The organism is Sedimenticola hydrogenitrophicus, from assembly GCF_025175675.1.
Taxonomy (GTDB): Bacteria; Pseudomonadota; Gammaproteobacteria; order Chromatiales; family Chromatiaceae; genus Sedimenticola; species Sedimenticola hydrogenitrophicus.
On sequence record NZ_JANIOA010000001.1, the window covers coordinates 57,672 to 115,069 of the forward strand.

Here is a 57,398-nt window from a genome sequence, read left to right on the forward strand (position 1 = left end):
CTGGGTCTCGATCATGTTGACCATCTCCTCCACCACGTTCACGTTGGAACTCTCCAGGGAGCCCTGCACCACGGTGCCGACCCCGTCAACCCCCGGAGACGCGGTGGTGGGGGAACCGCTGGCCGCGGTCTCCCGGAACAGGTTCTGTCCCGCCGCCGCCAGACCGGTGGGATTGACAAAATCCGCCAGCTCGATGGTGCCGATCTGGGTCGGCGTGCTGCTGCCGGAGACCAGGGCCGAAACCACACCGTCCGAGCCCACCGTGATACTCAGGGTGTTGGCGGGTACGGTGATGGCCGGCTCCATGGCATACCCATTGTTGTCCACGATCTGGCCATCCGCGCTCATGCCGAACGAACCGTCGCGGGTGTAGGCGATGGAGCCATCGGGATGCAGTATCTGGAAGAAGCCGCGGCCCTGGATGGCCACGTCCAGCGAGTTGCCGGTCTGCATGATATTGCCCTGGGTATGCAGCTTCTGCGTGGCCACGGTGGTGACACCGGTGCCGATAGCCAGGCCCGACGGCAGCTGGGTATCCTGCGAGGACTGGGCACCGACCTGGCGCACGTTCTGGTAGATCAGGTCCTCGAACGAGGCGCGGTCTCGCTTGAAGCCGGTGGTACTGACGTTGGACAGGTTATTGGAAATAACCGACATGCGGGTCTGCTGCGCATCCAATCCTGTTTTTGCAATCCAGAGTGCGGGATACATAAGCTGTCATCCTCTATAATGTTGCTGTTAGTTTGCCTGCTAAACGTGAACGCAATCTGCGTGCCAATCACATCAGCCCATGCGCATGATGCTGGCGGATGACTCATCGGTCTGTTCCGCGGTCTTCATCATCTTCACCTGCATCTCGAAGCGGCGCGAAAAATCGATCATGTCCACCATGGAGTCGACGATGTTGACGTTACTGCTCTCCAGTGCGCCGGTCGCCAGCTGCACCTCGGCATCGGGCTCCAACGGCTGGCCATCCTGCTGGCGCAGCAGACCATCCTGTCCCTTGCGCATGCCTTCCAGTGACGGCGCCACCATCTTGATCCGATCGATCTCCGCCAGCTCACCGGCCCCCTGGCCCAGCGGGCGGATGGAGATGGTGCCGTCCGCGGCGATCTCGATCTTCTCCGCCGGCGGTATGGCAATCGGCCCGCCATTGCCGATCACCGGCAAACCGTTGCCGGTGCTCAACAGGCCGTTGGCATCCACCTTCAGATCGCCGCGTCTCGTATACGCCTCGCTGCCGTCGCGCGACTGCACCGCGAACCAGCCGTCGCCTTTGATGGCCACATCGAGATCCCGGCCGGTATGCACGATGGCGCCATGCTTGAAATCCACGCCGGGGTTCTCGCTCATGCCATAGACCCGGGTGGGATAGCCGTCGCCGAACACCGGCATGCTGCGAAACTGTTGCAGATCGGCCAGAAAACCCGGTGTGCTGGCATTCGCCAGGTTGTTGCTGTTACTGGCCTGGGCCAGCAGGGTCTCCTTGGCGCCACTCATCGCAACAAATACCATGCGATCCATTGTCTTCTCCTGTGTCTCTGCTCGTGCATTAAGGGTCACTAAGGGGTCAGAGCCGTTAATGCCCGGCACGCCCCCGCCCTCTGCCTTAACGGATATTGATAATCGTCTGGGTCACTGTGTCGGCGGTGGTGATCACCTGGGCGTTGGCCTGAAAATTACGCTGTGCCGTGATCAGGTTGACCAGCTGCTCGGCGATGTCCACATTGGAGTTCTCCAACCCGCCCGACTGGATCAGGCCGAAGCTGGAGGTTCCCGCCTCACCCATCTGCACATTGCCCGAGGAAAATGTCTCCGCCCAGCTGGTGTCGCCCAGCTGACGCAGACCCTGCGGATTGTTGAACTTGGCCAGGGCCACCTTACCCAGACCGGTTGACTGTCCATTGGTGAAGCGGGCAAACACCACACCCGAGTTATCGATATCGACACCGCTCAGGCGACCCGTCGCATAGCCGTCCTGGGTCAGGTTATTGACCGCGAAGGCCGAGCCGAACTGGGTGGTGTTGTTGTAATCGAAAGTCAGATTCAGCGCCGCCGCACCCGTAACCGGGAAGGCGTTATAGGCCACGGTGCCGGTAGCGGAGACGCTGCCGGATCCGGTGGTCAAGGAACCCCCGGTGCTGAAATTCAGGGTGGCGCTGGGATAGGTCGCCGAGGAAGGTGCGGCGGTACTGTTGGTGGTCGGGGTCACGATACTGCCATCGACCGTGGTATAGACATGCCACTGATTGGCCACCGTATCGGACTCCCGATAGAACATGGTCATGGTGTGGGGCGATCCCAGCGAATCGTATACCGTGGTGGAGGTGGAGCTGTCGTAGGAGGTGGCTATCGTGGGATCAAACAGCGTCGCGGCCGCGGTCGCCGTACCGCTCACATCCAGATTCACCGCCACATTGGCCGACGTGGTGGCGGAAGGCGCGCCTGAGAGGGTGGGCAACTGCAGATCCGTGGTGGAGCCGGTGTTGAAATTGGTGGTGCTGCTACCGATCGGGGAGAACACCTGCAGTCGGTCATTGGCGTGATTGACCACGTAACCATCCCGGTCCACGGTATAGGCGCCGGCCCGGCTGTAAGAGACGTTGCCTGCCGCATCCTCAAGGGTAAAGAAACCCTCACCATTCAGCGCCAGGTCCAGATTGCTGGAGGTGAAGTTAATGTTGCCCTGGCTGAACTGCTGTGCCACCCGGCTGACCCGCACACCGCGGCCCGCCGCGGTAGCGCTGACGTCCTGGATGGATGTCGCATAGATGTCGGCAAACTCGGCGCGCGACTGCTTGAAGCCGTTGGTGGCGGCGTTGGCGATGTTATGACCGGTGACCTGCAGGTCGGTGGAAGCGGCATCAAGTCCGCTCAATGCAATGCGAAAAGGCATACTCTATCTCCTCGAAAAATAATCAGCGGATTTCTGCAACGGAATCGAATGATACGGGACCCAAACCGGCCAGGTTGACCGTCAGCCCCTGGCCGACGCCACCGATGCTGACACTGTTCACCCTGGCTTCCAGCAAGGTGTAGGGTGTGACCGTCTCGCCATCCACCTTGGCCGACGCTTCTACCTTGTACTGCCCGGGCGCAACGGCTTCGCCGCTCTCATCCAGGCCGTCCCAGGAGAAGTTAACCTCGCCCTTGGATTGGGTTCCCAGTTGAATCTCCCTGATCAGGGCACCGGAGGCATCGGAGATCCGCACCGTGACATCGCTGGCCGGTTCGCTGATCCCCACCACGCCGTTGATCGAACCACCCGCCTCCAGGTTGCCGGTGTTGACCGGCACCAGCACATTGCGCCCCACGATATTGGTCGCCTTCAGCGCCTGGTCGGAGATCATGCTATCGGCAAATCCCGAGAAAGAGCTGTTCAGTTCATCGATGCCGGAGACCGTGGCAAACTGGGAGATCTGGCTGGCCAGCTCGCTGTTTTCCATCGGCTTGAACGGATCCTGGTGGGTCAGCTCGGTCACCATCAGTTCGAGAAAATCCTCCAGCTGAAGGGAGTTATCCTTTTTTGTCTCAAGCTCCCGCGAGAGGCCCAGCGCCTGGTATAGCTGCTCGGTGCCGGCGGCATTGACTGTACTCATTTGCTTGCTCCTTTATTGTTCGACGCGTCCCTGCGCCTTACCCCTTCGGGGCTGCGCAAAAATCGCTCCTGGCGATTTATTCACCTAAACGCAATGTGGCAACCATCAACTGCTTGGCGGTATTGACCACTTCCACATTGCTTTGATACGAGCGGGAGGCGGAGATCATATTGGCCATCTCCTCCATGACGTTGACATTGGGGCGGAAGATAAAGCCCTCTTCATTGGCCTTGGGATGGTTTGGGGCATACTCCCTATTGAGGGGTGCCTGACTCTCCACGACCCCCTTGACCTGCACGCCCACGGCCGGCTCGTCCGGATTCAACTGGTTCAGCAGCGCGCTGAATACCGGCTGACGGGCCCGGTAGGTCTCCTCGATACTACTGCTGACGCTGTCCACATTGGCCATGTTGCTGGCCACGGTATTCAAGCGCAGGGATTGGGCACTCATGCCGGAGGCGGCGGTGTCGAATATCTTGAACATTGACATGATTATTGTCCCGTAATTGCTTTCTTAAGGGTTTGGATAGTGCCGCTGAGGAAGCGCAGACTGGTCTGATACTGGATGGCGTTTTCCGCGTAGGCGGTATGCTCGAGCTGACTGTCCACGGTGTTGCCGTCCAGACTCGCCTGACTGGGTATGCGATAGGCCATCTCACTGGGGGAGATGACGCCGTTGTCCGGGGCTATGTGGTTCGTTTGGGTGGTCCGCAGGGTTACCGCCTGCGGCATCTCCTGGCGCAACATCTCGCGGAAATCAAAATCCCGGGCCTTGTATCCCGGGGTATCCGCATTGGCGATATTACCGGCCAGCACCTCGGCACGCCGCGCATGCAGCTGCAGGGATTGGGCATGGATTCCAAGTATCTTGTCGAAACTCATCGGTCTGCTTCCTGGTTTTACCTGTAAGGCCAGTAGCAGACAATGTGCCAAAATTATATCTATTTGTTTTTAATGGATTTACAGCATGCCCGGCAGCAAAACCACACGGAAGCGGCAAGGTGAGGCCGCCACAGCGGCAAGCCTTGACCGGAAATGGATAGATTAAGAGATTAGTGCGGTAGGATGCGGTGAGTAACACGAACCGCATCAAGCCTTTCCGCGAGGAGTGGTGCAGGAGGAGTGGTACAGGGATGTACCGATAACGGAGCCGAGGATGGAATGATGCGGTTCGCAAGCTCACCAGCATCCTACATTCGAACCAATAGACGGCGCCCACGGGGCGCCCTGTGACAGTGATAAACCCGTCGCGCCAGTTATTTCAACCGGTAGGCAATGCCACCCAGCTTGCTGACCATCTCGAAACGGTCGGTGTGGGCTGAGAGCGACTCGGTGGAACCCAGGAACAGGTAGCCGCCCGGGTTGAGTGACCGGGCCATGCGATTGATAATGTCGCGTTTCTGTTCACTGGAGAAGTAGATCAGGACATTGCGGCAGAAGATGACGTCGAATCGCCCCAGAATCTCGTAACCCTTGGTCAGGTTGAGTTCGCGGAAACTGACCCGCTGACGGATCTCCGGCCTGACTTCCAGACAGTCGCCATTGACTTTGAAATAGCGGTTCTGCTGATCCAGACTCAGGCCACGGGAAGAGGACATGCCGCAATAGATCCCCTTCTTGGCCTCGGTCAGGACAGTTGCAGAGATATCGGTGGCGACCACCTCGGCCCCGCCCGGCAGCGCACCGGGATTGGCCCGCTGATAGTCCTGCACCACCATGCTCAGGTTGTAGGGCTCCTGACCATAGGAACAGGCGGCGGACCAGAGCCGGATAGAGCGACTCGAGCGGGCCTTTATCTCCGGACAGATCATCTCCTGGAGCAGGCGAAAGTGGGACATATCGCGAAACCAGAAGGTCTCGTTGGTGGTCATCGCATCTATGATACTGGTCCTGAGCCGTGGATTTCGGCCGCTGCCGAGCTGGTTCAGCAGCTCGCCCACCGTGGCGATCCCGTACTCGCGCATCAAGCCGCCGAGGCGACTTGAGACCAGGTACTCCTTTCCCGCACCCAACACTACCCCGCAGGCGTCCTCGAGAAACCTCTGAAACGCCTCGTAATCACCGTGTGACAGCATATTCCGGCTCGCTGGGCTCTATTATATTGTCTTCCATTCTTTTCGGTTTGCCGATCTGTCCGTATCAGGAGGCCAGCGCCTTGACTTCCAGTTTGTGCTGCTTGAGCCGGGTCTGCACCACTCGGGCCAGCTCGTCCGGCGCAAATTTGGCCAGGAAGGCGTTAGCCCCGACCTTTTCGATCATGTTCTGGTTGAACACGCCGCTCAGGGAAGTATGGAGGATTACATGCAGATTGGCGAGCGCCGGATCCTTGCGTATTTCGGTCGTCAGAGTGTAGCCGTCCATCACCGGCATCTCCACATCCGAGATCACCAGCGAGAGGAATTTCGAGACGTTTCTCCCCTCATTGGTCCACGCCTTCAGCTGATCAAGTGCCTGTTTGCCGTCATTGCAGACCGTGGTCATCACCCCGAGCCTGTCCAGTACGCGCTTGACCTGATTACGCGCCACCGAGGAGTCGTCGGCGACCAGTACATGCTGCGTCTCGTCGATCTCTTCCTCTTCGATAATCCCCTCGGAGACATCCTCCGCTACCCTGACAATCTCGCTAAGCACCTTCTCCACATCGATAATTTCCACCAATTCATCATCGACACGGGTGACCGCCGTCATGTAGCTGCCCTTGGCCGCACCCTTGGGCGGCGGCAGGATATCGCCCCAGTTCATGTTGACAATCCGGTCAACCGAACCGACCAGAAAGCCCTGCACGCGGCGGTTATACTCGGTAATGATGACGAAACGCCCTTCGATATTGGCCAGCGGCGGCCCGCCGATAGCCTGGGAGAGATCCATGACCGTGATGGTTTTTCCGCGCATATTGGCAATGCCCCGCACCACCGGATGGGAACCGGGCAGCTGGGTCAGTGGCGGACATTGAATCACCTCCTGCACCTTGAATACATTGATGCCGAAGCGCTGCCTGCCGGCCAGCCGAAATAGCAACAGTTCGAGTCGATTTCTACCCGCTAGTTTGGTCCGCTGATCAACACCGTCCAGGATACCGGCCATGTCCACCTCTCAAGTTCTAAGCACTCTGTCAGATGTTAGCGACCCATGGCCCTATTGCTTTAATCCTCCGCAGGAGGCTCGCAGGAAGCCGGTGAGCTTGCGAACCGCATCGATCCGGCGGCCAGCGAATGATGCGGTGGACGCCATCGGCGGGCACGGCCCTCCTATAAGTATGGTGCCGAGATAATGCGACCGCCCATATCCGAACCACAGATTCACACGGATGAACACAGATGGGGTTCACCCGCCAACCGGGCACATGCATGCCCCCCCTCGCACGACCAATCGCCTGTTGGGCAGCTTCCCTATCCAAAAATCCGTGTATATCCGTGTCCATCCGTGGTACTTCCTCAGCCATAGGGCGCCCCATGGGCGCCGTCGGTGGGCACGGCCAGCCTTATCGCCGACGTAGGGGGGGTAAATCTTGCCGGCTTCAGGCATGGGTCTTGCATATTTCTCAGGCGGCAACCAATGGAACCAGATGACTCAACAGGTGAAGTGATGAGCAGATCGATAACCACCCCCGGGAGACGGCCTATCTGGCCGCTCCTGCTTCTCCTCTGGCCGCTCGCGACGCTGGCGGCCGGCGGCGAGCGGAGCCAATCCCACGAGAGTATTCGAACGGCGGCGGAACAGCATGTCCTGAACGATCTGGACGAAGAGAATCAAGAGGTCAGCGCCTCGGCGGGACGCATCGACAACAGGCTACGGCTGTCGGCATGCGCTCAGGAGCTGGACACCTTCGCACCCTATGGCCGTAAAAACTCATCCCGGATCACCATCGGCGTGCGCTGTAACGATAGCGATGGCTGGACACTCTATGTCCCGGTGACCCTCTCGATCATGAAAGAGATCGTGGTCGCCGGTCGCGAGCTGCCCAGAGGCACCATCCTCACATCGGCGGACATCAAAACGGAACAACGGGACGTCGCCAGACTGCATCGGGGTTATCTTGAAAATCCCCGGCAGGCGGTTGGCAAAAAACTGAAACGCCGGCTCCATGCCGATGCCATCCTGACCCCGGGCCAGATGGTGATCCAGCACGCGGTAAAAAAAGGCAATCAGGTGGTGATCTTGGCCCAGATAGGCACCTTGCAGGTCCGGATGAATGGCAAGGCGCTATCGGATGGCGCCGTCGGAGAACGGATCAAAGTGGAGAACAACAGCTCTAACAGACGCATCGAGGCGACCGTCATCGCCTCAGGGGTGGTAAAGGCGACCACCTGAGTGCCTGTCGGGCTCGACTCGCCAGGGTTGATGAGCTTCCGGTAATGTGAACTGACCCGGGTATTTATCGTCAAACAGACTGGATCCGACTAAAGCCTGTAACCGCTTGGCCGATATCCTGATAGGAATTTTATACACGGTGGTCAACATCATGAAAATCAAAGGTCTGTCCGGGCAACCCATCAATACCGGCGAGAGCAATCAGGGCAAGAGGACTGAACAAACGCAGACAGCAGGCGGTGCTGCAGCGGGTAAATCGGCGGGTGCCGGCGGTGATACCGTCAGTCTGACGGTATCAGCCACCCGTCTGCGGGAACTGGAGGCACAGATTGCCAGTCTGCCGATTGCCGACGCACAACGCGTCTCGGATGTACAACGATCCCTGGCAACCGGCACCTTTGCATTCGAACCGGAGGATGCCGCGGAGAATCTGCTGGCGCAGGAGCGCCAGTTTTCGCAACTGGAACAAAAGGAGTAAGTAATGAACCTCTCTGCCGAACAGCAGAACCGACTCAGCCGGATCCTCTCAGTCGAGCTGGAGTGCGCCCGCTCGCTTGCGGATATTCTGCAGCGCGAGAACAGCGCGCTCAAATCCCGCGACCCCGACCGGGTTCTGGCGATCAGCAGGGAGAAACAGCAGGCGGTAGAACAGATGCAGCTCAGCGGCAGGCAGCGGGAACAGCTGCTCGCATCGCTCATCCCTGCCCCAGGCACCGAGGGAACCGAGGCGCTGTTTCAGGCCAACCCCGATGCCGCCTGCACCGGTCTATGGCGTCAACTGGGAGAGATCGCCGGCCAGCTGCGCGAACAGAATGAGATCAACGGCGGCATACTGGCCCTCAGCCAGCGTCACAACAAGCAGGCGCTGGACATACTCTGCGGACGAACCGAAAGCAGAAACACCTATGGCGCCAAAGGGCAGCACCACCCGGACCCATCCGGCCATCCACTGGCCAAGGCCTGACGGCACCCGTCAACCGCGCTCGATGCGGTTCGTTTCACTCACCGCATTCTACCTTGCTGATTTTTAAACAAAAAAACAGTACTTGTAGGGTGGATAAGCTTGCGCATCCACCGCCATCCGATTCATGGTGAGGAGTGGTACATGGATGTACCGTTTACGGACCTGAGGATGGCATGTGTTGATGCTTATCCACCCGAAATCAGGGCCGTTAGGGCGAGGAACGAATTCCAACATCCTCGCATGAAACCCCGTTGGGGTTCGCAGGCTCATCCCAACGAACTCGATTCAACCGCGAAGAACGCCAAGTACGCAAAGAGATAGAATGGCTTGCCTGCATTTCCGATCCAACCCGGCAGGTGACGGATCGGGAGAATACCCGTCGGTGTTTTCCTTCGTGGTCTTTGCGTCCTTAGCGGTTGAATTGAGGTGTTTAGCAATGGTGGATGCGCCTACCGGCTTATCCACCCTACGAAACTATCCGAACCACGGATGCACACGGATGGACACAGATGAATCCACCCTCCAGCCGGACACATGCATGCCCCCCTGGCGCGGCCAACCGTCCGCTGGACAGCTCCCTATCCCGAATCCGTGTGTATCCGTGTCCATCCGTGGTACTTCCTCCACCATAGGACGCCCCGTGGGCGCCATCGGCGGGCACGGCCCGCCCTATGGAGGGCAAATCAAACAGCAGAGACGGAGATAGGCGCCGGTGCGTCCATCGATTTGAGTTCGACACCCGCCTTGGAGATTATTGGGAACCCCCGTTCAAGCGCAGATATCTGTCAAGATCGGCTTCCCGGTCCAGATCCCAAAGCGGCTCAAGCTCGCGCCAGGACCAATTCAATTCGCCAAGACGGCGGCGCGTGACGTCCAACACCGCCGGGGTGCTCCAGGGGATCCCGGCAAACAGCTCCCGCGCCACCCGCCTCAGGCCCAGGAGCACATAGCCGCCATCCTCGGCCGGCCCGAGCACCGCATCAGCGCCGGCGTAGAGCCAAGCGAACGCCTGTTCCAGATGCGCCCCATTCAGCACCGGACAATCACCACCGATCAGCAATACCGCCTCTGACCGGGTCAGCGCCTGCCGGGTTGCGAAGGCCATCCGTTCACCCAGGTCGCCCCCTGGCTGGGTATGGAGGCTGATCGAGGGATTGCTCGCGGCTTCCCGAAAAACGCTATGTCGTGTGTCCGGCGCGCACCAGATCTCAACCGGCGCTATGCCCGCGGCTGCCTCCCCTATCATCCGCTCCAGGAGTTCCCGATAGAGCTGCGCGGCACGCTGCTCACCCACCGCGGGAATCAGGCGTGTCTTTACCCGCCCAGGCAGCGGCGCCTTGGCGAAGAGCAGGATACGGCCGCCAGGAAATAGCATCAGCGGTAGCGTTGCGCCAGCCGGGCCGGATCTGCGCCGAAATAGTAGGCCCAGCGCAGACGCCACATCAACAGCACGGTGGGGATGATCCCGGCCTGCTCCCAGCGCCGACTGGAGGTCTGCAGACGCTGCGCCACCACCACCGGACGGGTATGCGCCTTCAACCGCCGGCTGAGCGCGATATCCTCCATCAGCGGGATATCCGGAAATCCCCCCAACCGTTCGAACAGTGCCCGACGCATGAAGATACCCTGGTCACCGGTGACGATGCCGGTCAGCCGGGAACGCCAGTTCATCAGAAACTCAATGATTCGAAGTGCCGGGCCCCGTCCTGAAAGGACGACATCGAATCGCCCCCAGGGTCGGCCCGATGCGGCGAGTGCGGCCTGGATCAAGTCGGGAAAATCGGCACGGATGACGCTGTCGGCATGGAGAAACCAGAGGATCTCACCGCTGGCGGCCCGGGCACCCGCATTCATCTGTTTGGCACGTCCCGCAGCCGAGCCAATCAGTTTATCTACCAGCGGGGCCGATAACGCCGCGCTGTCATCAATGCTGCCCCCGTCCACCAGCACCAGTTCGACACCGTCGGCCCGGGCAGCCTGCAACGTCTCCAGCAGCTGAACAATGGACTCCGCCTCGTTCAGGCAGGGAATGACCACGGAAAGCTTCCCAAAGGCACTCATTCAACGTCACTCATTCAGCGTCATTGGCTCAGCGCCCCACCGCAGCTGCTCCCCCGTCCGGCGGTACAGCCGTAGCAGTGTTCGGCAATACGGATCGCCCAGCCCTCCAGCTGTTGCTCGGTCACCTCACGGAGATGGATCTTGTCCCTCCCCTCGCGGGATATGGGCATCCGCAGCATCTGATTGAAATCGCAATCATAGAGATAGCCCTGCCAATCGACGCTCAGCAGATTACGGCACATCACCGTATCCAGGTTATCACTGCTGTAGGCGCTCTTCAGCAGGGCCAGATAGTCGTGAAACTCCCCCTTCGACAGCAGCATGCTGCCAAAGCGACTGATCGGCATATTGGTAATGGTGAAGAGCCGATTGAACCGGATGCCGTGATCCCCCAGGAGGCGCTGCTTGTAATCCGCTTCGAGTCCGTCCTGCGAGGGCGGAAGAGCGGGACCCAGGGGATTGTAGACGAGATTGAGCACCAGCCCGCTCCCCGCCTGGGCGTATCCCAGGGCGTTCAGCTGTTTGAGTCCACGGATACTGGCATCATAGGTGCCGGCGCCGCGCTGCTGGTCCACGTTCTTCTGCAGATAACAGGGTAGCGAGGCCACTACCTCAACCCGCTGCTCAGCCAGGAACCGGCCCAGGTCTGTCTGCCCCGGCTCCTGCAGAATGGAGAGATTGCAGCGATCGATGACTTTGACACCCCGTTCTCTCGCCGCTGCCACCAGATAGCGGAAATGCCGGTTCAGTTCCGGGGCACCGCCGGTCAAGTCGATACTGCGTATCCGCTGCCGGTCGATAAACCGCAACACCTCGTCGATAGTCTCCCTCTCCATCATCTCCGTTCGGCTCGGTCCCGCATTGACATGACAGTGCTTGCAGGTCTGATTGCACTGATAACCCAGATTGATCTGAAGGGTCTCCAGACGCCCCCGGTTGATGGCCGGAAAGGTGGTGGGTGTCAGCAGATGTGCGGTATCCAACATAGAAAGCGTGCCTCGGCCAGCAATAGTTAATATTCGTAGTTTACGATAATCGGCACTTCAACAAATACCGTTTCGGCAGCGGGAACCCGCCAAAGTTGCCAAGCAACCCGTGGACAATGCTAAAATGCGTTTCGCTCGTCGTCCACCGCATTCACGGCAGGAGGACTTCCGCACCGCCCCCGTAGCTCAGCTGGATAGAGCGCACCCCTCCTAAGGGTGAGGCCACACGTTCGAATCGTGTCGGGGGCGCCATTTTCGTTCCACGCTCCGGAATAAGGACCCGAACAGGGGTCAATCTATTTCATCATTGAGTAAACAGGGGATTGTGTTGTCCACCAACACGCCATTCAGGGGGAGTGAATCCGCTTCCATACTCACTTCGATGGCGGACGCCGGCACGCTGGCGGGGGATGGTTTTGGCCGCGCCCGCAGGCGTGCCAGAACCTCCGACAGGACACGCTCAAGTTCGGTATAGGCCCTAAGCTGGGCCAACTGGTAGTAACTGGTCTTTTTCTCGTTCAACAGTGCCAACCGGGCATCAAAATAGGCCACATCCGCTTCCAGCGAACTGACGGTGAGCCGCACCCACTTTTTCTTCTGTTTTTTTTCCGATTCCTGCATAAAAAGGCCTGATTAGCAATGAACGTCAGCTACGCGTACCGGACCGGAGCATCAGCACTCGTCATTCCCGCGAAGGCGGGAATCCAGGGTTTGCTGGTACCTCGAGTTGCGGCTGGATTCCGGCCTGCGCCGGAATGACGAAACTTGGCTGACCTTTCTTTCTAATCAGGTAAAAAGGTGCCGCTTCCGGGGAAGATTCAAGGATTTTCGCCACACACTCCGAGAGTATAGCGCCCCGCCCGAATAAAACCCTAACTCCATGAATAAGTGTGATTTAGTTCAATGCGGGCAGTTTTACCACAATGTGCAGACGCACAAACTTCCAGGTTTTTTTGGACGATTATACTAATTATATAAAAACACTTTAAAAAAGTGCCTCTTATGCTACTATCCACCTACTCGCTCTCCCAACCACAAATAATAGGCCGATCATCCAAATGAGCGCACTTTTGGAGTTGTTACGCACCACATCTGCCCTCTCCGGCGGTAATGCCGCCTTTATAGAGGATCTCTACGAACGCTATCTGCAGGACCCGAACAGTGTCGACCCTGCCTGGAGAGTGCGTTTCGACAGCATTATCAAGGACTCGGCGAACGAAGCACCGGATATTGCACACGGCCCGGTGCGATCGAATTTTGCCCGTCTGGCACGGGAGAAGCGCCCGGCCTCACGACAGGCCGCCGAGCGCATGTCGCCGGGGGCCGCTGAAAAACAGGCGGCCGCACTGCGTCTGGTCAACGCCTGGCGTGTCCGTGGACATCAATATGCGACGCTGGACCCGCTGCGCCTGCGTGACGCCGAAGATGTACCCGACCTGGACCCCGCTTTCCACCGTCTCGGTGAAGCGGACATGGACACGGTATTCAATACCGGCTCACTGTTTGCGCCCGACCGCATGCCGTTGCGCGAGATCATCAGTTTCATAAAAGAGGTGTATGGCGGCAATATCGGCACCGAGTACATGCACATCACCGACACCCGGCAGAAGCGCTGGATCCAGAAACGGGTTGAAGGGTCCAAGGCCAGGGCGGACCTGAATTCGGACGACAAAAAGTGGCTGCTGACCCTGCTCACCGCGGCCGAGGGCCTGGAAAAATACCTGCACACCCGCTATGTCGGTCAAAAGCGTTTTTCCCTCGAGGGTGGCGAGTCCCTGATCCCGCTCCTGGATGAACTGATCCAGCGCGGCGGTCAGGACGGCATCCGCGAAGTGGCCATCGGCATGGCGCATCGCGGACGCCTCAGTGTGCTCACCAATATCCTGGGTAAGGCACCCGCCGAACTGTTTGAAGAGTTTGAAGGCAAGAAGACACCGGAGCGCTACAAGAGCTCCGGCGACGTAAAATACCACATGGGTTTCTCCACCGACATCGAGACCCCCAGCGGCTTCACCCACGTGGTACTCGGCTTCAACCCCTCGCATCTGGAGATCATCAGCCCGGTAATCGAGGGTTCCGTGCGCGCCAGACAACAGCGCCGCGAAGACCGGGAAGGCGCCAAGGTGCTGCCCATCCTGATCCATGGTGACTCGGCCTTCGCCGGTCAGGGCGTGGTGATGGAGACCTTCCAGATGTCCCAGGCCCGCGGCTACAGCACGGGTGGTTCGATCCATATCGTAATCAACAACCAGGTCGGTTTCACCACCAGCAACCCGCTGGATACCCGTTCCACCCTCTACTGTACCGATGTGGCCAAGATGGTGCAGGCGCCGATCTTCCATGTGAACGGAGACGATCCCGAGGCGGTGATTTTTGTCACCCGCCTGGCCATGGATTATCGTCAGCGCTTCCACAAGGATGTAATCATCGATTTGATCTGCTACCGCCGCCATGGGCACAACGAGGCCGATGAGCCGGCGGTGACCCAGCCGATGATGTACCAGAAGATCCGGCGGCTGCCGACCACCCGGTCAAACTATTCCGATCAGCTGATCTCGGAAGGCATCGTCACCCCCGAGCAGAGCCGGGACATGGTGGAGGATTACCGCTCCTCGCTGGAACAGAACTCCAGGGTCGCCCGCCCGACCCTGACCGACCTGAACTACCCGTATCATGTCAACTGGGCGCCCTACCAGCATATCGACTGGGAACACCCGGCCGACACCACCATCAGCCAGGAAAAACTGGCACGGCTCGCCAGCCGGCTGCTGGCGGTACCGGAGAGCTTCGAACTCCACCCCCGCGTCAACAAGCTGATCGAAGGACGCCGCAAGATGGCCACGGGTGATCAGCTGGTGGACTGGGGTTTCGGTGAGTGCCTGGCCTACGCCTCGCTGGTTGATGAAGCCATACCGGTGCGGCTCTCCGGTCAGGATTGCGGCCGCGGCACTTTCTCCCACCGCCACGCGGTACTGCACAATCAGCTGACCGGCGAGGGCCACACGCCACTGCAGCACATCTCCGAAGAGCAGGCCAATTTCCTGGTAATCGATTCACTGCTCTCGGAAGAGGCGGTGCTCGGCTTTGAGTATGGCTACGCCACCACCGAACCCAAGGCCCTGACCATCTGGGAGGCGCAGTTTGGTGACTTCGCCAACGGCGCCCAGGTGGTGATCGATCAGTTCATCAGCTCCGGCGGTGCCAAGTGGGGGCTCTATTGCGGCCTGGTGATGTTGCTGCCCCACGGCTATGAGGGCCAGGGCGCGGAACACTCCTCCGCCAGACTGGAGCGTTACCTGCAACTCTGTGCGGAACATAACATGCAGGTCTGTGTACCGACCACACCCGCCCAGGTATTCCACATGCTGCGCCGGCAGATGCTGCGGCCGATGCGAAAACCCCTGATTGTGATGTCACCGAAAAGCCTGCTGCGTCACCGTCTGGCCACCTCGGCACTGGATGAGTTTACCAAGGGCGAGTTCCAGCCTGTCATCGGCGAAATCGACGATCTCGACCCGAATGAGGTGGAGCATATCGTGGTCTGCTCCGGCAAGGTCTATTACGAACTGCTGGAGGCGCGTCGCGCGCGGGGAGTGCGCAACGTCGCCATCATCCGTCTCGAGCAGCTGTATCCGTTTCCGCGCGAGATATTCGACGTCATAATCGACCAGTACCCCCAGGTCGACCGGATCATCTGGTGTCAGGAAGAGCCACAGAACCAGGGTGCCTGGGATCAGATCAAGCACCGATTCCATACCCTGCTCGACAAGGGTAAACACCTTTATTACGTAGGGCGGCCAGCCGCTGCCGCGCCTGCTGTCGGGTACTACCCGATTCACGTCCAACAACAAGAGACCCTGATCGATGAAGCCCTTACCGGCAACATCAATCCCTCAATGAACCGAAGGATGCCTGCATAAATGAGTACTAATGTATCTGTACCGGCGCTGCCGGAATCTGTCGCCGATGCCACCATTCTTGCCTGGCACAAAAAGCCGGGCGATGCCGTGTCACGTGACGAGAACCTCGTGGACCTGGAGACCGACAAGGTTGTGCTGGAAGTACCCTCCCCGATCGACGGAATACTCGGCTCCATCAGTGCGGCGGAGGGCGACACCGTGCAGGCAGGCGATCTGCTGACGATTATTCAGGAAGGCGGTGCAGCGCAGGCCCAGGCAGCGACAGCGGCACCCGCCACGCTCGAAGCGGCTACCGATGAAGAACCGGTACTGACCCCGGCGGTACGCCGGCTGGTTAAAGAGAAGGGTATCGACCCCAAGGATGTCGTCGGCACCGGTAAAGACGGCCGCATCCTCAAGACCGATGTCACCGCCTATATTGAAAGCCTGGAGGCAGCCGCCAGCAAGTCGGCGGCACAGCAGAGCACCCGGGAGAGCGAGATCACCCAGACCGGCATCGAGGGCGACCGCCCAGAACAGCGCGTACCGATGACCCGCCTGCGGGCGCGCATCGCGGAACGTCTGCTGGAGGCACAACAGAATGCCGCCATCCTGACTACCTTCAACGAAGTGGATCTGCAGGCGATCAACGATCTGCGTAAAAACTACAAGGACAAGTTCGAGAAAGAGCATGAAGTGAAGCTCGGCTTCATGTCCTTCTTCATCAAGGCCTCCGTCGAGGCGCTGAAACAGTTCCCGGCGGTCAACGCCTCCGTGGACGGCAAGGACATCATCTACCACGGTTATTACGATATCGGTATCGCCGTCGGCTCACCCCGCGGCCTGGTGGTGCCCATCCTGCGCGATGCCGATCAACTCGGCTTCGCCGACACCGAGAAGGCGGTGCGGGATTTCGGCAAGAAGGCCAACGATGGCTCACTCACCTATGAGGAACTGACCGGCGGCACTTTCACCATCTCCAACGGCGGCGTATTCGGTTCCATGCTCTCGACGCCGATCCTGAACCCGCCGCAGAGCGCCATCCTGGGCATGCACACCATTCAGCAGCGCCCGATGGTGATCAATGGCGAGATCAAGATCCGCCCGATGATGTACCTGGCCCTCTCCTATGACCATCGTATTATCGATGGCCGCGAAGCGGTGCAGTTCCTGGTGACCATCAAGAACATGCTGGAAGACCCCACCCGCCTGCTGCTGCAAGTCTAGGAGCCTGTCCCGATACGGGCGGAACAAGAGCCGGAGTCCCCGCATGGGGGCTCCGGTTTTTTTTACCCGGATGTTTTCCGGATTCGCACTGATCCCACCTGACTCCGAAAACCGATCATAGGGCGCCCCATGGGCGCCGTCGGCGGGCACGGCCCGCCCTATGGTTCCCGAACATCGCTGGCGTAGCATGACCATGGGTCTCGGGGCTTCATGCGTGTGCACGATGATGTTGGGGTTCGTTCCTCACCCTAACAGACTTGCACCGATCTCGCTTGACCCCAGTTGTCCGCTGTACGCGGCGCGCCCCTGGATCCGTTTGCGGCTATACTCCCCCCATCGCGTTGGCAAATAATAAACAAATTCAACGGTCGTGCCTGGCAGTCCATGCTGAAAAAAACAGTGCTTCCCACCATTTTCGTCATCCTCGCCTATGGGTTCTGGTTGAGCGATGATTTCAGGGAGATATCCGCCGGCATCGCCATCTTCATGTTCGGCATGTTGTCCCTCGAACAGGGTTTCCGTAACTTTACCGGCGGCATGCTGGAACGGCTGATCGACAGAACCACCTCCAGCCGCTGGAGAAGCCTCACCCTCGGTATTGTCGCGACTTCCATCATGCAGTCCAGTTCGCTGGTGTCGGTGATTACCATCTCCTTTCTCAGCGCCGGCCTGCTGACCCTGATTGCCGGCATCGGCATCATCTTCGGCGCCAATCTCGGCACCACCACCGGCGCCTGGCTGATCGCCGGATTCGGACTGAAGGTAAATATCGCCGCCTATGCCATGCCGATCCTGGTATTCGGCGTGCTGCTGCTGTTCCAGAAGGCGAAAAATCTCAACGGATTGGGCTATATCCTGCTCGGTCTCGGCTTCCTGTTTCTGGGCATCCATTATATGAAGGAGGGCTTCGAGGCGTTCAAGGAGACGCTCGATCTCGCCGAATATGCGGTCAGGGGTTATCCGGGCCTGCTCCTGTTTACCCTGATCGGTGCCCTCGCCACCTTCGTCATGCAGTCCAGTCACGCCACCCTGGTACTGATCATTACCGCCCTGGCGGCCCAGCAGATCAGCTATGAGAATGCCCTGGCACTGGCCATCGGCGCCAACATCGGCACCACCATCACCGCCATGCTCGGTGCGATCAGCGCCAATGCCCAGGGCCGGCGCCTGGCCGGGGCGCACCTGCTGTTCAACCTGATCACCGCCCTGATCGCCATCCTGTTTATCCATCAATTGAGCGCTGCCGTTGATGAGATCAGCCGGCTGAGCGGTATCCGCGACGACGATTACACCCTGAAGCTGGCCGTCTTCCATACCCTGTTCAACCTGATCGGCGTGCTGGTCATGACACCGCTGATGGGCCCGCTGGTGGCACTGCTCAACAGAACGATCAAGGAGAAAAAACCGGAGATCGACCAACCGAAATACCTGACGGATTCCGCCATCGATTTCCCGGAAACCGCCGTCAAGGCGGTGCTGCAGGAGTCACTGCATGTCTATGACAATGCCCAGGGCATCCTGATCCACGCCCTGGGTTTCAGGAGACCGGAGGTGCTCTCCACGCTGAACCTGCTGGAGCTGGCCGAAGCGCAGAACAAGCTGACCCGACTGGATATCGACGCGGCCTATGAGCGCAGCATCAAGGGCCTCTACAGCGAGATCGTCGCCTTTATCAGTCGGGCCGATTTCTCCTGGCAAATGGAACAGTCCGCCGATCTGCATCACCTGCGCGAGGCCAACCAGCAGGTAGTGGAGGCGATCAAGGATGTTAAGCATCTGCAGAAGAACATGGTCCGCTTCATCAATTCAGGCAACCGGCCGATGCGTCAAGCCTACGACCAGTTGCGCAGCCAACTCGCCGTCATCATCCGTAAACTTGAAGAGATTAGGCTGACCGATACCAGTGATACCGCCATCCTCTCGCTGGATGCCCTGAAACTGATGATCAAACAGACGCATGAGGCGTTCTACCTGTCGCTGATCGAGATGATACGAAATCACCGGATCATGCCGGAGATGGGCACCTCGCTGATGAACGACAGTAACTACAGCTACAGTATCGCCATGAATCTGGTACGCGCGGCCCAGACCCTGTTTGTCTCCGGCCCAAGGGACCTGGCACAGGCGGTTCGCACCATTGCCCTGGATGATAATGAACTCCAGGCGGTATCCGACCAGCACCAGGTCAAGGAATCCGGGCAATAAGGATCTGGAAAGAAATAACTGCCGCATATTGCGCCGGGCTTTCTCTTAACTTCAAGGGGCGTTTGCCTTCAAGGCACGGCAAGGCGCGCATAGTCGTTCTATGTAAGTCTTGCCGTAACGTAGAAGGCGGACGAAAAGACCAGCAAGATACGGTAGTTATTTATAGACAGATCCTAAACCCTCGATCACCGGGAACAGCATCAGATGAAACGGAAAAAGCTTTTACAGAAACTGGCGGATTACCTCAGCCTCGATCAACGCAGCCTGCGCAACAAGCGGGCAAAGATGAAGCAGGTGCTGAAACAGCTACGGGAGAAGGAGCGAAAACTGAAGAAGCACCTGGGGCATGAACAGGATCCGTCCCGGCAGCAGCAACTGTCACGGGAACTGGACATTTTGCGGGCACAACGCCACAAAGGCATCAACGTACTCAGGGATCTGAAATAGGCCAACAGTCATTTGGACAGTCGTCCATTTTTAAACTGATTTCTCCCCCTCCCAAGCCAATCAAAGGTATAATGGCGCCTCAGATAACCACCTCATCTGGGAACAACCATGACCACAATCAAGCAAGACGATCTCATCCAGAGCATCGCGGATGCCCTGCAGTACATCTCCTACTACCACCCGGCGGATTACATCAAGGCGTTGACCGGTGCCTGGGAGAAGGAGGAGTCGCCGGCGGCCAAGGACGCCATGGCCCAGATCCTGGTCAACTCAAGAATGTGCGCCGAGGGGCATCGCCCCATCTGTCAAGACACCGGCATGGTGACCGCCATGCTCAAGGTGGGCATGGAGGTGCGCTGGGACGCCGGTATGAGCCTGGAGGAGATGGTCAACGAGGGTGTGCGCCAGGGCTACAACAATCCGGACAACGTACTGCGCGCCTCGGTGGTGAGTGACCCCGCCGGCACACGTCTCAACACCCGCGACAACACCCCGGCGGTGATCCATACCCGGATCGTGCCCGGCGACAAGCTGGAGATCAGCCTGGCCGCCAAGGGCGGCGGCTCGGAGAACAAGAGCAAGTTCACCGTGCTCAACCCCTCGGGCAGCCTGGTGGACTGGGTACTGAACACGGTACCCACCATGGGCGCCGGCTGGTGCCCCCCCGGCATACTCGGCATCGGCATCGGCGGCTCGGCCGAGAAGGCGATGCTGCTGGCCAAGGAGTCGCTGATGGAACATATCGACATCCACGAATTGATGGCGCGCGGCCCCGCCAACCGGGTCGAGGAGTTGCGCCTGGAGCTGTTCGAGAAGGTCAATGCCCTGGGCATCGGCGCCCAGGGCCTGGGCGGCCTGACCACCGTCCTGGACGTAAAGATTCGCGACTACCCGACCCATGCCGCCTCGCTGCCGGTGGCCATGATCCCCAACTGTGCCGCCACCCGTCACGTCGAGTTCACCCTGGACGGCAGCGGCCCCGCCGTACTGGCACCGCCGAAGAGCTCGGACTGGCCCGAGATCAGCCTGGCCGGCGGCGCCGGCGCCCGCCGCGTCAACATCGACGGCATCACCAGGGAGGAGATCGCCAGCTGGAAACCCGGCGAGAGCCTGCTGCTCTCGGGCAAGCTGCTGACCGGCCGGGATGCGGCCCACAAGCGGATCCAGGACATGCTGGCCAGGGGGGAGCCGCTGCCGGACGGGGTCGATTTCAACAACCGCTTTATCTACTACGTCGGTCCGGTCGATCCGGTGGGCGACGAAGTGGTGGGACCGGCCGGCCCCACCACCTCCACCCGCATGGACCCGTTCACCGAGATGATGCTGGGTGAAACCGGACTGATCGGCATGGTCGGCAAGGCCGAACGCGGCCCGGCGGCCATCGAGTCGATCAAGAAACACGGTGCAGTCTACCTGATGGCGGTGGGCGGTGCCGCGTTCCTGGTATCCAAGTCGATCCGCGCCTCGCGCATGGTGGCGTTCGAGGACCTGGGCATGGAGGCGATCCGCGAGTTCGAGGTGGAGGACATGCCGGTGACCGTGGCCGTGGACAGCCAGGGCACCTCGGTGCACCAGACCGGACCGGCCGAGTGGCGGGTAAAGATCGCCGAGCGCTGAACACGCAGACCAACAAGACACTTCGAGTGGGCACGCTTTTTGTGCCCACCCGAAGCCACTCCCATGAGGTCGCCGGGAGAAACCGGTCAAGTTGCCAGTTTCTACCAGACCGGAAAACTCACCTCACCCTTGCAGGGTTTGCCACTGCTCCCGGGTGTAGGTCTTGATCGACAGGGCGTGCAGTTCATCGCTCTCCAGTTGCACCTTGACCGTGGCCATCACCATGCGCTGCTTCTGGATTGGGCTCTTGCCCTCGAACTCCTCGCTGATCACCACCGCCTCGAAATGCCGACCGTCGCCGGTCACTACCGCCTGACACCCGGGCAGGCCGGACTCGATCAGTTTTGCAATCGCTTCAATTTCCATTACTGCTTCCTCGAAAGAATTTAGGCCGATCATAGCGCATCGGATCAGCCGGTTTAATAGTGGCCTGGCGGGTATATTCCCTCCAACCCAATGGTTCGATCAATCGCCCGACAACACGCAAATATACGCAGGGGTCGGAGTCAAGTCGCGCACCGGCAGCGGGACATGCTTCCGGGTCCGAGCGGCTTGACTCCGACCCCTTCCCGCCGACCTCGGCGACCCCTCCAGTTGTCTACAGCTCCCGGGTGGCCAGGAAGCGGATTTTCGGCCAGCGCTCCTCGGCCAGGCTCAGGTTGACCCGGGTCGGGGCCAGATAGACCAGCTGGTCATCGCCATCCAGCGCCAGGTTCTCATGGGCCTTGACCTTGAACTGCTCCAGCATCTTGGGGTCGTCGCACTCCACCCAGCGGGCGGTGCTGACACCGACCGCCTCGACGATGGCCTCGACGCCGTATTCCCCCTTCAGCCGGTGGGCCGCCACCTCGAACTGCAACACCCCCACCGCGCCGAGGATCAGGTCGTTGTTCTTCAACGGCCGAAACACCTGGGTGGCCCCCTCCTCGCAGAGCTGCAACACCCCCTTCTGCAGCGCCTTCAGGCGCAGCGGGTCCTTCAGCACCACGCGCCGGAACAGCTCTGGGGCAAAATAGGGAATACCCTCGTATTTCAACTCCTCGCCCTCGGTGAAGGTATCGCCGATCTGTATCGTGCCGTGGTTGTGCAGGCCAATGATGTCTCCCGGCCACGCCTCCTCCACATGCTTGCGCTCATCGGCCTGGAAGGTGATGGCGTTGCTGATCTGTACCGTCTTGCCGATACGCACATGGCGCATCTTCATGCCCTTCTTGTAACTGCCGGAACAGACCCGCATGAAGGCGATGCGGTCGCGGTGCGCCGGGTCCATGTTGGCCTGGATCTTGAAAATGAAGCCGGAAAACTTCTCATCCGCCGGTTCCACCAGGCGCTGCCGGGTCTCCCGGGCCCGGGGCGGCGGCGCGTACTGGACGAAGGCGTCCAGCAGCTCCTTGACACCGAAGTTGTTGATTGCCGAGCCGAAGAATACCGGGGTCAGTTCACCGCGCAGATAGGCCTCCAGGTCCAGAGCATGGCTGGCGCCGCGCACCAGGTCGATCTCCTCACGCAACTCCTCGGCCATGTCCCCCAGCACCGCGTCCAGGCGCGGGTTGTCCAGCCCCTCAATCAGTTCCCCGGCCTGGATCTTACCCCCGTGGGTGGCGGAGAAGAGGTGGGTAGTCTCGGTACGCAGATCGAACACCCCCTTGAGCCGCTTGCCCATGCCAATCGGCCAGGTCACCGGGGCGCACTTGATCTCCAGCACCTGTTCGATCTCGTCCAGGATATCCAGGGCGTCGCGCCCCTCCCTGTCCAGCTTGTTGACGAAGGTGAGGATCGGTGTGTCGCGCATGCGGCACACCTCCATCAGCTTGATGGTGCGCGACTCGACGCCCTTGGCCACGTCGATCACCATCAGGGCGGAATCCACTGCGGTCAGGGTACGGTAGGTGTCCTCGGAGAAGTCCTCATGCCCCGGGGTGTCGAGCAGATTGACGATGCCGTCTCCGTAGGCGAACTGCATTACCGACGAGGTGACCGAAATGCCGCGCTCCTTCTCCATCTCCATCCAGTCCGAGGTGGCGTGCCGGGCCGCCTTGCGACCCTTCACCGTTCCGGCCATCTGGATCGCCCCACCGAACAGCAGCAGCTTCTCCGTCAGCGTGGTCTTACCGGCGTCGGGATGGGAGATGATGGCGAAGGTGCGCCGCCGTTGCAGTTGCTTGAGAAGTTCGGACATGGGGGATCTGCTACTTGCTGACAAAAGCGGGATTATACAGTAATTCATTGCCGCTAAGGTGCGAACCCGGCAAAACACAAAACGCAGGAATTTCTACAACGCCTTGGCCAATAGAATGGCATCTTCCCGCCCCTTGTCCACGGGGTAGTAGCCGCGCCGCAGGCCGATCTCGTTGAAGCCCAGGGACTCGTACAGGCCCAGCGCCACCCGGTTACTGGCACGCACCTCCAGGAACACGGTATCGGCCTCGCGCTCCCGTGCCTGGTTGATCAGGCGCTGCATTAGCCGGCGCGCCAGCCCCTGCCCCCGCACCTCGGGATCGGTGCAGATATTCAGCACATGGGCCTCGCCGGCCGCCACCGACATGACGGCGTAACCGACAAGCCGCTGGTCCAGGAAGTAGCCCCAGCAGATATAGCCCACGCGCAGGGAGTCACGGAAAATGCCGGGGGTCCAGGGGTGATCGTAACAGCGGTGCTCCACCGTCATGATGGCGTCGACATCGCTCTCCCTGAGGGGGCGAATGCGCAGCAGCGGGTCCCGGAGTATGGCGCTCAAGATCTGGGTTCTCGGAATGGCCGGTTCACTGAATGAGTCTGGCAGCCTTCTGCAGATCCTGCCACGCCTTGGCCTTCTGCTCAGGGGAGCGCAGCAGGTAGGCCGGGTGATAGGTGACCACCACCGGGATACCGTTGAATTGATGTTGCCCGCCGCGCAACCGCCCCACGGCCTCATCACGCTGCAACAGGTTCCGGGCCGCCACGGCACCGACCGCCAGGATTACCCGCGGCTTGACCAGCGCTACCTGACGCTGCAGATAGGGGGCGCACTGCAGCGCCTCCTCGGCCCGTGGATCGCGGTTGCCCGGTGGCCGGCATTTGAGGATATTGGCGATATAGACCTGTTCCCTGCCCAGGCCGATCGCCTTGAGCATGGCGTTGAGCAGCTGCCCGGCGCGCCCCACGAAGGGCTCGCCCTTGCGGTCCTCGTCGGCCCCGGGCGCCTCCCCGATGATCATCAGATCGGCATCACGCCGACCCACGCCAAACACCGTCCGGGTACGGCTCTTGTGCAGTTCACAGGCCTCGCAGTGAGCAACCCGGGCCTCCAGCCCCGCCCAGTCCAGGCGACTCACCCCGTCATCCATGAGATCCGCGTCCCCGAACCGATCGGCATGATCGCCCTGGTCGACCGCGGGCAGGTATTCATCCGCCGGCGGCGGCACCTCATCCAGCCAGGAGGGCGGTTCGTCCGCCGCCGACGGTGGCGGTTCCGCCCGCACCACCGGCCTGGGCGGTGACAGCGTTGCAGGGGGTGGCGGAGTCCGCCTCTCCGGAGCCGCCGCCCGACCGATGCTGTCCGGCTCGACATGAGCCGACTCAATCATCTTCGGTTCCATATTGTCGGGCCCGATGCTCTCCGCTTCGGCGACCGCCGACCTGGGGATCCAGTTCTGGATCCCCATGGCCCGCAGATACTCCTGTCTTTGCGCTTCGTTCATCGCCTTGGGGTCCGAAGCCTAGACATCGCCCTGAGGGTGGGCCTTGTGTTCCTGATCCAGCCGGTTGACGGCATTGATATAGGCCTTGGCCGAGGCGATCACGATATCGGTATCGGCCCCCTGGCCATTGACGATGCCGCCGTTGCGCTGCAGCCTGACCGTCACCTCGCCCTGGGCATCGGTGCCGCTGGTGATGGCATTGACCGAGTAGAGTTGCAACTCGGCATTGCTCTGCACCATGGACTCGATGGCCTTGAACGCGGCGTCCACCGGACCGCTGCCGGTCGCCTCTCCCGCCATCTCCCGCTCATCCACCGACAGGACCACCCGGGCGTTGGGGGTCTCCCCGGTTTCGGAGCAGACCTTGAGCGAGACCAGCTTAATGTGCTCGTTCTCGGCGCTGAAGCCGGCATCCGACACCAGTGCCTGCAGATCTTCGTCGAAGATCTCGTGCTTCTTGTCGGCCAGGTCCTTGAAGCGGCGGAAGGCGTCATTGATCTCCTCCTCCGAGTCGAAGGTGATACCGAGCTCCTCCAGCCGGGTGCGGAAGGCATTGCGCCCGGAGTGCTTGCCCATCACCATCCGGTTCTTGCTCCAGCCCACATCCTCGGCGCGCATGATCTCGTAGGTTTCGCGGTGCTTGAGCACGCCGTCCTGATGGATGCCCGACTCGTGGGCAAAGGCATTCGCGCCCACGATCGCCTTGTTCGGCTGCACCGGAAAGCCGGTGATCCCCGATACCAGGCGGGAACAGTTGACAATCTGGGTGGTATCCAGGGTGGTGTCGCAGGTGAACAGGTCGCGCCGGGTGCGCACCGCCATCACCACCTCCTCCAGCGAGGCGTTGCCGGCGCGTTCGCCCAGACCGTTGATGGTGCACTCCACCTGGCGCGCGCCCTGGGAGACCGCGGCCAGCGAGTTGGCCACCGCCAGCCCCAGGTCGTTATGGCAGTGGACGGAGAAGATCGCCTTGTCGGCATTGGGGATGCGCTCGAGCAGGGTACGGATGGTCTCGCCAAACTGCTGCGGCAGATTGTAGCCCACGGTATCCGGCACATTGATGGTGGTGGCGCCGGCGGCGATCGCCTGCTCAATGATGCGGCAGAGGAAATCGATCTCGGAGCGGCCGGCATCTTCGGGTGAAAACTCCACATCATCGGTATATTTACGGGCCCGCTTGACCGCCCAGACCGCCTGCTCCACCACCTGATCCGGGGTCATACGCAGTTTCTGCTGCATATGGATCGGCGAGGTGGCGATAAAGGTGTGTATGCGCCCCGAATTGGCCTCCTTCAGTGCCTCGCCGGCGCGATCGATATCGGCCTCGAGGGCCCTGGCCAGGCCACATACGGTGCTCTCCTTGATGGCACGGGCAATCGCCTGCACCGCATCGAAATCGCCCGGACTGGCAATCGGGAACCCCGCCTCGATGATATCCACCCGCATCTTCTCCAACGCCTTGGCGATACGCAGTTTCTCGTCCTTGGTCATGGAGGCCCCGGGACTCTGCTCGCCGTCACGCAAGGTGGTGTCGAAAATGTACAACTTTTCTGGATTGGTCATAATCTGCTCCCGGATAAATTCAGTCGTCAACGTACTGAATCACCCTGTGCTCTATTCTTGAATTCGTTTTGTCTGCGTGCTTGGCCCTCGCCAGGGCGTGTGTCGTGTTATGCCCCACAGGGCAGTAGCAGCAGGGAGAGCGGCAGGAGGGTGTGGCGGGGGCGCACAGAGACACCGGCCCGCTGGGCGGTGTGCTGGCTGGACTGTGCGCTACATGGATTCATCGGTGTCCCGTACCTCGGTTTCGCTCGAATATACCGCAAGGTTTTGCTGTTGCCAAGAGCGGAATGACTGGCGAACCCGGCGCCGTGGACGCCGCGCGCCTCACTCGTCCGGATGCTCCTTGTTCTTGCGCCCCGCATCGCTTCTCTGTGCGGCTTTTCGTTCCGCCCGGCGCTGATGCAGATAGCGCAGGGTCAGCACCGGCCCGGAGACCGCGTAGACCATGAACAGGATAAACAGCACTTTCGACGGCTGACTGATCACCACGGCCAGCACCAGCATCATCACCACCACCGTCATGAAGGGGATCTTGCCCCTGAAGTCGAGCTCCTTGAAGCTGTTGTAACGTACGTTACTGACCATCAGCAGTCCGCAGGCGAGGGTGATGATGCCGGCCAGATAGGAGACATCCACACCCTGGATCTGATATTCGACGGCAACCCAGACACTGCCGGCCAGGACGGCGGCGGCGGCGGGGCTTGGCAGTCCCTGGAAATAGCGCTTGTCGGCCGTGCCGATCTGGGTATTGAAGCGGGCCAGACGCAGGGCCGCGCCGGCGGTATAGACAAAGGCCGCCAGCCAGCCCAGCTTGCCCAGGTGATTCAGTGACCAGACGTAGATCACCAGCGAGGGCGCCAGGCCGAAGGCCACCATGTCGGACAGGCTGTCGTATTCGGCACCGAAGGCGGTCTGGGTATTGGTCATGCGCGCCACCCGGCCATCCAGACCGTCCATCACCATGGCCACGAAGATGGCAATGGCGGCGTATTCGAACTTGCCGTTCATGGCGGCAAGGACGGCATAAAACCCACTGAACAGGGCGGCCGTGGTGAACAGATTGGGTAACAGATAGATGCCACGGCTGCGTTTCTGCGGCAGGGGGGTCTCCGGCATGGGCTGCGTTCCTGTTTGCTTGAAATTGGCCTGATTATAGAGGGTTTGACGGGCAAAGACAGTAACCATCCGGTTCAACCAGCAATTGTGAATATGGCTTTCAATAGCCGTTTAGTTGTCCCAACCCGATTAATAAGGAACCACGGATGGACACAGATTCACACAGAGAGGAAATCAGAATCCTGAATCTGTGTTTATCTGTGTGAATCCGTGGTTCTCCGGGGTTCCGCTCGGCCATCCGCAGGGACAGACCGCTGTGCCTTGCCCGTCCCGGGACAAAGCCGCTCCCAACCTATAAGCGATTGGCCTGCCTTGTTGGCCGATCTTGATGGCGCCTCGAATCCGGCTCCATTTTCTGATTCAAGCCTGCCCTTGTTTGAGCGAAGCGAGTTTGGGCAGGCGCTGAAAATGGGGCCGGATTCGAGGAGACAAGCCATCGTGTGAGGCCGGCAAGGCAGGCCAATCACCCCGTGAGTAACTACCCCTGGACAAAAAAACCGCAGGCCGCGCGAATGGCGACCTGCGGTTGTGGTTCGCGGATACCGTGCCCGGATCAGTTCTTGGACTTGTCCACGATCTTCTTGATCCACGGCATCATGCTGCGCAGACGCTCACCCACCAGCTCGATATCGTGGGCCGCGTTGAGGCGACGCATGGCGGTCATCTCGGGATAATTGGACTGGCCTTCGTTGATGAAGCGCTTGGCGTAGGCACCGGTCTGGATATTCTTCAGACACTCGCGCATCGCCGCCCGGCTCTCGTCGTTGATCACCTTGGATCCGGTCACGTACTCACCATATTCGGCATTGTTGGAGATGGAGTAGTTCATGTTGGCGATACCGCCCTCGTACATCAGGTCGACAATCAGCTTCAGCTCGTGCAGACACTCGAAGTAGGCCATCTCCGGGGCATAACCGGCTTCGGTCAGGGTCTCGAAACCGGCCTTGACCAGCTCCACCGCACCACCGCAGAGTACCGCCTGCTCGCCGAACAGATCGGTTTCGGTCTCGTCCTTGAAGGTAGTTTCGATAATGCCGGTGCGACCACCGCCGATGGCGGAGGCGTAGGAGAGGGCGATGTCCTTGGCCTGGCCGCTGGCATCCTGATAGATGGCGATCAGGTCGGGGATGCCCCCGCCGGCGACAAACTCGGAACGCACGGTATGACCCGGCGCCTTGGGTGCGATCATGATCACATCCAGGTCGGCGCGGGGCACCACCTGGTTGTAGTGAATGGCGAAGCCGTGGGCGAAGGCCAGGGTGGCGCCCTGCTTCAGGTTGGGCTCCAGCTGCTCCCGGTAGAGCACCGACTGGAACTCATCCGGGGTCAGTACCATCACCAGGTCGGCCTCGGCCACCGCCGCTTCCACGCTCTTCACCTGGAGTCCGGCATTCTCCGCCTTGATCGCCGAGGCGGAACCGGTACGCAGTGCGACGGTGACGTCGACACCGGAGTCCTTGAGGTTGTTGGCGTGTGCATGGCCCTGGGAGCCGTAACCTACGATGGTGACCTTCTTGCCCTGGATCAGGGAGAGGTCGGCGTCTTTGTCATAATAAATGTTCATGGTCATTTCAGTAGTACCTTAAAAAATAGCTTCTATCCAGGGACACGCCATCCGGCATGTCAATTCAATGTTGTCGCTCTGTTTGATCCGCTCCGTATCAGAGGCTGAGCCCCTTGGCGCCGCGCGCGATACCGGACGGACCGGTCCGCACCACCTCGACGATCAGGTCCTCTTCCACGGCGTTGACGAAGGCGTCCAGCTTGCTGGCCTGGCCGGTCATCTCGATCAGGTAGCTGGCATCGGTGACATCGATGATCTTGCCGCGGAAGATATCCACCAGGCGTTTGATCTCGTCACGCTGCGACCTTTCGGCCTTCACCTTGATCAGCATCATCTCCCGTTCCACGTGGGGACCCTCGGAGAGATCCAGCAGCTTGACCACCTCCACCAGCTTGTTCAGCTGTTTGGTGATCTGCTCGATGATGTTCTCATCCCCGCGGGTCACCAGGGTCATGCGCGACAGCGAGGCATCCTCGGTCGGCGCCACGGTCAGGGATTCAATATTGTAGCCACGGGCAGAAAACAGCCCGGCCACCCGCGAGAGCGCCCCGGCTTCATTCTCCATCAGAATTGATATTATATGTCTCATGGTTAGACCAGCTCACTTTTCGGCGGGAGATACATCTCATGGTGGCCCTTGCCCGCCTCGATCATCGGGTAGACATTTTCCGTAGGATCTATCACCACATCCATAAACACCAGGCGATCCTTCAGGTCGAAGGCCTCTTGCATCGCCCCTTCCAGGTCTTCCGGCCGCTCCACCTTCATCCCCACGTGCCCGTAGCTTTCGGCCAGTTTCACAAAGTCCGGCAAGGCATCTACGTAGGAGTGGGAGTAGCGTCCGTCATAGAAAAACTCCTGCCACTGGCGCACCATGCCCATATAGCCGTTGTTCAGCAGCAGTATCTTGATTGGTAGGTCATGCTGCTTGCAGGTGGCCAGCTCCTGGATGCACATCTGCACACTGGCCTCGCCGGTCACCAGCGCCACATCGGCGCCGGGGTGGGCGATCTGGATACCCATGGCGGCGGGCAGACCGAAACCCATGGTGCCAAGGCCGCCGGAATTGACCCAGCGGCGGGGCTTGTCGAAGCCGTAGAACTGGGCCGCAAACATCTGGTGCTGGCCCACGTCCGAGGCGACAAAGGCGTCACCCCGCGTCACCTTGTGCAGGGTCTCAATGGCAAACTGCGGCTTGATCTGCGCATGGGTACGGTCGTAACTGAGGCATTCCGCGCCACGCCAGCCGTCGATCTGCTGCCACCATTTCTTCAAAGCGGCGCTGTTGGGGCGTTTCTTGCCCTCCTTCAGCACCGTCAGCATATCCTGCAACACCGATTTCACCGGCCCCACGATCGGCACATCCACCCGCACGTTCTTGGAGATGGACGAGGGATCGATATCCACATGGATGATCTTGGCATTGGGGCAGAAGTGGGCGATATGTCCGGTGACCCGGTCATCGAAGCGCGCCCCGATGGCAATCAGCACATCGGTGTCGTGCATGGCCATGTTGGCCTCGTAGGTGCCGTGCATGCCCAGCATGCCGATGAACTGCTTGTCACTGGCCGGGTAGGAGCCGAGACCCATCAGGGTATTGGTGATCGGAAATCCCAGCTCCCGGGTCAGCTCCCGCAACTCCTCGCTGGCATCGCCCAGCACCACTCCGCCACCGGTGTAGAACACCGGACGCTCGGCACTCAGCATCAGGCCGACCGCCTTCTTGATCTGCCCCAGGTGTCCCCTGAGCACGGGGCTGTAGGAGCGCATCTTGATCTTCTTCGGATAGTCGTAAGGGATTTTCTTGTTGGGATCGGTAATATCCTTGGGGATATCCACCACCACCGGGCCGGGCCGGCCGGAGGTGGCGATATAGAACGCCTTCTTCATGGTCTCGGCGATATCCCTGACATCCTTGATCAGGAAGTTGTGCTTCACACAGGGACGGGTGATCCCAACCGTGTCCACCTCCTGGAAGGCGTCGCTGCCGATGAACGGGGTTGGCACCTGGCCGGTCAGCACCACCATGGGAATGGAATCCATGTAGGCCGTGGCGATACCGGTCACGGCGTTGGTCGCACCCGGTCCCGAGGTCACCAGGGCTACGCCCGGCTTGCCGGTGGAACGGGCATAGCCATCCGCCGCATGGGTTGCCGCCTGCTCATGCCGGACCAGAATATGCTTGACGAAATCCTGCTGGAACAGTGCGTCATATATATGGAGCACCGCCCCGCCAGGATAACCAAACACATGCTCAACGCCTTCGTCTTTCAGACACTGAATGACGATCTCGGCACCACTCAATTCCACAAATAACCTCCCAACCAACCGGGTTACTGGTCTTTACCGCGCCGGCCGGCACAATGTACAAGGGAAAAATCGAACGGTACAAATTACCCACATACGACAGGCAGGTCAAGCCACGGAATGCGATCGGTCAAGCCCGACAGAGTATTGACTCAATCGGCAAGCCTGTTTTTGAGAAATCGATCCTTGCTGACCCCGAACGCAAACCCTACAATGACGACGAGCTCTTCTCACACTATAAACTAGGGATGATGCGCATGATTATCCGAATACTGTTGCCCGTGGTGCTTGCAATCTCCTGGATTGGGGTGGCCGATGCCCGGATGTATCGCTGGATTGATGAGGATGGTACCACCGTCTATTCGCAGTCCCCACCGGCCTCCGGCGAAGCCGCTGAGATAAAAATCAACACCTCCACGGCACCCACCGGGAACAAGTCCGAAGACGAGACGCCCGCCGCCTCCGATAACCCGTCACTGGCGGACACACAGAAGCCGGCCGAGGGTCCCAGCAAGGCGGAGATCGCGGAGTCCAACAGGATAAAGTCGGAGAACTGCGCCTCCGCCCGCCACAACCTCGACCTGTACAGCAATCTTGGCAATCGACTGGTGAAGACGCCGGACGGCCTCTATAAACGCCTCACCGAGGAGGAGCGCCAACAGAAGATCACCGACAGCAAGACGCAGATCGGCGAATTCTGCGGCAAATAATCGGATTGGGATATTTCCTACAAGGCGATCGTGTTCCCCCTACATACGACACCGCTCGACATGGCCATACTGCAGTCACCGTCAACAGGGAAGACCAAGGATCGGTGATACTCTTCAAGGATGGGTGAAAGGATACCGCTTTCTGCCAAAAGAATTCGACGGTAACCCCGAAGGCATGGATGTCTTCGGGGTTTTAATTTGCCCGGAACAATGAGGGGTCGGAGTCAGGCCGGGCAACCGTCTGCTCGAAGCCCTAATGGGCGGGCGGCCTGACTCCGACCCCTGATGTTGTAATTTGCCCGGAACAAAGCGCCCCTACTCGGGCCGGCCAATGAAGTAGCCCTGGGCGCCGTCCACATGCAGCGATGGCAGGATCTTCCAGACCGATTCGGTCTCCACCGCCTCCGCGATCACCACAATCTCCAACCCATGGGCGATCTCCGCCAGGGCCTGCACAAAGAACTGATTATCGCTGTTTTCCTCGATGGAGCGCATGAAACTGCCGTCGATTTTCAGATAGTCAACCTTCAGCGAGCGCAGATAGGCCAGGGAACTGAAGCTCCTGCCGAAGTGGTCGATCGAGAGTTTCGCGCCATAGCCGGCGAGCAACCCCAGCAGCGCCGTCACCCGATCGATGAACGACACCACCCCGTACTCGGGCAGCTCAAAGATGAGCCGCGAAGCATGGTCACGGTGTTCGGCCAGTTGGCCCGACAACCACTCGACAAAGCCATCCGTCGAGATCGATTGGAGCGACAGGTTCACCGCATAGCGGGTCTGCTCATCCGCCGAGTCCCGCAACTGCCGCAACAGCCGGCTGATCACCGCCTTATCGATATCCACCGCCATCCCCAGACTCTCCACCTGGGGCATGAACAGGCCGGCGGTCAGCAGTCTGGAATGATCGGGGTTTTCAAGGTCCTGGGGTATCCTGACCAGTACCTCCTGGTGCAACAACTGCCGGTCTCCACACGCAACCACCGGCTGATACTGCAGGCGTATCCGGTCACGTTCCACCGCCTCGCCGATGAACTCGCGCCACTCGGCGGCACCCCGCACCCGAACGACTTCAGTGGCGTCCAGACGACTGAAATGCCAGCCATTCGCCCCCTGGCGCTGGGCGCTGCGCAACGCCATATCGGCTTCCGCCAACAGCTCCGAGGCGCTCTGGCGGCCGTCGAACCAACCGATACCGACATGTCCCACATCCGGATTATCCAGTTTGCCGGTGGCGTACAGCCCGGCCAGCGCCGCCACCAGCTGTTCCGCCAGCGGTACTACCTGATCATCCGCGCACTCTTCGACCAGCAATGCGAAATCGGCACCCGCCAGGTGGGCGAGCTGGCTTCTGGGCCACTGTTTCGAAACCTTTTCCAGCTCCCTCGCGGCGGCCTCCAGCAAGGCATCGCCGGCACTGTACCCGCGCTCGTCGTTATAGCGCTTGAAATCCTTCAACTGCACCAGACAGAGCAGTCCGTGAGAAAACTCCTCGGTCGAATCGATCTGGTTTACCAGCAGATCCATAAAAAAGCGCTTGTTGGCCAGGCCGGTCACCGGGTGCTGGTAGGCCTGCCGCCTGAACCCGGCGGCCAGGCGCTCCAGTTCGTCCAGCATCTGCCGCACCTTGGCCGACATGCGGTTCATCGCCTCGACGATGCGCCGGATATCGGGCGTCCTGGGCAACGGCTCAAGGATGGGGAACTCGCGGTTACAGATGGCATCGGCCTGTCCCTCGACGGATTTGAGGGGACGCAATACCCGCTTCAGCAGCAGCACCCCAATCAACAGCGCGATGGCGGCGCTGACCAGGAACCAGCGCAGCATGCCGGCAATGTTCTGCCACAGCTGGCGGTAGGCGTAGCCGGGATGACTGCGGACCAGTACCTGGCCGCGCTGCACCCAGCCATCCATCAGGGCTGCCGTGCCCTCGGGCGTGGTCAACGGCAGGGCATCGATAAACCACTCGGGCACACCCTCGAGTTGCACCGGCAACACCCGGTCGACCAGGGGCTTGCCCTGCATGTCCTCGATCCGGATCGAGCGATAGAAACCCCGGTCGAATATGGCGTCGGTCATTGAGGTGATGGTGGCGAGATCCCGCTCCGCCAGGTAGGGCGAAATCGAGAGACCGAGCGAGGTGGCGGCATCCTGGGCGTGCGACTCCAGCTGCTTCTCCAGATAGTCGCGGGTATTGTGCACCGAGATCAGGAAGGTCCCGAGAAAGACCAGCAGCAGCAGGGCGGCGATCAGCGCCATCAGTTGTTTTGACAAGGTCATAATAGTGTCCGCGGGTTGCGCACCCCGGGCCTCCACCTGTTGTTTTTAAGTTGTTTTGTGTGAACACGCGTCATTGTGCCATCTCCCGCGCCATTCTCGCCTTCAGGTCCTGCCACAGACTGATGCGGCTGGACGATCCCACCTTCTCGCCCCGCCCGCGGCTCTTGGCCAGCCACAGGCCCTCGGCGTTGAAGCTGTAGACCGGCGCCAGATCCCCGCGCTTGTCGGCGGAGAGGATCTGGCCATTGAGATTATCCAGCACCAGGGGCACCCCGCCCGCCTCCGGGTAGTAGGTCAACACCATGTGCGCCTGATCCAGTTCCAGCGCCTTGACATACATAATGCGCATCTTCTCTTCCGGCACGCCCATCTCCCGCAGAGTGAAGTATTTGGCGATGGAGTAATCCTCGCAGTCGGCCTGGCCCTTGCCCAAGGCTTCCACCGGGGTGGCCCAGTAATCGTCCTTGCCCCAGATATTGAGGTCCGATCGGTAGGTCAGCTGATTGAAGAAGTCATTCACCAGGATCAGCTTTTCGGCTTCGCTGCCGCCCTGATGACGCTCCATCAGCGCCTGCCACTCGGTCATCCTGCGCGCCGCCGGTTCGCCGTATTTCTGCCTGGCCCACTGGATCAGCGCCGTACTGACCAGGGCCTCACCCGCCACCAAGCCGCACAGCAGGAGCGCCAGGGCCAATACCACCCCGCGGGTCCGATACCAGCGGCATCCGGAGCGAGGGTGATTGAGTCGGCCTGTGGCTGGTGTGATTGGCAAAGGGCTACCGTTGGCGATATCTGATTCCAGTAGTGTTTTTCGGCCGCTCCGGGAAATGCTGTAGCGGCGACGAACAAAGATCGGACTCTATAAGATTGTCGTTATTCATTTGTCCCGATCATGGCATACCGTTAGAATAAGCGCATTTTGCACCATACCCCCCTTGGACACCGGACATGCGCACATCCCAATTTCCCCTTCAGACCATCAAGGAGACCCCCTCCGACGCCGAGATCAGCAGTCACCAGTTGATGCTCCGGGCCGGCATGATCCGCAAGCTCGCCGCCGGGCTCTATACCTGGCTGCCACTGGGCCTGCGGGTGCTGCGCAAGGTCGAGGCCATCGTGCGCGAGGAGATGGATCGCTCCGGCGCCCTGGAGGTGCTCATGCCCTCCATCCAGCCGGCCGAGCTATGGCAGGAGTCGGGACGCTGGGAACAGTACGGCCCGGAGCTGCTGCGTCTCAGCGACCGGCACAAGCGGGCCTTCTGCTACGGCCCCACCCATGAGGAGATCATTACCGATCTGGCGCGGAACGAGCTGCACAGCTACCGGCAGCTGCCGATCAACTTCTATCAGATCCAGACCAAGTTCCGCGACGAGATCCGGCCCCGTTTCGGGGTGATGCGCGCGCGCGAGTTCCTGATGAAGGACGCCTACTCCTTCCACATCGACCAGGCCTCGCTGCAGCAGACCTACGACCTGATGCACCAGACCTACAGCCGCATCTTCAGCCGTTGCGGCCTGGACTTCCGCGCGGTACAGGCGGACAGCGGCAGTATCGGCGGCAGCGCCTCGAAAGAGTTCCACGTATTGGCCGACTCCGGCGAGGACGCCATCGCCTTCTCCACCGAAAGCGATTATGCCGCCAATATCGAGACCGCGGAAGCGGTGGCGCTGGGCGACACGCGCCCGGCACCGGGCGAGGAGCTGCGGCTGGTCGACACCCCCGATACCCGGACCATCCAGGACCTGGTGGAGCGCTTCGGTCAACCGATCGAGAAGACCGTCAAGACTTTGATCGTGGCGGCGGCCGAGGGGCAGGCGTCGGCCTACGTCGCCCTGCTGGTGCGGGGTGATCACGAACTGAACGAGATCAAGGCGGAGAAACTGCCCGAGGTCGCCGCGCCGCTCACCTTCGCTAGCGAGGAGCAGATCCGCGAGAGCATCGGCGCCGGGCCCGGTTCACTGGGGCCGCTCAACCTGCCGATCCCCTGCATCATCGACCGCACTGTCGCCCTCATCGCCGATTTCAGCGCCGGCGCCAACCAGGACGACAAACACTACTTCGGCATCAACTGGGAGCGCGACCTCCCCACCCCCCAAGTGGCCGATATCCGCAACGTCCGCGAGGGGGACCCCAGTCCCGACGGCAAGGGCGTACTGACCCTCGCCCGGGGTATCGAGGTGGGGCACATCTTCCAGCTGGGCAACAAGTACAGCGAGGCGATGAAGGCCAGCGTCCTGGACGAAAACGGCCGCAGCCTGATCATGGAAATGGGCTGCTACGGCATCGGCGTCTCGCGCGTGGTGGCGGCGGCGATCGAACAGAATCACGACGCCAGGGGGATCATCTGGCCGGCGGCCATCGCCCCCTTCCAGGTGGCCCTCTGTCCGATGAAGATGGATAAATCGCATCGGGTACGCGAGGCGACCGAACAGCTCTACCAGACCCTGACCTCGGCCGGTATGGAAGTGCTGCTGGACGATCGCGGCGCCCGCCCCGGCGCCATGTTTGCCGACATGGAGCTGATCGGCATACCACACCGCATCGTGATCGGCGAGCGTAGCCTGGACGAGGGCAGGCTGGAGTACCGCGGCCGCACCGACAGCGACAACCGCCTGATCGAGATAGAGCGGATATTACCCTTCCTGCAGGAACAATTGAGCCCACGAAACTGAAGCGGCATGCGTCAGCAGTGTGCCCCGATCCTGAAAAACCTAGAGAAACTGGATTCATGGCAAAAGTAGAAAGCTTTACAAAAGATCAGCTGCTGGAGTGCGGCCACGGCAGAATGTTTGGCGAGGGCAACGCCCAGCTGCCGGTCCCCAACATGCTGATGATGGACCGGATCACCCACATTTCCGATGAGGGCGGGATATATGGCAAGGGGGAGATTCAGGCGGAACTGGACATCACGCCGGATCTCTGGTTTTTCGCATGCCACTTTCCCGGCGATCCGGTGATGCCGGGGTGCCTGGGGCTGGACGCCATGTGGCAGGCGGTCGGCTTCCATCTCGCCTGGCTGGGCAATCCGGGACATGGCCGGGCGCTGGGTGTGGGTGAGGTGAAATTTACCGGCCAGGTCCTGCCCACCGCCAACAAGGTGACCTATCAGATCGACCTGAAGCGGGTCATCACCCGCCGCCTGGTGATGGGCGTCGCCGACGCCGTGATGAAGGTGGATGGACGGGAAATCTATACCGCAAAGGACCTGCGAGTCGGCCTGTTCGTCTCCACCGACAACTTCTGATCCCGCCACGGGCGCCCGAGTGAGCCGGATCCCTCTCCGTAGGCGGGATCCGGCCCGCGATTTTTCCTTTCCGCGAAAAAACTTGCGCTGCGCATCAGTCCTGATCGATGCGGTTCATTTCACTCAACGCATCCTGCGTGACTGCTCAAAATTCCCGTTCTGTAGCCTGGATGGAGCCCGCTCCATGGGAGCATAACCGGCGCACCGCCCCCGACGGGCGGAATCCAAGCCGAGCCGCCGGTCTGGCGGGGAACAGGAAGTAAATGTGACGCGGTTCGCAAAAAAGCAGGTTTCAGAGGGAAAATCCCCTTACCGGACATTAATTGCAGCGTCCATCACACCCATATCTGATACAAATTTACCGCTCATGACTTAATATTCAGCTATATCGGTCGAAACCTGTTTCTATATGGCCCAAGATATCGTCAAACTCATTAGTCAGAAACCTGAATCCGGCCGGCACCCAGGGGCGCTGAGGATTCTGCAGATCACTGACTGTCATCTGCATGCCAATACCGAGTGGAAGCTTGCAGGCATCAATACCCAGATCAGCTTTGACTGGGTGATGTCGCTGGCTGAACAACAGAAAGCCCAGACCGATCTATTGCTGTTGACCGGCGACCTGGTCCATGACGCCTCCCCCATCGGTTACCGGAGACTCCGGCAGCGGGTGCAGGAGTTCGGTGTCCGGGCCTGCTGCCTGCCGGGAAATCATGACAAACCGGAGACGCTCAACGCGCACATGCGGGGCGGCCTGGTGGATGTTCCCAAACAGGTGAAGCTCGGCAACTGGCTGATCATACTGCTCGACTCCACCCAACCCCATTTAGAGGGCGGGCACCTGAGTGAGCGGGAGTTGCGGACCCTGGATAAACTGCTGCGCGATAATCCGGACCGGCACGCGCTGATCGCCCTGCACCATCACCCGATACCTATCAACAGCGCCTGGATGGACGAGATGGTGCTGGACAATCCGCGGCCGTTCCTCTCCCTGCTCGAGCGGCATGACAATGTGAAGGGGGTGATTTGGGGCCACATCCATCAGACCTTCGAGACCGATCACCACGGGATCAGGATGCTGGGGACCCCCTCCACCTGCATCCAGTTCATCGAGAATCAGGATACATTCGGTATCAGCACAGCACCGCCAGGATTTCGCTGGCTGGAACTGCAGCCCGATGGCCGCATCGACACCGGTGTTGAACGAATAGCCGCCCTGCCCCCCGGCCTGGACCTCAAAACCGCCGGTTACTGAACCGGAACCCCGCCCCCGACAAGCAGCTCCCGACAGCGACAGCCGCCCCTTTTTCCAGTTATGATAGCCCCAACAAGAACCGGAGTGCCTGCTCATCCGGTCATTTCTATGGAGTATAACCATGCAAAGGTCCAGCCTCGGCGCCTGCTGCCTCGCACTGGTAATGAGCACCACACGGGGGGATGAATTGCCCGGCGCCGCAGCCGGCAACGGCTGGCGACCCCTCGATGCTCCCCCGGCCTATCAGCCATCCGTAACATCGAGCCCTACGGATATCCCGCTGCCGCAACAACCGCCCAATCCGGCCGCCGCCGGGTATCCCGCCGACAGCTATCCGGCCCCGGGGACCGATGCGCCCGTCGATATCCCCTCTGGTATCCCCTACAGTGGCGCTTTTCCACCCGACGGGGTGGCGGGAGCACCCCCTTACGGCTACACCTATGGCGAGCAGGACCCCTATGGCTCCTATCCGCCACCCTACCCAGCGACAGATTATCCCGGGGATTGGAGCACGCCGGTTGCACCCGGCTACCCGTACGGTTACTACCCGACACCCGCCTATGGATCTCCCTACCCCTATCAGGAGGAAACCGCGCCGGCATACACCCCCGATGGCGTACCGCCGGGCTACACCTATCCGCCAGGCTATGCCGATGGTTATGGGGGTTATGGCTATGGAGAGGGGTATCCGGGACCCGCAGGGCCGGCACCGGGTTACACTCCAGATTACTATCCGGGCGATTACTATCCGGGGAATCAGGGCGGCTACGCCACCCCACCGTCCCAACAGCTCCAGCCGATACCGGGATATGAGCCCTGGCTGCCGCCCGACTATCCGCAGGGCGGGGAGTCCGGCTATCCGGGCTATGCACAACCACTGAACCGCCCGCCGGAACGGCACCAACCCCAGCCATCTCCGGCGCACTCCCCGTCTCGCTCCACAGCGAACGACCAGCAGCAGAACGCATGGCGCCCAACGAGCCGTGGCGGCACCCCGATACCACCTGCCCCGGCTCAGGACGGCGGCTACAAGGTAAATGGCGCCCCGGCCGTGTTCAGGCCCTGGAGCGATCCGGTTCCGGAGACAGGGTCCGAGCCTCTCCCGAAATAGCGTCGCCGGTACTTAGGGCTCGCGCAAGAATAATTTCGCAGTACCGAGGGCGTCGCCGGGTTACCCTGGGCGCCACGCTGGCAAGGCACGCTTTGCAGACAATGGCCGCTCCCGGCCATTGCATCCTCGGCTCCGTAAACGGTACATCCCTGTACCACTCCTCATGGCCTCCGCGGCATAAGTCCATCCCTGGACAAACCCGTTCCCTTGCCAAAAAGTGTAACGCCGCCAGCGGGGTTCAGTGACGACCGAATACCGAAACTTATTTTGGCGCGAGCCCTTAATCTATGGTGAAATCCGCCAGTTCACGAAGGGGGACCGGTTCACTGGAAACCCCCTCCACCCTGGCGTTAGGGGGTCCGCGGGTCAGCCAGCCGCGCAACTGATCGACCGCTTCCACTTCGCCGCAGGCCAACACCTCGACCCGGCCATCGGCCAGGTTCCTGGCATATCCGGTAATCTTCAGTCGCTCGGCCTCAAACCGCGTCGAGGCCCGAAAGAACACCCCCTGAACCCTGCCCGAAACCCGATATCGCATACAGATCGTCACTGGACAACTCCTGCTTCTGTTGTTTTCCCCGCCCGAATGCCGACCTGCTGTTCGATCAGTTGTTCGATCATCCCGGCGGTGAGGCTGCCGATATGCCGGCTGACAATCTCCCCCTCCGGCGAGATGAGCAGCGAGGTGGGTAGTGCCGCCACCCTTCCCAGGGGAGTATAGCCATCAACCGGCGCCAGCAGTATGGGGTAACTGATGAACATCTCCTCGACAAATTCGCTGAGCCGCGGTGGTTCCAGGTCATCCATATTGATACCCACCACCTGTGCGTCCCGCTCCTTGTGCGCCAGATGAAAAAGCTCCAGCTCCGGCATCTCCGCAATGCAGGGTGGACACCAAGTAGCCCAGAAGTTTACCAGCAGCCACTTGCCGCGAAACTCCGACAGCGACCGATCCCTGCCCGCCAGATCGGGCAGGGTGACATCCACCGCCTGGACAGCGGAGGTGAAGAGCATCAACAGCACGGCCCACTTTAGCCGCGTTCTATTAATAAGCACACCCATCGAAGCTGTTTCAACCCCCGTGGTTTGGTTACAATGGACGGCCACAAGCCGGACAGGAGCTGAGATTACCATGACGGTAAAGATCTATCACAATCCACAATGCAGCAAATCCCGCCAGACCCTGCAGATCCTGGAAGGGGAAGGGGTGGAGGCCGAAGTGATCGAGTATCTGAAACAGCCGCCCAGCCGGGAAGAGCTGATCGGCATCCTCAAGGCGCTGGGGCTGAAACCGCGTGAGCTGATGCGCCGCGGCGAGGCCGAGTACCAACAGGCCGGGCTGGATAATCCCGAGTTGTCGGATGAACAGCTGATCCAGGCCATACTGGACCACCCGCGGCTGATCGAACGGCCGATCGTGGTGAAGGATGGCAAGGTGGTGATCGGACGTCCGCCCGAGCGCGTACTGGACATACTCTGATGGCTGACATACTGGTGCTTTACTACAGCCGCTACGGCGCCACCGCCGCCATGGCCCGGCAGATCGCCCGCGGGGTCGAAGAGGTGGCGGGTATGCAGGCCAGGCTGCGCACTGTGCCGCCGGTCTCCGCGGTCTGCGAAGCGACCGAACCGGCCGTCCCCGACAGCGGCGCCCCTTACGCCACCCTGACCGACCTGGAATCCTGCGCCGGACTCGCCCTGGGCAGCCCGACCCGATTCGGCAACATGGCCGCGCCGCTGAAGCATTTTATCGACAGCACCAGCTCCCTCTGGCTGAGCGGTGTCCTGGTCGGCAAACCGGCGGCGGTATTTACCTCCACCTCCAGCATGCACGGCGGCCAGGAGACCACCCTGATCTCCATGATGCTGCCGCTGCTGCATCACGGCATGTTGCTTGCCGGGCTCCCCTATACCCAGACCGAACTGCTGCACACCGCTTCCGGCGGCACGCCCTACGGCCCGAGTCACCTGGCCGGTGTCGACAGCAAACTGCCGCTCACCGAAGATGAGCAACAGCTCTGCCGCGCCATGGGTAAAAGAGTGGCCGCCATCGCCAGTAAACTGACCACGCCCTGATCCATGTCGAAGCAACTCGCCCTCGGACTCACCCTGCCGGAGAGTACCGGCCTTGAGAGCTACCTGCCGGCCTCCAATCAACAGGCGGTATCCGATCTGGCCGCCTGCGCCGGGGGAACGGGCGAACCGTTCATCTACCTCTGGGGAGCGCCGCAGACCGGCAAGAGCCACCTGCTGCAGGCCGCCACGCAGCTGGCCGACCAGGCCGGACGGAGCGCCCTGTATATACCGCTCGACCAGGCCACCCAGCTGTCGCCGGCGATCTTCGACGACCTGGAGCAGTTGGACCTGATCTGTCTGGACGTAGTGGAAGGGATAGCCGGTAATGCCGACTGGGAACAGGCCCTCTTCGGTCTGTTCAACCGGCTCAGGGAACGGGAGAAATCCCTCCTGGTTGCCGCCCGCTGCAGCCCGCTGAATCTGCCGATCAGGCTGCCCGACCTGGTCTCCCGCCTGAGCTGGGGTCTCTGTTATCAACTGCATCCGCTGAACGACCAGGACAAGATTCAGGCATTGACCGTGGTGGCGGCCCGCCGCGGCCTGCCGTTGAGCGATGAGACCGCCCGGTACATCCTGCGCCATACCCAGCGTGACATGGGGTCGTTGCGACGGCTGCTGAAACGGCTCGACCAGGCGTCGCTGGAGGCGAAGCGCGGGCTGACCATTCCGTTCATCAAGGCCTTCCTGGAACAGCAGGCCGACCAAGGTTTTTCCTGACCTGATGATGGCTGGGCCTACTCTTCATCCACAAATGCCGATGAACACGCGTGTAGGATGGGTGGAGGCGCGGCACCCTTGTTGACGGCTGTTCGCGGCGCTCGGGCGCGCCGTAACCCATCTTCGGATGCGGATGCAGGTGCGCGATGGGTTGCGCGCCGGAGACGGAGCCGGCGGAGAGTTCATGGGGGCGCTCCACCCATCCTACTCCCGGATGCAGTCCGGCCCACTTATGGGTAAAGGGCAGGGCTGGGCTGGATGGCTAACCAGCCAGTTGGTTATTGACCGTCTCAGTGGTCCTTCTGGTGCGCCATGGCCAACCGACTCCAGACCCAGACATAGTTGACCCCGCTGGCGAGCGTGGTCGCCATCACCACCCAGACCAGGCTGTCGAGCAGCACGCCGGGCAGCGTCACCAGTCCGCGGTCCAGCACCACCGCCAGCACCAGTACGATCTGGGAAAAGGTGTTGATCTTGCTGATCAGGCTGGGGCTGGCGGTCAACTCCATCACCCGGAAATGGTAGACCAGGGCGCCGGTCACGATCACCAGATCGCGCAGGATCACCAGCATCACCAGCCAGACCGGGATGATATCGATCAGCGCCAGGGTCAGATAGCTGGAGACCAGCAACACCTTGTCCGCCAGCGGGTCCAGCAGCCCCCCGAGCTGGCTCTGCCAACCGTAGTGTTTGGCCAGATAGCCATCCAGGCCATCCGAGATACCGGCGACGGCAAACAACACCAGTGCCACACCGAACTGCTGCTCCAGCAACATCCAGACAATCGGCACCGACATGAAGATACGCAATATACTGATCAGATTAGGTATATCTTCGCGTTTCAGCATCGCTACCCTGTCGCCCTGAAAGACTCGTCGATTATGCCGAGGTTATCGCATACGGTAGAAGAGATCGACTCCCTCCACCAGCGACTGCGTCGCATCCGGCAGATCGGTGACCGGTTCGATCACGCCCCCCAGCGCCAGTCCCTGCTCCAGGACCTGGATACCGCCGCGTACCTGCAACTCAAAAATCACCGCGTCCGGCTCAACGGCGACCATATCGGCCCGCTCGACCGAACTCTGGGACTGGAGCAAACGTCCCACCCCGGCATACTGCACCAGCGCCGTCACCCCACTCACCCGCAGCCTGATCGGGGACAGATTCGCCTCCCCGCCCACCGGCGCATAGCGCTCCGCAAGCAGATCGCCCACATGCTGCGCCCCTTCACGGGCCAGGTCGACGGGATCGCCACCCTCATCACTCCAACTGGTGGTGCGGTTCCCATGATAGAGACGCCAGGTCACACGCCACAGACGCCCGGAGAGCTGGGTCATCCGGCCGGTTACGATCAGATCGGGTGTATAGCGCTGCGAGGCGCGACGGATATTCTGTTCGAAATCACCCCAGAGATCGGCGACCTGCACAGCGGCCTGATCCTCCAGATCCATCAACGGCAGGAGCAACGGGACACCGCGCTGCTCTGCGGTCACCGTCATGGCATCGATCAGGGCGGCATCCAGCTCGGGACGCATCACCCGGCGCTGCCCCTGGCTCTCGATGCCGAGCCAGACCAGGCCGGAGGGGCGATTCCTCCCCCACACCGGTAGCCGACGCTCCCGCAGCAGGCGCTGCACGGCGGCGCTATCGAACTGCACGGTCAACAGACGGGAGGCCTCCCCACTGTCCACTGCCCCATCCTCCGCGGCCGGGGGTTCGGCGGCGGATGACCGGCCGGCGCCCAGCCGATAGCGGAACTGCTGTACGTAACGGGTCGCCTGGGCGATATCCTCCTGCAACTCGGGGCGCTGGGGCACGGTCCGGTTGCCCGTCACCTTGATCAGCATCCGGGCAAAGGCGCGACGGATTCCATCGGTCCGCTGCTCCACGGATTGCCCCGCTACCGGCACCTCCGCACTGTACAACCCGGTTACCTGGCCGGCCGTGGCGGCCGGACCATACCCCATGCACAGCCACAAGAGCAGTAGCTGAATTGATTTTACCAAGCGATGCGTGCGCTTCGATGAACAACTGGACATGTAATTTAGAATCCGACTGGCGTGATAATCCGGTCGATTCTAGCCTGACCCCAGCCGCAAATCCATTCGCACCCCCGGGACCGCCCGATGTCACCCGGTTAGCGGCCGGAAAAAACACCCGTCATCCGTTCCAGTGGTATAATTCCGCTCCTTTTGCCTGATCCCGGCCAGTGGATTTGGTAGACTCAACAACTGCAGCACGTTCTCTTAGGAGTGATCAGTGGATCAGAACAAGACCGATTCCGCCTCTCTGAGTTACCGGGACGCCGGTGTCGATATCGATGCCGGAAACAGCCTGGTCGAGCGGATTAAACCCATAGTGAAAAACACCTTCAGACCCGGCGTCATGACCGGCCTGGGGGGATTCGGGGCGCTCTTCGAGCTGCCGCTGGACCGCTACCGGGAGCCTGTACTCGTCTCCGGCACCGATGGCGTGGGAACCAAGCTGCGCCTGGCGCTGGCCCTGCAGAAGCACGACACCATCGGCATCGATCTGGTGGCCATGTGCGTCAACGACATCATCGTCACCGGTGCCGAACCGCTGTTCTTCCTGGACTATTACGCCACCGGGCACCTCGACGTGGACGTCGCCAGCAGCGTGATCGCGGGCATTGCCGAGGGTTGCCGGCTCTCCGGCGCCGCCCTCACCGGCGGCGAGACCGCCGAGATGCCTGGCATCTATGCGGCAGGCGATTACGATCTGGCCGGCTTCTGTGTCGGCATTGTGGAAAAATCCCGCATCATCCAGCCGGACCGGGTACAGCCCGGCGATGTGCTGCTGGGGCTCGCCTCCTCCGGCCCCCACTCCAACGGCTACTCGCTGGTGCGCAAAATCCTCGAGGTCTCGGGCGCGGATCTGCATCAGCCTCTGGGTGACACAACCCTGGGCGAGGCCCTGCTCACCCCGACCCGGATTTACGTGAAGTCGCTGCTGGCGCTGCACCAGGCGATCGATATTCACGCCATGGCGCACATCACCGGCGGCGGGCTGCCGGAGAACCTGCCCCGGGTCCTGCCGCAGGGCACCCGCGCCGTGATCGACGGCGGCTCCTGGGAGCGGCCGGCGGTGTTCCAATGGCTGCAGGCGCAGGGCAATGTGGTGGAATCGGAGATGCTGCGCACCTTCAACTGCGGCGTCGGCATGGTGGTCTGTGTCGCCGAGGGGGACGCCGACCGGGCCATCGCGCTGCTGCAGGCCCAGGGGGAATCCGCCTGGAGACTGGGCCGCATCGAAGCCCATGACGGGGCGCCGAGCGTGGAACTGACCGCGTGACCGAACAGCGGAAACTCCCCATTGTGGTGTTGCTCTCCGGCAGCGGCAGCAACCTGCAGGCGATTATCGACAGCGCCGCGGGCGGACTTCCGGTGGAAATACGCGGGGTGGTCAGCAACCGGGCCGACGCCTTCGGCCTGGAGCGGGCCCGCCAGGCGGCCATCCCCACCCGGGTGCTCGATCACACCGGCTACCCGGACCGGGCGGCCTACGACCGGGCACTAATGGGGTTGATCGATGAATACCAGCCGGCCCTGGTGATCCTGGCCGGCTTCATGCGCATCCTGACACCGGACTTCGTCAAGCACTTCCAGGGACGGCTGCTGAATATTCACCCCTCCCTGCTGCCAAAGTATCGGGGGCTGCACACCCATCAGCGCGCACTGGAGGCGGGAGATCGGGTGCACGGCGCCAGTGTCCACCTGGTCACCGAGGAGCTGGACGGCGGCCCGGTGATTCTGCAGGTGCGCGTACCGGTGGAGGCGGGAGATGACGAAGCTACCCTAGCGGCCCGGGTACTGACCCAGGAGCACCGCATCTATCCAGCCGTGATTCGCTGGTTCGCCGAGGGACGGCTGCGGGTGAACCAGGGCGGGATCGAGCTGGATGGAGAAACACTGCAGGGACCGATTGTCATGGAATTCAACCAGGTAACGGTCGGATGAACGTGCGCTGGGTTGGCCTGTTGTTGACGACCTTGGCCCTGTCGCCACCCGGAACTGCCGGGGCGGAAACCGCGCAGCAACTCAGACCCTTCAGTGCCGAATACCGCGTCAGCATGGGGAGCATGGTCATCGGCCGGGCCAACATCACCCTGCGCCTCTCCAGCGAAGGCCGTTATACCTATCGGGCCTACACCACCCCGGTGGGCCTGGCGGCGGTATTCCGCAACGATGAAATCACCGAACAAAGCCAGGGCCGGGTGGTCAACAACAGCATCATCCCCAGCCGCTACTTGTACACCCACAAGCGGCCCAAGCGCACCCGCCAGGTGAACCTCGACTTCGATTGGCAAGCCGGCAAGGTGGCGAACCAGAGTGCCGATTCCCATTGGACCATGGAGATTCCCGAGGGAACCCAGGACAAGTTCAGCCAGCAGCTGGCGCTGATGCTGGCGCTTTATCGGGGTAACAAGGCAGCCGAATACCAGGTGGCCGACGGCGGGCTGCTCAAGCGCTATCGCTACACCGAGGTCAGCCGGGGACCGGTCGCCACGGAGTCGGGTGAGTACCAGGCCATCAAGCTGGCCAGGAACAAGGATGACCGTCCCTCCCGGGCCACGCTCTGGTTCGCCCCCGACCTGAACTTCCTGCCGGTGCGGATCGCCAAGCATGAAAAGGACGGCGACTACGTGATGGAGCTGGTCTCGGTCACCTGGCAGGACGGGGAGAGTTGAAAGGGTTAAACCTAAATTCCTCTATTTAACCGCTAAGAACGCAAAGAACACGAAGAAAAACTACGATCGAATGGCACTAAGTTAAGCCCAGAGCCCCCGTCATCCCGGCGAATGCCGGGATCCAGAACCCGCATCCGCGGTGAATTCATGGATTCCATCCTCAGGTCCGTAAACGGTGCATCCCTGCACCACTCCTCCGGCCTGCGTCGGAATGACGAAAAAATGGATTCCTGCCTTAGCTTAGTGCCATTCAATCAACAATCCGTATTCTCCCGGTCTTTCATTTGCCGACTTGGGTAGAAATGTAGGTAAGCCATTGTATCCCTTTGCGTACTTTGCATTCTTCGCAGTTAAGATGAGGTTTTCAGATGGTAATTACTCACCCGGTCTGAAAGTGATTGGCCTGCCTGGTTGGCCGATCTTGATGGCGCCTCGAATCCGGTCCCTTTTTCAGATTCAAGCCTGCCCTTGTTTGAGCGCAGCAAGTTTTGTCCACGGATGGACTTATGCCGCGGAGGCCATGAGGAGTGGTACAGGGACGTACCGGTTACAGAGCCGAGGATGCAATGGCCGGGAGCGGCTTGGGCAGGCGCTGAAAAAGAGGGTGGTTTCGAGGATACAAGCCATCACGCGAGGCCGGCAAGGTAGGCCCATCACCCCGTGAGTAGTTACTTCAGATTAAATCAATCGCGCCGCAACAACCGGCTCATCACCGATTTGAAAAAGCCGCCCGGCGCCACAGTGATGCGGGCGTCGTCCACGTTGATCTGTTCCAGATCGTAGCTGCTATACTCGACCCCCGCCTCCTGGTACATCTCCTGGGAGAGCTTCAGGTCGTCGGCCCAGCGGGAGAGAAAATCCTCGCTGGGTGAGATGCAGACGATCCGCCCGACCTCCTCCTGGATCAGCTTCGAGGCGCAGCGGGGACAGGGGGGATGGGTGACATAGACGGTGCAGCCGGTGAGATCCCGCTTGGCGAAGATCATGGCATTCTCTTCCGCATGGATAGTCAGATTGAGCTTGCAGTTGCGATCGGCAAGGCGCTCGCTGCGATCCTCCACCCCCGCGGCAAAGCCGTTATAGCCGACCGAGACGATGCGGTTGCCATCGGTGATCACCGCACCCACCTGGGAAGAGGGGTCCTTGCTCCAGGCGGAGATATGGGCCGCCAGCCCCAGGAAACGGGTATCCCATTTGACACTCATTCAGGTCGCCTCACTGGAGATTGGTTGGTGTTTGACCGGGATTGAGAAACAGCCGTGGTGGCGGCAACAAATGCCACCACGGCGGGTGCACTCAGTTGTTCTGGATCACGATATTGGGGAACTTGGCCGCATAGCTCTTGGACTGCAGGGCCAGAATGGCCGTGGTCTTGCGGGCGATCTCGCGATAGATCTGGGAGATGCGCGCATCCGGATCGGCCACCACGGTCGGCTTGCCGCCATCGGTCTCCTCGCGGATGCGGATATCCAGCGGCAGGGCACCGAGGAAATTGACCCCGTACTGCTCGGCCATGAGCCGACCACCGCCCTCGCCGAAGATGTGCTCCTCATGGCCGCAGTTGGAGCAGATGTGGGTACTCATGTTCTCCACGATACCCAGCACCGGCACCTCCACCTTCTCGAACATCTTGAAGCCCTTGCGCGCATCCAGCAGAGCGATGTCCTGGGGGGTGGTCACGATCACGGCACCCGACACCGGCACCTTCTGCGCCAGGGTCAGCTGGGTATCACCGGTACCCGGCGGCAGGTCGATAATCAGGTAATCCAGGCTGTCCCAGTTGGTGTCATTCAGCAGTTGCTCCAGCGCCTGGGTGACCATGGGTCCGCGCCAGATCATCGGCGTCTCCTCGTCGATCAGGAAACCGATGGACATGGCCTGGATACCGTAATTCTCCATCGGCTCCAGACTCTTGCCGTCCTTCGATTCCGGTTGCCCCGAGACGCCCAGCATGCGCGGCTGCGAAGGCCCGTAGATATCCGCATCCAGCAGCCCCACCTTGGCGCCCTCCGCCACCAGCGCCAGCGCCAGGTTGACCGCGGTGGTGGACTTGCCGACGCCGCCCTTGCCGGAGGCGACGGCGATGATGTTCTTCACGTTGTCGATCGGCTTGAGTGATTTCTGCACCGAGTGGGCGGTGATCTTCCAGTCGACATCCACCGCAACCGCGGTGACGCCCGCCACGGCGGTAATCCGTGCCTTCAGCGCATCGGCCAGTTCATCTCTGAAGCCCTTTGCCGGAAACCCCAACTCGACGGCCACCTTCACGGCCCCGCCATCGATCTCGATCCCCTTGATAGACTTGGCACTGACCAGATCCTTGTCCAGGTGGGGCTCGATGTAGCCCTTGATTGCCTCTTCGATCAACTCTTTCGTTACTTCAGCCATTGCATGCTCCTACGAGATGGCCTCGCAGGGAGGCCGCAAATTCGGGTGATGATGGCCGCGCATTCTACATTAAAAAATGCTTATGCCCAACCAAATCGCTAGGTCTTTCAACAGCCTAGATTGACAATTCTCCTTTCCGCCGCCATTAAATCCCTGTGATACTTGGCTTTTCCGAGAACTTTACGGCTGTGGACCGACGTTGACGACTTTTCGCATTCCCATGAACTATGTGATAATTGCACGTTTTATTGGACGACCGGGAGGGGCATCTCTCATCGATACCCATCGATCCCCGGTCAGCCAGGTTTCTTTCCCTCCAGAGACAGCCGTGAAATCATGACTCAGACAGCGCGAAAAATACTGGTGACCAGCGCCCTCCCCTATGCCAACGGTCCGATCCATATCGGCCACATGGTGGAATACATTCAGACCGACATCTGGGTGCGATTCCAGAAGATGCGCGGCCACCAGTGTCTCTATGTCTGCGCCGACGACGCCCACGGCACCCCCATCATGCTGCGCGCCCGCCAGGAGGGAATCGGGCCGGAGGCCCTGATCGCCCGGGTCGCCCAAGAGCATAAGGCCGATTTTGCCGATTTCAATGTGGGCTTCGACAACTATCACTCCACCCACTCGGAGGAGAACCGACATTACGCCTCCCTGATCTATCAACGCAACAAGGAAAAGGGAAATATTGCCAACCGCACCATCACCCAGGCCTATGATCCGATCGAGGAGATGTTTCTGCCGGACCGCTTCATCAAGGGTGAATGCCCGAAGTGCGGCGCCCAGGACCAGTACGGCGACAACTGCGAGGAGTGCGGCGCCAGTTACTCCCCCAGCGAGTTGAAGAACCCGGTCTCGGCAGTCTCCGGCGCAACCCCGGTGGAGCGCAATTCCGAGCACTACTTCTTCAAGCTGGCCAATTTCGAGACCATGCTGAAGGCATGGACCCGGGGCGGCCACCTGCAGACCGAGGTAGCCAACAAGCTCGGCGAGTGGTTCGAGGCCGGGCTGCATGAGTGGGACATCTCCCGCGACGCCCCCTACTTCGGCTTTGAGATCCCCGACCATCCGGGTAAATATTTCTATGTCTGGCTGGATGCGCCGATCGGCTACATGGCCAGCTTCCGCAATCTGTGCGATCGCAGCGACGGCCTGGACTTCGATGAGTTCTGGGGCGCGGACGCCACCACCGAGCTGTATCACTTCATCGGCAAGGACATCATCTATTTTCACGCCCTGTTCTGGCCGGCCATGCTCAATGGTGCCGATTTCCGCACCCCGACGGCGGTCTTCTCCCACGGCTTCCTGACGGTCGACGGCCAGAAGATGTCCAAGTCACGCGGCACCTTCATCAAGGCGCGCACCTACCTGGACCACCTGAACCCGGAGTACCTGCGCTATTACTTCGCCGCCAAACTCGGCGCGGGGATCGAGGACATCGACCTGAACCTGGATGATTTCCAGGCACGGGTCAATTCGGACCTGGTCGGCAAGGTGGTGAACATCGCCAGCCGCTGTGCCGGCTTCATCAACAAACGCTTCGAAGGAAAACTGGCCGATCAACTCGCGGATGCGGCACTGTTCCAGAGTTTTGCCGAGGCCGGCGGGCAGATTGCCGAACACTACGAAAAACGTGAATTCAGCCGTGCCGTCCGCGAGATCATGGCACTGGCCGACCGCGCCAACCAGTACATCGACGAGCGGAAGCCCTGGGTCATCGCCAAGGAGGCGGGGCGTGAGGAGGAGCTGCAGCAGGTCTGCTCCCTGGGGCTGAACCTGTTCCGCCTGCTGATCGGCTACCTGCGGCCGATCCTGCCGGCGACCGCGGAATGCTCGGAGGCCTTCCTGCGGGTCGCCCCGCTGCGCTGGGATGCGCTGGCCACGCCCCTGCTGGGCCATGCGATCGATCCCTTCAAGCCGCTGATGACCCGGGTCGAGCCGAGCCAGATCGAGGCGATCATCACCGCCTCGAAGGCGGATCTGGAAAAACAACCGGGGGCGGCCGCCGCACCCGGCGGACCCCTGCTCGATGACCCGATCAGCGACACCATCGACTATGCCGATTTCGCCAAGGTGGATCTGCGGGTGGTGAGGATCGTCAAGGCGGAGCGGGTCGATGGCGCGGACAAACTGCTGCAGTTGACCCTGGACCTGGGCGGCGAGCAGCGCAATGTCTTTGCCGGCATCAAATCCGCCTATGAGCCGGCCGACCTGGAAGGACGCCTGACCGTCATGGTGGCCAATCTGGCACCGCGGAAGATGCGTTTCGGGCTGTCCGAAGGCATGGTGCTGGCGGCCGGACCGGGCGGGAAGGAGCTGTTCATCCTCAGTCCGGACAGCGGCGCCAAGCCCGGGATGCGGGTGAAGTGACCTGTATTGCAATCTAATCTACTGTTGTTAATGGGTAACTACTCATCCGATCTTTAAGTGATTGGCCTGCCTTGTTGGCCGATCTTGATCCAGCCATCATGTGAGGCCGGCAAGGTAGGCCTATCACCCCGTGAATAGTTACGTTAATGGAATAACTGCGGGAAGGAAGCGACGACATTATGCCCGGGGTGGCCGGGCGGTACGATACGGACGGAAAATACATGAAATATTGTGCATATATTTTCTCTGTTATTGATGATATATAATGCACTATACTTCAGGTAGCCGCCGGATATACCTAAAAGTTATAAGGTTATACACACACAAACTATCGGTTGTTAGCATTAGGGTTAACCACTACTATCGGCCATCCTGCTATATATGGTGTAGGTCTGCTATTTAATGAAAGAGTACGCGCTCATCCTTGTCAGTACCGTACTGGTCAACAACTTCGTTTTGGTGAAGTTCCTTGGCCTCTGCCCCTTCATGGGCGTCTCCAAGAAACTGGAGACGGCGGTCGGCATGGGCATGGCCACCACCTTTGTACTCACCCTCTCCTCCATCTGCAGCTACCTCGCCAATGAGTATCTGCTGGCCCCGCTGGGACTGGAGTACCTGCGTACCATCACCTTTATCCTGGTGATCGCCGCGCTGGTGCAGTTCACCGAGATGGTGATGCACAAGACCAGTCCGGTGCTGTATCAGCTGCTGGGCATCTTCCTGCCGCTGATCACCACCAACTGCGCGGTGCTGGGTGTCGCCCTGCTCAATGTCCAGGAGCAGCACGGCTTTATCGAATCCGGCCTGTACGGTTTCGGGGCCGCGGCCGGTTTCTCCCTGGTACTGGTGCTGTTCGCCGCCATGCGCGAGCGGGTAACCGTCTCCGATGTGCCGGTCCCCTTCCAGGGCGGCGCCATCGCCATGATCACGGCCGGGTTGATGTCGATTGCCTTCATGGGCTTTTCCGGCCTGGTGGCGAACTGAGGTGGCGTCGGTATGCTGATAGCGATCGCCGCCATTGCCCTGCTGGCACTCGCCTTCGGCCTGTTGCTCGGCTACTCCTCCATCCGCTTCCAAGTGGAGGGGGACCCGATTGTCGAGAAGATCGAGGCACTGCTGCCCCAGACCCAGTGTGGACAATGCAACTTCCCCGGCTGCCACGCCTATGCCGAGGCCCTGGCCAATGATGAGGCCGAGATCAACGCCTGCCCGCCAGGCGGCGAGACCACCATGATCGCCCTGGCCGATCTGCTGGGCAAGGACCCGATCCCGCTGGAAGGCGCCGCCGCCGAGGAGAAACCCAAGGCCGTTGCAGTGATCCGGGAGAACGAGTGTATCGGCTGCACGCTGTGCATCCAGGCCTGCCCGGTGGACGCCATCCTGGGTTCGGCGAAGCATATGCACACGGTGATCCGTGGCGAGTGCACGGGTTGCGAGCTGTGCCTGCCGCCCTGCCCGGTGGAATGTATCGACATGGTGCCGCTTGAAGTCAACACCGGTAACTGGAAGTGGCCGTTCCCGGGGGAGACCCACCCCAGCGATACGCTCGCCACCGCCTCCGGGAGCTAGAGAAGCGATATGCAGCATTCCGTGCAAAAGCAGCAGAAGCATACCCTCTACCGGTTCAACGGGGGATTGCACCTGCCGGAAAACAAAAGCCAGTCGCTCAAGCTCCCCCTGGAGAAGGCCGTACTACCGAAACGCCTGATCGTACCGCTGCAGCAGCATATCGGCGAGGGCGCCGAGCCGCTGGTCAAGGTCGGTGACCAGGTACTCAAGGGCGACATGCTGGCCAAACCCCATGGCTACGTCAGCGCCCCGGTACATGCCCCCTCCTCGGGGACGGTGGTGGCGGTCGATATCCTGCCCATTGCCCACCCCTCCGGCCTGCCCGCGCCCTGCGTGGTGATCGAGACGGACGGCCAGGAGCGCTGGGGCAACCAGCTGGAGCCCATGGCCGATTACCAGCACGCCGACCTCTCCCTGTTGCGCGAACGCATCCGCAACGCCGGCGTTGTCGGCCTGGGTGGCGCGGCCTTCCCCTCCAGCGTCAAGCTGACGCCGGGGCTGGAAAACCCGATTGACACCCTGATCATCAACGGCGCGGAGTGCGAGCCCTATATCACTTGCGATGACCTGTTGATGCAGACTCAGGCGGAGAAGATCCTGATCGGCGTCGGCATCATCCGCCGGCTGGTGGGTGCCGGGCGCTGTCTGTTCGGCATCGAGGACAACAAACCGGAGGCGATCCGCCGGCTGCGTCAGGCGGTCGCGGAAGCGGGCCTGGAGTGGGCATCGATCATCGCCATCCCAACGCTCTATCCGAGCGGCGGTGAAAAGCAGCTGATCAAGGTCCTGACCGGCAGGGAAGTGCCCTCGGGCAGCATTCCCGCCAAGATCGGCATGATCTGTCACAACGTGAGCACCGCCTTTGCCATCGCCGAGGCGGTGGTCGAGGGCCGACCGCTGATCTCCCGCTATGTCACCGTCACCGGCAACGGCGTCAGGCAGCCGAAGAACCTGGAGGTGCTGATCGGCACACCGGTGGCGGAGCTGATTGCCCAGGCCGGCGGCTATACCGGGCAGGTGGCGAAACTGATTGTCGGCGGCCCGATGATGGGCTTTACCCTGAACAGCGATGAAGTACCCGTCACCAAGGCGACCAACTGCCTGCTGGCGGCCGACAGCAATGAAGCGCCCGATCCCGGGGTGGCGATCGCCTGCATCCGTTGTGGCCGCTGTGCCAGTGCCTGCCCGGCCAATCTGCTGCCGCAACAGATGTACTGGTATGCGCGGGCCAAGGATCTGGAAAAGGTGCAGGAGTACAATCTGTTCGACTGTATCGAGTGCGGCTGCTGCTCGCATGTCTGCCCCTCGCACATCCCCCTGGTGCAGTATTTCCGTTTTGCCAAGACCGAGAGCTGGGCCCAGGAGAAGGAGCAGCGCGCGGCGGAACGGGCACGCCAGCGGCATGAGGCCCAACTGGCCCGCAAAGAGCGCCTGGAAGCCGAACGCAAAGCCAAGCTGCGGCAAAAGAAAGAGGCACTGAAAAAACCTGCCGTGCAGAAGCCCGATGCGGCCAAGCTGGACGCGGGCACGGTGGATGCCGCCGACGCCGGGGATCCGAAAAAGGCGGCCATTGCCGCCGCCCTGCAGCGGGCCGCCGAGAAAAAGGCCCGGCTGGCCGAACAAGGCGTGGAACCAAAGAACCAGGCTGACCTCAGCGAACCCCAGAAACAGGCCATAGAAAGGGTGGATAAACGCAGGGCCAACAGCGACGCCAATTCCGTCACCTCGGAAAAGCAGGGTGGATAACCAATGCGTTTCAGCACGATAACTTCACCCCACAGCGCGCGCCCCAACAGCGTGAGTAGAACCATGCTGCTGGTTATCCTGGCGCTGCTGCCGGGTGCCGCCGCCATGATCTGGTATTTCGGCTGGGGCGTACTGATCAACATGATCCTGGCCAGCGTCACCGCCGTGGCCTGCGAGGCGCTCGCCGTACGCCTGAGAAACCGGCCGGTGCTGCCGGTGATCAGTGACTTCAGTGCCGTCCTCACCGCGCTACTGTTGGCCGTCGCCCTACCGCCCTTGCTGCCCTGGTGGCTGACGGTGATTGGCGTCGCCTTTGCCATTCTGATGGTAAAGCAGATTTATGGTGGGCTGGGCTACAATCCGTTCAATCCGGCAATGGCGGCCTATGTGCTGTTGCTGGTCTCCTATCCGGTGCAGATGACCACCTGGCTACCGCCGGAGATGCTCAATGAACATCCCCTGACCCTGCTGCAGAGCGCCAGCGTCATCTTTACCGGGGCCCTGCCGGCGGGGCTCTCCTGGGATGCGCTCACCATGGCTACGCCGCTGGATGCCATGTTCACCCAGCTCGATCAGAGCCGGATGCTGAGCGAGATACTCGCCCAGCCGCTGTGGGGAGACTTTGGTGGCCGCGGCTGGGAGTGGGTCGGCAACTGGTATCTGCTGGGCGGCCTGTTCCTGCTCTACAAGCGGGTCATCAGCTGGCACATCCCGGTCTCCATGCTGGGCAGTCTGCTGGTGATCGCCATGCTGTTTCACTTCCTCGACCAGGAAGCCTATCCGTTCGGCATGTTTCACATTTTTACCGGCGGCACCCTGCTCGGTGCCTTCTTTATCGCCACCGACCCGGTGTCGGCCTGCACCACCAGGAAGGGGCAGCTGGTGTACGGCGCCTGCATCGGCCTGCTGGTGTTCATCATCCGTACCTGGGGCGGTTATCCCGATGCGGTGGCCTTCGCCGTGCTGTTGATGAACATGGCGGCACCGACCATCGACTACTACACCCAGCCGAGGGCCTTCGGCCATCAGGGGGCGGGGCGTGATTAAACATCCGGTCTCCGTGGCCGGCATTCTGCTGGCCCTGTTTGCGACAGCGGGCACCGCCCTGGTGGCGGTGACCAACAACCTCACTGCGGAGAAGATCGCCGCCAACGAGCGCGAGGCGCTGCTGCAGAGCCTGACCGCGCTGGTACCGGCGGAGACTATCGACAATGACATCGCCACCGATACCCGCCTGGTGTCACAGAAAGCCCTGCTGGGCAGCGACCAGACCCTGGTCTATCTGGGGCGCAAGGAAGGCAGCCCCGTAGCGGCGGTCTTCTCCTCCGTGGTACCCAACGGCTACAGCGGGCCAATCAAACTGCTGGTGGCGGTAAATACCGACGGCACCCTGGGCGGTGTCAGGGTGGTGGCTCACAAGGAGACCCCCGGACTGGGCGACAAGGTGGAAGAGAGCCGCTCCGACTGGATCTTCTCATTCGATGACAAGTCGCTCTCCAACCCGGCGCTGTCGGGCTGGAAAGTGAAGAAGGATGGCGGCCAGTTTGACCAGTTCACCGGCGCCACCATCACCCCGCGAGCCATCGTCAACGGCGTCAAGAATACCCTGTTGTATTTCCAGGAGCACGGCAAGGCGCTGTTTTTGAAAGCAGATGGCGCAACCCCAGACAAGGC

Annotated in this window: 54 protein-coding genes and 1 tRNA gene (2 of these 55 cut by a window edge); 26 read left to right on the plus strand and 29 right to left on the minus strand. The window is 60.9% G+C overall.

Annotation, left to right across the window (positions count from 1 at the left end):
- From flgG to NPX02_RS00300, 8 genes are all read right to left on the minus strand, one after another.
- A protein-coding gene (gene flgG / locus NPX02_RS00265) for a flagellar basal-body rod protein FlgG (protein ID WP_260291099.1) crosses the window boundary here: on the minus strand, positions 1–711 show its 5' portion. It extends 75 nt beyond the left edge of the window; 711 of the gene's 786 nt are visible here — the first part of the coding sequence; the start codon lies at positions 709–711; its stop codon lies beyond the left edge, outside the window.
- A gap of 72 nt (positions 712–783) precedes the next feature.
- Complete coding sequence (gene flgF, locus NPX02_RS00270; RefSeq protein WP_260291100.1) at positions 784–1,524, minus strand: flagellar basal-body rod protein FlgF; 741 nt, start codon at positions 1,522–1,524, stop codon at positions 784–786.
- Between the two features lie 85 nt (positions 1,525–1,609).
- Positions 1,610–2,896 (minus strand): flagellar hook protein FlgE, encoded by a 1,287-nt coding sequence (gene flgE, locus NPX02_RS00275; RefSeq protein ID WP_260291101.1) that lies wholly within the window; start codon positions 2,894–2,896, stop codon positions 1,610–1,612.
- 22 nt (positions 2,897–2,918) lie between these two features.
- Positions 2,919–3,599, minus strand: coding sequence for a flagellar hook assembly protein FlgD (locus tag NPX02_RS00280; protein WP_260291102.1), 681 nt, complete (start codon positions 3,597–3,599; stop codon positions 2,919–2,921).
- 76 nt (positions 3,600–3,675) lie between these two features.
- A complete protein-coding gene (gene flgC, locus NPX02_RS00285; protein WP_260291103.1) occupies positions 3,676–4,089 on the minus strand; it encodes a flagellar basal body rod protein FlgC in 414 nt (137 codons plus the stop codon).
- Positions 4,090–4,091: 2 nt separating this feature from the next.
- Positions 4,092–4,481 carry a flagellar basal body rod protein FlgB gene (gene flgB, locus NPX02_RS00290; RefSeq protein ID WP_260291105.1) on the minus strand — a complete coding sequence of 130 codons (390 nt, stop codon included), beginning with the start codon at positions 4,479–4,481 and terminating at the stop codon, positions 4,092–4,094.
- A gap of 374 nt (positions 4,482–4,855) precedes the next feature.
- Positions 4,856–5,674 (minus strand): CheR family methyltransferase, encoded by an 819-nt coding sequence (locus tag NPX02_RS00295; protein WP_260291106.1) that lies wholly within the window; start codon positions 5,672–5,674, stop codon positions 4,856–4,858.
- A gap of 64 nt (positions 5,675–5,738) precedes the next feature.
- Positions 5,739–6,683 (minus strand): chemotaxis protein CheV, encoded by a 945-nt coding sequence (locus NPX02_RS00300; RefSeq protein WP_260291107.1) that lies wholly within the window; start codon positions 6,681–6,683, stop codon positions 5,739–5,741.
- A 501-nt stretch (positions 6,684–7,184) separates the two neighbouring features.
- Between NPX02_RS00300 and flgA the strand changes: the two genes are divergently transcribed.
- The 3 genes from flgA (at position 7,185) to NPX02_RS00315 (ending at position 8,874) form a co-directional block, all read left to right on the plus strand.
- Positions 7,185–7,910 carry a flagellar basal body P-ring formation chaperone FlgA gene (gene flgA / locus NPX02_RS00305; protein WP_260291108.1) on the plus strand — a complete coding sequence of 242 codons (726 nt, stop codon included), beginning with the start codon at positions 7,185–7,187 and terminating at the stop codon, positions 7,908–7,910.
- Positions 7,911–8,016: 106 nt separating this feature from the next.
- Positions 8,017–8,388 carry a flagellar biosynthesis anti-sigma factor FlgM gene (gene flgM, locus NPX02_RS00310; RefSeq protein WP_260291109.1) on the plus strand — a complete coding sequence of 124 codons (372 nt, stop codon included), beginning with the start codon at positions 8,017–8,019 and terminating at the stop codon, positions 8,386–8,388.
- Between the two features lie 3 nt (positions 8,389–8,391).
- Positions 8,392–8,874: a flagella synthesis protein FlgN gene (locus NPX02_RS00315; RefSeq protein ID WP_260291110.1), complete on the plus strand. Its 483-nt coding sequence runs from the start codon at positions 8,392–8,394 to the stop codon at positions 8,872–8,874.
- Positions 8,875–9,625: 751 nt separating this feature from the next.
- On the opposite strand, the gene NPX02_RS00320 is transcribed toward NPX02_RS00315, so the two are convergent.
- Genes NPX02_RS00320 through arsS form a run of 3 tightly spaced genes read right to left on the minus strand, consistent with a single transcriptional unit; the run spans position 9,626 to position 11,921 of the window.
- Positions 9,626–10,249, minus strand: a complete 624-nt coding sequence (locus tag NPX02_RS00320) for a TIGR04282 family arsenosugar biosynthesis glycosyltransferase (protein WP_260291112.1) — start codon at positions 10,247–10,249, stop codon at positions 9,626–9,628.
- The gene (locus tag NPX02_RS00325) at positions 10,249–10,935 is read right to left on the minus strand and encodes a TIGR04283 family arsenosugar biosynthesis glycosyltransferase (RefSeq protein ID WP_260291113.1); all 687 of its coding nucleotides are present in this window, start codon (positions 10,933–10,935) and stop codon (positions 10,249–10,251) included. Before NPX02_RS00325 ends, NPX02_RS00320 begins: the two co-directional genes overlap by 1 nt.
- Positions 10,936–10,955: 20 nt before the next feature.
- Complete coding sequence (gene arsS, locus NPX02_RS00330; RefSeq protein WP_260291114.1) at positions 10,956–11,921, minus strand: arsenosugar biosynthesis radical SAM (seleno)protein ArsS; 966 nt, start codon at positions 11,919–11,921, stop codon at positions 10,956–10,958.
- A 175-nt stretch (positions 11,922–12,096) separates the two neighbouring features.
- Between arsS and NPX02_RS00335 the strand changes: the two genes are divergently transcribed.
- Positions 12,097–12,173 (plus strand) — tRNA-Arg (locus NPX02_RS00335).
- 39 nt (positions 12,174–12,212) lie between these two features.
- Here NPX02_RS00335 and NPX02_RS00340 read toward each other — a convergent pair.
- A complete protein-coding gene (locus tag NPX02_RS00340; protein WP_260291115.1) occupies positions 12,213–12,542 on the minus strand; it encodes a hypothetical protein in 330 nt (109 codons plus the stop codon).
- 437 nt (positions 12,543–12,979) lie between these two features.
- Here NPX02_RS00340 and NPX02_RS00345 point away from each other — a divergent pair, with 437 nt between their 5' ends.
- The 5 genes from NPX02_RS00345 (at position 12,980) to NPX02_RS00365 (ending at position 21,316) form a co-directional block, all read left to right on the plus strand.
- The gene (locus NPX02_RS00345; protein ID WP_260291117.1) at positions 12,980–15,841 is read left to right on the plus strand and encodes a 2-oxoglutarate dehydrogenase E1 component; all 2,862 of its coding nucleotides are present in this window, start codon (positions 12,980–12,982) and stop codon (positions 15,839–15,841) included.
- Positions 15,842–17,047 (plus strand): 2-oxoglutarate dehydrogenase complex dihydrolipoyllysine-residue succinyltransferase, encoded by a 1,206-nt coding sequence (gene odhB, locus NPX02_RS00350; RefSeq protein WP_260291118.1) that lies wholly within the window; start codon positions 15,842–15,844, stop codon positions 17,045–17,047. It abuts the gene before it with no gap.
- 384 nt (positions 17,048–17,431) lie between these two features.
- Positions 17,432–19,252 carry a Na/Pi cotransporter family protein gene (locus NPX02_RS00355; protein WP_260291119.1) on the plus strand — a complete coding sequence of 607 codons (1,821 nt, stop codon included), beginning with the start codon at positions 17,432–17,434 and terminating at the stop codon, positions 19,250–19,252.
- 204 nt (positions 19,253–19,456) lie between these two features.
- The gene (locus NPX02_RS00360) at positions 19,457–19,699 is read left to right on the plus strand and encodes a hypothetical protein (RefSeq protein WP_260291120.1); all 243 of its coding nucleotides are present in this window, start codon (positions 19,457–19,459) and stop codon (positions 19,697–19,699) included.
- Between the two features lie 108 nt (positions 19,700–19,807).
- Positions 19,808–21,316 carry a fumarate hydratase gene (locus NPX02_RS00365; protein ID WP_260291121.1) on the plus strand — a complete coding sequence of 503 codons (1,509 nt, stop codon included), beginning with the start codon at positions 19,808–19,810 and terminating at the stop codon, positions 21,314–21,316.
- A 123-nt stretch (positions 21,317–21,439) separates the two neighbouring features.
- On the opposite strand, the gene NPX02_RS00370 is transcribed toward NPX02_RS00365, so the two are convergent.
- The 9 genes from NPX02_RS00370 to NPX02_RS00410 all read right to left on the minus strand — a co-directional run bounded on the left by NPX02_RS00370 (position 21,440) and on the right by NPX02_RS00410 (position 31,549).
- Positions 21,440–21,682 carry a BolA family protein gene (locus NPX02_RS00370; protein ID WP_260291122.1) on the minus strand — a complete coding sequence of 81 codons (243 nt, stop codon included), beginning with the start codon at positions 21,680–21,682 and terminating at the stop codon, positions 21,440–21,442.
- A 232-nt stretch (positions 21,683–21,914) separates the two neighbouring features.
- The gene (locus NPX02_RS00375; RefSeq protein WP_260291124.1) at positions 21,915–23,495 is read right to left on the minus strand and encodes a peptide chain release factor 3; all 1,581 of its coding nucleotides are present in this window, start codon (positions 23,493–23,495) and stop codon (positions 21,915–21,917) included.
- A 93-nt stretch (positions 23,496–23,588) separates the two neighbouring features.
- A complete protein-coding gene (gene rimI, locus NPX02_RS00380) occupies positions 23,589–24,053 on the minus strand; it encodes a ribosomal protein S18-alanine N-acetyltransferase (RefSeq protein ID WP_260291125.1) in 465 nt (154 codons plus the stop codon).
- Between the two features lie 25 nt (positions 24,054–24,078).
- Positions 24,079–24,996, minus strand: a complete 918-nt coding sequence (locus NPX02_RS00385; RefSeq protein ID WP_260291126.1) for a uracil-DNA glycosylase — start codon at positions 24,994–24,996, stop codon at positions 24,079–24,081.
- Between the two features lie 18 nt (positions 24,997–25,014).
- Positions 25,015–26,559 (minus strand): 2-isopropylmalate synthase, encoded by a 1,545-nt coding sequence (locus NPX02_RS00390; RefSeq protein WP_260291128.1) that lies wholly within the window; start codon positions 26,557–26,559, stop codon positions 25,015–25,017.
- A gap of 324 nt (positions 26,560–26,883) precedes the next feature.
- Complete coding sequence (gene pssA / locus NPX02_RS00395) at positions 26,884–27,675, minus strand: CDP-diacylglycerol--serine O-phosphatidyltransferase (RefSeq protein WP_260291129.1); 792 nt, start codon at positions 27,673–27,675, stop codon at positions 26,884–26,886.
- Between the two features lie 553 nt (positions 27,676–28,228).
- Positions 28,229–29,239, minus strand: a complete 1,011-nt coding sequence (ilvC, locus tag NPX02_RS00400) for a ketol-acid reductoisomerase (protein WP_260291425.1) — start codon at positions 29,237–29,239, stop codon at positions 28,229–28,231.
- A 97-nt stretch (positions 29,240–29,336) separates the two neighbouring features.
- Positions 29,337–29,828: an acetolactate synthase small subunit gene (gene ilvN / locus NPX02_RS00405; protein ID WP_260291131.1), complete on the minus strand. Its 492-nt coding sequence runs from the start codon at positions 29,826–29,828 to the stop codon at positions 29,337–29,339.
- A gap of 2 nt (positions 29,829–29,830) precedes the next feature.
- Positions 29,831–31,549, minus strand: coding sequence for an acetolactate synthase 3 large subunit (locus NPX02_RS00410; protein WP_260291132.1), 1,719 nt, complete (start codon positions 31,547–31,549; stop codon positions 29,831–29,833).
- 254 nt (positions 31,550–31,803) lie between these two features.
- Here NPX02_RS00410 and NPX02_RS00415 point away from each other — a divergent pair, with 254 nt between their 5' ends.
- Positions 31,804–32,256 (plus strand): DUF4124 domain-containing protein, encoded by a 453-nt coding sequence (locus tag NPX02_RS00415; RefSeq protein WP_260291133.1) that lies wholly within the window; start codon positions 31,804–31,806, stop codon positions 32,254–32,256.
- Between the two features lie 315 nt (positions 32,257–32,571).
- On the opposite strand, the gene NPX02_RS00420 is transcribed toward NPX02_RS00415, so the two are convergent.
- The gene (locus NPX02_RS00420; RefSeq protein WP_260291135.1) at positions 32,572–34,533 is read right to left on the minus strand and encodes an EAL domain-containing protein; all 1,962 of its coding nucleotides are present in this window, start codon (positions 34,531–34,533) and stop codon (positions 32,572–32,574) included.
- Positions 34,534–34,603: 70 nt separating this feature from the next.
- The gene (locus tag NPX02_RS00425) at positions 34,604–35,227 is read right to left on the minus strand and encodes a transglutaminase-like cysteine peptidase (protein ID WP_335342494.1); all 624 of its coding nucleotides are present in this window, start codon (positions 35,225–35,227) and stop codon (positions 34,604–34,606) included.
- A gap of 254 nt (positions 35,228–35,481) precedes the next feature.
- Between NPX02_RS00425 and NPX02_RS00430 the strand changes: the two genes are divergently transcribed.
- The 4 genes from NPX02_RS00430 (at position 35,482) to NPX02_RS00445 (ending at position 40,144) form a co-directional block, all read left to right on the plus strand.
- Positions 35,482–37,206: a proline--tRNA ligase gene (locus tag NPX02_RS00430; RefSeq protein WP_260291136.1), complete on the plus strand. Its 1,725-nt coding sequence runs from the start codon at positions 35,482–35,484 to the stop codon at positions 37,204–37,206.
- Positions 37,207–37,262: 56 nt separating this feature from the next.
- Complete coding sequence (fabA, locus tag NPX02_RS00435) at positions 37,263–37,778, plus strand: 3-hydroxyacyl-[acyl-carrier-protein] dehydratase FabA (protein ID WP_260291139.1); 516 nt, start codon at positions 37,263–37,265, stop codon at positions 37,776–37,778.
- Between the two features lie 409 nt (positions 37,779–38,187).
- Entirely contained in the window at positions 38,188–39,033 is an 846-nt protein-coding gene (gene cpdA, locus NPX02_RS00440) for a 3',5'-cyclic-AMP phosphodiesterase (protein ID WP_260291140.1), read from the plus strand.
- Between the two features lie 121 nt (positions 39,034–39,154).
- Positions 39,155–40,144 carry a hypothetical protein gene (locus tag NPX02_RS00445; RefSeq protein WP_260291141.1) on the plus strand — a complete coding sequence of 330 codons (990 nt, stop codon included), beginning with the start codon at positions 39,155–39,157 and terminating at the stop codon, positions 40,142–40,144.
- A gap of 280 nt (positions 40,145–40,424) precedes the next feature.
- On the opposite strand, the gene NPX02_RS00450 is transcribed toward NPX02_RS00445, so the two are convergent.
- On the minus strand, positions 40,425–40,682 hold the full coding sequence (locus tag NPX02_RS00450; protein ID WP_260291427.1) for an acylphosphatase: 258 nt from the start codon (positions 40,680–40,682) through the stop codon (positions 40,425–40,427).
- 8 nt (positions 40,683–40,690) lie between these two features.
- Entirely contained in the window at positions 40,691–41,158 is a 468-nt protein-coding gene (locus NPX02_RS00455) for a TlpA family protein disulfide reductase (RefSeq protein WP_260291428.1), read from the minus strand.
- A 118-nt stretch (positions 41,159–41,276) separates the two neighbouring features.
- Between NPX02_RS00455 and arsC the strand changes: the two genes are divergently transcribed.
- From arsC to hda, 3 genes are read left to right on the plus strand one after another with little or no spacing between them, the layout of a single operon-like run.
- Positions 41,277–41,624, plus strand: coding sequence for an arsenate reductase (glutaredoxin) (gene arsC / locus NPX02_RS00460; protein WP_260291142.1), 348 nt, complete (start codon positions 41,277–41,279; stop codon positions 41,622–41,624).
- On the plus strand, positions 41,624–42,220 hold the full coding sequence (gene wrbA, locus NPX02_RS00465; RefSeq protein ID WP_260291143.1) for an NAD(P)H:quinone oxidoreductase: 597 nt from the start codon (positions 41,624–41,626) through the stop codon (positions 42,218–42,220). Before arsC ends, wrbA begins: the two co-directional genes overlap by 1 nt.
- 3 nt (positions 42,221–42,223) lie before the next feature.
- Entirely contained in the window at positions 42,224–42,937 is a 714-nt protein-coding gene (gene hda / locus NPX02_RS00470) for a DnaA regulatory inactivator Hda (protein WP_260291144.1), read from the plus strand.
- A 290-nt stretch (positions 42,938–43,227) separates the two neighbouring features.
- On the opposite strand, the gene NPX02_RS00475 is transcribed toward hda, so the two are convergent.
- Complete coding sequence (locus NPX02_RS00475; protein ID WP_335342495.1) at positions 43,228–43,785, minus strand: CDP-alcohol phosphatidyltransferase family protein; 558 nt, start codon at positions 43,783–43,785, stop codon at positions 43,228–43,230.
- Between the two features lie 42 nt (positions 43,786–43,827).
- Positions 43,828–44,904 (minus strand): DUF2066 domain-containing protein, encoded by a 1,077-nt coding sequence (locus NPX02_RS00480; protein ID WP_260291145.1) that lies wholly within the window; start codon positions 44,902–44,904, stop codon positions 43,828–43,830.
- A 292-nt stretch (positions 44,905–45,196) separates the two neighbouring features.
- On the opposite strand from NPX02_RS00480, the gene purM reads away from it, so the two are divergent.
- The 3 genes from purM to NPX02_RS00495 are packed head-to-tail and all read left to right on the plus strand — an operon-like array spanning position 45,197 to position 47,645.
- Entirely contained in the window at positions 45,197–46,249 is a 1,053-nt protein-coding gene (gene purM, locus NPX02_RS00485) for a phosphoribosylformylglycinamidine cyclo-ligase (protein ID WP_260291146.1), read from the plus strand.
- Positions 46,246–46,914: a phosphoribosylglycinamide formyltransferase gene (gene purN / locus NPX02_RS00490; protein WP_260291147.1), complete on the plus strand. Its 669-nt coding sequence runs from the start codon at positions 46,246–46,248 to the stop codon at positions 46,912–46,914. Before purM ends, purN begins: the two co-directional genes overlap by 4 nt.
- Complete coding sequence (locus tag NPX02_RS00495; RefSeq protein WP_260291148.1) at positions 46,911–47,645, plus strand: DUF3108 domain-containing protein; 735 nt, start codon at positions 46,911–46,913, stop codon at positions 47,643–47,645. Before purN ends, NPX02_RS00495 begins: the two co-directional genes overlap by 4 nt.
- A gap of 683 nt (positions 47,646–48,328) precedes the next feature.
- Here NPX02_RS00495 and NPX02_RS00500 read toward each other — a convergent pair.
- Complete coding sequence (locus NPX02_RS00500) at positions 48,329–48,850, minus strand: deoxycytidylate deaminase (RefSeq protein ID WP_260291149.1); 522 nt, start codon at positions 48,848–48,850, stop codon at positions 48,329–48,331.
- Between the two features lie 91 nt (positions 48,851–48,941).
- Positions 48,942–50,033 carry an iron-sulfur cluster carrier protein ApbC gene (apbC, locus tag NPX02_RS00505; protein ID WP_260291150.1) on the minus strand — a complete coding sequence of 364 codons (1,092 nt, stop codon included), beginning with the start codon at positions 50,031–50,033 and terminating at the stop codon, positions 48,942–48,944.
- A 336-nt stretch (positions 50,034–50,369) separates the two neighbouring features.
- On the opposite strand from apbC, the gene metG reads away from it, so the two are divergent.
- The 6 genes from metG to rsxG all read left to right on the plus strand — a co-directional run.
- Positions 50,370–52,409, plus strand: coding sequence for a methionine--tRNA ligase (metG, locus tag NPX02_RS00510; RefSeq protein WP_260291151.1), 2,040 nt, complete (start codon positions 50,370–50,372; stop codon positions 52,407–52,409).
- Positions 52,410–52,811: 402 nt separating this feature from the next.
- Positions 52,812–53,393, plus strand: a complete 582-nt coding sequence (rsxA, locus tag NPX02_RS00515; RefSeq protein WP_260291152.1) for an electron transport complex subunit RsxA — start codon at positions 52,812–52,814, stop codon at positions 53,391–53,393.
- A 12-nt stretch (positions 53,394–53,405) separates the two neighbouring features.
- Positions 53,406–53,978 carry an electron transport complex subunit RsxB gene (gene rsxB, locus NPX02_RS00520; RefSeq protein ID WP_260291153.1) on the plus strand — a complete coding sequence of 191 codons (573 nt, stop codon included), beginning with the start codon at positions 53,406–53,408 and terminating at the stop codon, positions 53,976–53,978.
- A 9-nt stretch (positions 53,979–53,987) separates the two neighbouring features.
- Complete coding sequence (gene rsxC / locus NPX02_RS00525) at positions 53,988–55,724, plus strand: electron transport complex subunit RsxC (protein ID WP_260291154.1); 1,737 nt, start codon at positions 53,988–53,990, stop codon at positions 55,722–55,724.
- Between the two features lie 3 nt (positions 55,725–55,727).
- The gene (gene rsxD / locus NPX02_RS00530) at positions 55,728–56,771 is read left to right on the plus strand and encodes an electron transport complex subunit RsxD (protein ID WP_260291155.1); all 1,044 of its coding nucleotides are present in this window, start codon (positions 55,728–55,730) and stop codon (positions 56,769–56,771) included.
- A protein-coding gene (gene rsxG, locus NPX02_RS00535) for an electron transport complex subunit RsxG (RefSeq protein WP_260291156.1) crosses the window boundary here: on the plus strand, positions 56,764–57,398 show its 5' portion. The gene runs 16 nt beyond the window's last position; the window shows 635 of its 651 coding nt (coding positions 1–635); its start codon is at positions 56,764–56,766; the stop codon falls past the right edge of the window. Before rsxD ends, rsxG begins: the two co-directional genes overlap by 8 nt.

Excerpts from the sequence above, each read along its gene's own strand:
- flgF (WP_260291100.1), bottom strand. The coding sequence starts at position 1,524 with ATGGATCGCATGGTATTTGTTGCGATGAGTGGCGCCAAGGAGACCCTG.
- flgE (WP_260291101.1), bottom strand. The coding sequence starts at position 2,896 with ATGCCTTTTCGCATTGCATTGAGCGGACTTGATGCCGCTTCCACCGAC.
- NPX02_RS00280 (WP_260291102.1), bottom strand. The coding sequence starts at position 3,599 with ATGAGTACAGTCAATGCCGCCGGCACCGAGCAGCTATACCAGGCGCTG.
- flgC (WP_260291103.1), bottom strand. The coding sequence starts at position 4,089 with ATGTCAATGTTCAAGATATTCGACACCGCCGCCTCCGGCATGAGTGCC.
- flgB (WP_260291105.1), bottom strand. The coding sequence starts at position 4,481 with ATGAGTTTCGACAAGATACTTGGAATCCATGCCCAATCCCTGCAGCTG.
- NPX02_RS00295 (WP_260291106.1), bottom strand. The coding sequence starts at position 5,674 with ATGCTGTCACACGGTGATTACGAGGCGTTTCAGAGGTTTCTCGAGGAC.
- NPX02_RS00300 (WP_260291107.1), bottom strand. The coding sequence starts at position 6,683 with ATGGCCGGTATCCTGGACGGTGTTGATCAGCGGACCAAACTAGCGGGT.
- flgA (WP_260291108.1), top strand. The coding sequence starts at position 7,185 with ATGAGCAGATCGATAACCACCCCCGGGAGACGGCCTATCTGGCCGCTC.
- NPX02_RS00315 (WP_260291110.1), top strand. The coding sequence starts at position 8,392 with ATGAACCTCTCTGCCGAACAGCAGAACCGACTCAGCCGGATCCTCTCA.
- NPX02_RS00320 (WP_260291112.1), bottom strand. The coding sequence starts at position 10,249 with ATGCTATTTCCTGGCGGCCGTATCCTGCTCTTCGCCAAGGCGCCGCTG.
- NPX02_RS00325 (WP_260291113.1), bottom strand. The coding sequence starts at position 10,935 with ATGAGTGCCTTTGGGAAGCTTTCCGTGGTCATTCCCTGCCTGAACGAG.
- arsS (WP_260291114.1), bottom strand. The coding sequence starts at position 11,921 with ATGTTGGATACCGCACATCTGCTGACACCCACCACCTTTCCGGCCATC.
- NPX02_RS00340 (WP_260291115.1), bottom strand. The coding sequence starts at position 12,542 with ATGCAGGAATCGGAAAAAAAACAGAAGAAAAAGTGGGTGCGGCTCACC.
- NPX02_RS00345 (WP_260291117.1), top strand. The coding sequence starts at position 12,980 with ATGAGCGCACTTTTGGAGTTGTTACGCACCACATCTGCCCTCTCCGGC.
- odhB (WP_260291118.1), top strand. The coding sequence starts at position 15,842 with ATGAGTACTAATGTATCTGTACCGGCGCTGCCGGAATCTGTCGCCGAT.
- NPX02_RS00355 (WP_260291119.1), top strand. The coding sequence starts at position 17,432 with ATGCTGAAAAAAACAGTGCTTCCCACCATTTTCGTCATCCTCGCCTAT.
- NPX02_RS00360 (WP_260291120.1), top strand. The coding sequence starts at position 19,457 with ATGAAACGGAAAAAGCTTTTACAGAAACTGGCGGATTACCTCAGCCTC.
- NPX02_RS00365 (WP_260291121.1), top strand. The coding sequence starts at position 19,808 with ATGACCACAATCAAGCAAGACGATCTCATCCAGAGCATCGCGGATGCC.
- NPX02_RS00370 (WP_260291122.1), bottom strand. The coding sequence starts at position 21,682 with ATGGAAATTGAAGCGATTGCAAAACTGATCGAGTCCGGCCTGCCCGGG.
- NPX02_RS00375 (WP_260291124.1), bottom strand. The coding sequence starts at position 23,495 with ATGTCCGAACTTCTCAAGCAACTGCAACGGCGGCGCACCTTCGCCATC.
- NPX02_RS00385 (WP_260291126.1), bottom strand. The coding sequence starts at position 24,996 with ATGAACGAAGCGCAAAGACAGGAGTATCTGCGGGCCATGGGGATCCAG.
- NPX02_RS00390 (WP_260291128.1), bottom strand. The coding sequence starts at position 26,559 with ATGACCAATCCAGAAAAGTTGTACATTTTCGACACCACCTTGCGTGAC.
- pssA (WP_260291129.1), bottom strand. The coding sequence starts at position 27,675 with ATGCCGGAGACCCCCCTGCCGCAGAAACGCAGCCGTGGCATCTATCTG.
- ilvC (WP_260291425.1), bottom strand. The coding sequence starts at position 29,239 with ATGAACATTTATTATGACAAAGACGCCGACCTCTCCCTGATCCAGGGC.
- ilvN (WP_260291131.1), bottom strand. The coding sequence starts at position 29,828 with ATGAGACATATAATATCAATTCTGATGGAGAATGAAGCCGGGGCGCTC.
- NPX02_RS00415 (WP_260291133.1), top strand. The coding sequence starts at position 31,804 with ATGATTATCCGAATACTGTTGCCCGTGGTGCTTGCAATCTCCTGGATT.
- NPX02_RS00420 (WP_260291135.1), bottom strand. The coding sequence starts at position 34,533 with ATGACCTTGTCAAAACAACTGATGGCGCTGATCGCCGCCCTGCTGCTG.
- NPX02_RS00430 (WP_260291136.1), top strand. The coding sequence starts at position 35,482 with ATGCGCACATCCCAATTTCCCCTTCAGACCATCAAGGAGACCCCCTCC.
- fabA (WP_260291139.1), top strand. The coding sequence starts at position 37,263 with ATGGCAAAAGTAGAAAGCTTTACAAAAGATCAGCTGCTGGAGTGCGGC.
- cpdA (WP_260291140.1), top strand. The coding sequence starts at position 38,188 with ATGGCCCAAGATATCGTCAAACTCATTAGTCAGAAACCTGAATCCGGC.
- NPX02_RS00445 (WP_260291141.1), top strand. The coding sequence starts at position 39,155 with ATGCAAAGGTCCAGCCTCGGCGCCTGCTGCCTCGCACTGGTAATGAGC.
- NPX02_RS00450 (WP_260291427.1), bottom strand. The coding sequence starts at position 40,682 with ATGCGATATCGGGTTTCGGGCAGGGTTCAGGGGGTGTTCTTTCGGGCC.
- NPX02_RS00455 (WP_260291428.1), bottom strand. The coding sequence starts at position 41,158 with ATGCTCTTCACCTCCGCTGTCCAGGCGGTGGATGTCACCCTGCCCGAT.
- arsC (WP_260291142.1), top strand. The coding sequence starts at position 41,277 with ATGACGGTAAAGATCTATCACAATCCACAATGCAGCAAATCCCGCCAG.
- wrbA (WP_260291143.1), top strand. The coding sequence starts at position 41,624 with ATGGCTGACATACTGGTGCTTTACTACAGCCGCTACGGCGCCACCGCC.
- hda (WP_260291144.1), top strand. The coding sequence starts at position 42,224 with ATGTCGAAGCAACTCGCCCTCGGACTCACCCTGCCGGAGAGTACCGGC.
- NPX02_RS00475 (WP_335342495.1), bottom strand. The coding sequence starts at position 43,785 with ATGCTGAAACGCGAAGATATACCTAATCTGATCAGTATATTGCGTATC.
- NPX02_RS00480 (WP_260291145.1), bottom strand. The coding sequence starts at position 44,904 with ATGGGGTATGGTCCGGCCGCCACGGCCGGCCAGGTAACCGGGTTGTAC.
- NPX02_RS00495 (WP_260291148.1), top strand. The coding sequence starts at position 46,911 with ATGAACGTGCGCTGGGTTGGCCTGTTGTTGACGACCTTGGCCCTGTCG.
- NPX02_RS00500 (WP_260291149.1), bottom strand. The coding sequence starts at position 48,850 with ATGAGTGTCAAATGGGATACCCGTTTCCTGGGGCTGGCGGCCCATATC.
- apbC (WP_260291150.1), bottom strand. The coding sequence starts at position 50,033 with ATGGCTGAAGTAACGAAAGAGTTGATCGAAGAGGCAATCAAGGGCTAC.
- metG (WP_260291151.1), top strand. The coding sequence starts at position 50,370 with ATGACTCAGACAGCGCGAAAAATACTGGTGACCAGCGCCCTCCCCTAT.
- rsxA (WP_260291152.1), top strand. The coding sequence starts at position 52,812 with ATGAAAGAGTACGCGCTCATCCTTGTCAGTACCGTACTGGTCAACAAC.
- rsxB (WP_260291153.1), top strand. The coding sequence starts at position 53,406 with ATGCTGATAGCGATCGCCGCCATTGCCCTGCTGGCACTCGCCTTCGGC.
- rsxC (WP_260291154.1), top strand. The coding sequence starts at position 53,988 with ATGCAGCATTCCGTGCAAAAGCAGCAGAAGCATACCCTCTACCGGTTC.
- rsxD (WP_260291155.1), top strand. The coding sequence starts at position 55,728 with ATGCGTTTCAGCACGATAACTTCACCCCACAGCGCGCGCCCCAACAGC.